The 57,671-nt window shown below is 61.3% G+C and carries 40 protein-coding genes (1 of these 40 running past the window's edge); 15 read left to right on the top strand and 25 right to left on the bottom strand.

The features are described 5' to 3' along the window. Window positions 1-300, top strand: partial view of a hypothetical protein gene (locus tag DWU99_RS20095; RefSeq protein WP_115479882.1) — the 3' portion only. Its footprint begins 144 nt before the window's first position; 300 of the gene's 444 nt are visible here — the last part of the coding sequence; its start codon lies beyond the left edge, outside the window; it ends in the stop codon at window positions 298-300. Window positions 301-334: 34 nt separating this feature from the next. Here DWU99_RS20095 and DWU99_RS20090 read toward each other — a convergent pair whose 3' ends face one another. From DWU99_RS20090 to phnG, 10 genes are all read right to left on the bottom strand, one after another. Next, window positions 335-931 (bottom strand): DUF4124 domain-containing protein, encoded by a 597-nt coding sequence (locus DWU99_RS20090; protein WP_115479881.1) that lies wholly within the window; start codon window positions 929-931, stop codon window positions 335-337. Between the two features lie 180 nt (window positions 932-1,111). After that, window positions 1,112-3,139 (bottom strand): tetratricopeptide repeat-containing sulfotransferase family protein, encoded by a 2,028-nt coding sequence (locus DWU99_RS20085; RefSeq protein ID WP_115479880.1) that lies wholly within the window; start codon window positions 3,137-3,139, stop codon window positions 1,112-1,114. A gap of 77 nt (window positions 3,140-3,216) precedes the next feature. Further along, window positions 3,217-5,889 (bottom strand): TonB-dependent receptor, encoded by a 2,673-nt coding sequence (locus tag DWU99_RS20080; protein WP_115479879.1) that lies wholly within the window; start codon window positions 5,887-5,889, stop codon window positions 3,217-3,219. Window positions 5,890-6,592: 703 nt separating this feature from the next. Then, a complete protein-coding gene (locus DWU99_RS20075) occupies window positions 6,593-7,735 on the bottom strand; it encodes an alpha-D-ribose 1-methylphosphonate 5-triphosphate diphosphatase (protein ID WP_115479878.1) in 1,143 nt (380 codons plus the stop codon). A 50-nt stretch (window positions 7,736-7,785) separates the two neighbouring features. Further along, on the bottom strand, window positions 7,786-8,487 hold the full coding sequence (gene phnL / locus DWU99_RS20070) for a phosphonate C-P lyase system protein PhnL (RefSeq protein WP_115479877.1): 702 nt from the start codon (window positions 8,485-8,487) through the stop codon (window positions 7,786-7,788). Then, window positions 8,484-9,254: a phosphonate C-P lyase system protein PhnK gene (gene phnK / locus DWU99_RS20065; RefSeq protein ID WP_115479876.1), complete on the bottom strand. Its 771-nt coding sequence runs from the start codon at window positions 9,252-9,254 to the stop codon at window positions 8,484-8,486. The genes phnL and phnK overlap by 4 nt, the downstream gene beginning before the upstream one ends. Beyond that, window positions 9,251-10,084: an alpha-D-ribose 1-methylphosphonate 5-phosphate C-P-lyase PhnJ gene (locus DWU99_RS20060; RefSeq protein WP_115479875.1), complete on the bottom strand. Its 834-nt coding sequence runs from the start codon at window positions 10,082-10,084 to the stop codon at window positions 9,251-9,253. Before DWU99_RS20060 ends, phnK begins: the two co-directional genes overlap by 4 nt. Next, window positions 10,081-11,268, bottom strand: coding sequence for a carbon-phosphorus lyase complex subunit (locus DWU99_RS20055; RefSeq protein WP_115479874.1), 1,188 nt, complete (start codon window positions 11,266-11,268; stop codon window positions 10,081-10,083). The genes DWU99_RS20060 and DWU99_RS20055 overlap by 4 nt, the downstream gene beginning before the upstream one ends. Further along, the gene (gene phnH, locus DWU99_RS20050; RefSeq protein ID WP_115479873.1) at window positions 11,269-11,940 is read right to left on the bottom strand and encodes a phosphonate C-P lyase system protein PhnH; all 672 of its coding nucleotides are present in this window, start codon (window positions 11,938-11,940) and stop codon (window positions 11,269-11,271) included. Next, window positions 11,937-12,383: a phosphonate C-P lyase system protein PhnG gene (gene phnG, locus DWU99_RS20045; protein ID WP_115479872.1), complete on the bottom strand. Its 447-nt coding sequence runs from the start codon at window positions 12,381-12,383 to the stop codon at window positions 11,937-11,939. The genes phnH and phnG overlap by 4 nt, the downstream gene beginning before the upstream one ends. A gap of 136 nt (window positions 12,384-12,519) precedes the next feature. Here phnG and phnF point away from each other — a divergent pair, with 136 nt between their 5' ends. Genes phnF through phnN form a run of 3 tightly spaced genes read left to right on the top strand, consistent with a single transcriptional unit; the run spans window position 12,520 to window position 14,467 of the window. Then, entirely contained in the window at window positions 12,520-13,251 is a 732-nt protein-coding gene (phnF, locus tag DWU99_RS20040) for a phosphonate metabolism transcriptional regulator PhnF (RefSeq protein ID WP_115479871.1), read from the top strand. Then, window positions 13,251-13,907, top strand: coding sequence for a DUF1045 domain-containing protein (locus DWU99_RS20035; RefSeq protein ID WP_115479870.1), 657 nt, complete (start codon window positions 13,251-13,253; stop codon window positions 13,905-13,907). Before phnF ends, DWU99_RS20035 begins: the two co-directional genes overlap by 1 nt. Then, window positions 13,904-14,467, top strand: coding sequence for a phosphonate metabolism protein/1,5-bisphosphokinase (PRPP-forming) PhnN (phnN, locus tag DWU99_RS20030; protein ID WP_115479869.1), 564 nt, complete (start codon window positions 13,904-13,906; stop codon window positions 14,465-14,467). The genes DWU99_RS20035 and phnN overlap by 4 nt, the downstream gene beginning before the upstream one ends. 108 nt (window positions 14,468-14,575) lie before the next feature. On the opposite strand, the gene DWU99_RS20025 is transcribed toward phnN, so the two are convergent. Then, the gene (locus DWU99_RS20025; protein WP_233511231.1) at window positions 14,576-15,868 is read right to left on the bottom strand and encodes a DUF5690 family protein; all 1,293 of its coding nucleotides are present in this window, start codon (window positions 15,866-15,868) and stop codon (window positions 14,576-14,578) included. A gap of 687 nt (window positions 15,869-16,555) precedes the next feature. Here DWU99_RS20025 and DWU99_RS20020 point away from each other — a divergent pair. Then, window positions 16,556-18,943 (top strand): TonB-dependent receptor, encoded by a 2,388-nt coding sequence (locus tag DWU99_RS20020; RefSeq protein WP_115479867.1) that lies wholly within the window; start codon window positions 16,556-16,558, stop codon window positions 18,941-18,943. 56 nt (window positions 18,944-18,999) lie between these two features. On the opposite strand, the gene DWU99_RS20015 is transcribed toward DWU99_RS20020, so the two are convergent. The 5 genes from DWU99_RS20015 to DWU99_RS19995 all read right to left on the bottom strand — a co-directional run bounded on the left by DWU99_RS20015 (window position 19,000) and on the right by DWU99_RS19995 (window position 28,215). Next, a complete protein-coding gene (locus DWU99_RS20015; RefSeq protein WP_115479907.1) occupies window positions 19,000-21,096 on the bottom strand; it encodes a phosphocholine-specific phospholipase C in 2,097 nt (698 codons plus the stop codon). Window positions 21,097-21,264: 168 nt separating this feature from the next. Continuing rightward, a complete protein-coding gene (locus DWU99_RS20010) occupies window positions 21,265-22,668 on the bottom strand; it encodes an MFS transporter (protein WP_115479866.1) in 1,404 nt (467 codons plus the stop codon). 161 nt (window positions 22,669-22,829) lie between these two features. Beyond that, complete coding sequence (locus DWU99_RS20005; RefSeq protein WP_115479865.1) at window positions 22,830-25,127, bottom strand: S53 family peptidase; 2,298 nt, start codon at window positions 25,125-25,127, stop codon at window positions 22,830-22,832. 418 nt (window positions 25,128-25,545) lie between these two features. Beyond that, a complete protein-coding gene (locus DWU99_RS20000; protein ID WP_158543384.1) occupies window positions 25,546-27,282 on the bottom strand; it encodes a GGDEF domain-containing protein in 1,737 nt (578 codons plus the stop codon). 249 nt (window positions 27,283-27,531) lie between these two features. Next, window positions 27,532-28,215, bottom strand: a complete 684-nt coding sequence (locus DWU99_RS19995) for an aspartyl/asparaginyl beta-hydroxylase domain-containing protein (protein ID WP_115479863.1) — start codon at window positions 28,213-28,215, stop codon at window positions 27,532-27,534. Window positions 28,216-28,584: 369 nt separating this feature from the next. Here DWU99_RS19995 and DWU99_RS19990 point away from each other — a divergent pair, with 369 nt between their 5' ends. Beyond that, window positions 28,585-29,013, top strand: a complete 429-nt coding sequence (locus DWU99_RS19990; protein WP_233511230.1) for a hemerythrin domain-containing protein — start codon at window positions 28,585-28,587, stop codon at window positions 29,011-29,013. A 24-nt stretch (window positions 29,014-29,037) separates the two neighbouring features. Here the strand turns inward: DWU99_RS19990 and DWU99_RS19985 are convergent, their stop codons facing one another. Together DWU99_RS19985 and DWU99_RS19980 are read right to left on the bottom strand one after the other, a co-directional pair. Further along, the gene (locus tag DWU99_RS19985; protein WP_115479862.1) at window positions 29,038-30,204 is read right to left on the bottom strand and encodes a GGDEF domain-containing protein; all 1,167 of its coding nucleotides are present in this window, start codon (window positions 30,202-30,204) and stop codon (window positions 29,038-29,040) included. A 443-nt stretch (window positions 30,205-30,647) separates the two neighbouring features. Further along, window positions 30,648-32,522, bottom strand: a complete 1,875-nt coding sequence (locus DWU99_RS19980; protein WP_115479861.1) for a potassium transporter Kup — start codon at window positions 32,520-32,522, stop codon at window positions 30,648-30,650. A 190-nt stretch (window positions 32,523-32,712) separates the two neighbouring features. Here DWU99_RS19980 and DWU99_RS19975 point away from each other — a divergent pair, with 190 nt between their 5' ends. Next, window positions 32,713-33,231 (top strand): Dps family protein, encoded by a 519-nt coding sequence (locus DWU99_RS19975; protein WP_115479860.1) that lies wholly within the window; start codon window positions 32,713-32,715, stop codon window positions 33,229-33,231. Window positions 33,232-33,410: 179 nt separating this feature from the next. On the opposite strand, the gene DWU99_RS19970 is transcribed toward DWU99_RS19975, so the two are convergent. Beyond that, entirely contained in the window at window positions 33,411-34,226 is an 816-nt protein-coding gene (locus DWU99_RS19970) for a DoxX family protein (protein ID WP_115479859.1), read from the bottom strand. 193 nt (window positions 34,227-34,419) lie between these two features. Here DWU99_RS19970 and DWU99_RS19965 point away from each other — a divergent pair, with 193 nt between their 5' ends. Next, the gene (locus DWU99_RS19965; RefSeq protein ID WP_199535882.1) at window positions 34,420-35,007 is read left to right on the top strand and encodes a cupredoxin domain-containing protein; all 588 of its coding nucleotides are present in this window, start codon (window positions 34,420-34,422) and stop codon (window positions 35,005-35,007) included. A gap of 288 nt (window positions 35,008-35,295) precedes the next feature. Then, a complete protein-coding gene (gene bla, locus DWU99_RS19960; protein ID WP_115479858.1) occupies window positions 35,296-36,165 on the top strand; it encodes a class A beta-lactamase in 870 nt (289 codons plus the stop codon). A 39-nt stretch (window positions 36,166-36,204) separates the two neighbouring features. Here the strand turns inward: bla and DWU99_RS19955 are convergent, their stop codons facing one another. Then, the gene (locus DWU99_RS19955) at window positions 36,205-37,731 is read right to left on the bottom strand and encodes a peptide MFS transporter (protein ID WP_115479857.1); all 1,527 of its coding nucleotides are present in this window, start codon (window positions 37,729-37,731) and stop codon (window positions 36,205-36,207) included. Between the two features lie 3 nt (window positions 37,732-37,734). Then, window positions 37,735-38,727 carry a helix-turn-helix transcriptional regulator gene (locus DWU99_RS19950; RefSeq protein ID WP_115479904.1) on the bottom strand — a complete coding sequence of 331 codons (993 nt, stop codon included), beginning with the start codon at window positions 38,725-38,727 and terminating at the stop codon, window positions 37,735-37,737. An 85-nt stretch (window positions 38,728-38,812) separates the two neighbouring features. Here DWU99_RS19950 and DWU99_RS19945 point away from each other — a divergent pair, with 85 nt between their 5' ends. After that, a complete protein-coding gene (locus DWU99_RS19945) occupies window positions 38,813-39,412 on the top strand; it encodes a hypothetical protein (RefSeq protein WP_199535881.1) in 600 nt (199 codons plus the stop codon). 37 nt (window positions 39,413-39,449) lie between these two features. On the opposite strand, the gene DWU99_RS19940 is transcribed toward DWU99_RS19945, so the two are convergent. Both DWU99_RS19940 and baeS read right to left on the bottom strand, forming a co-directional pair. Beyond that, complete coding sequence (locus DWU99_RS19940) at window positions 39,450-40,139, bottom strand: response regulator (protein WP_115479856.1); 690 nt, start codon at window positions 40,137-40,139, stop codon at window positions 39,450-39,452. A gap of 1 nt (window position 40,140) precedes the next feature. Then, window positions 40,141-41,706, bottom strand: coding sequence for a sensor histidine kinase efflux regulator BaeS (baeS, locus tag DWU99_RS19935; protein ID WP_115479855.1), 1,566 nt, complete (start codon window positions 41,704-41,706; stop codon window positions 40,141-40,143). Window positions 41,707-41,865: 159 nt separating this feature from the next. On the opposite strand from baeS, the gene DWU99_RS19930 reads away from it, so the two are divergent. Both DWU99_RS19930 and DWU99_RS19925 read left to right on the top strand, forming a co-directional pair. Further along, a complete protein-coding gene (locus tag DWU99_RS19930; protein WP_115479854.1) occupies window positions 41,866-42,273 on the top strand; it encodes a hypothetical protein in 408 nt (135 codons plus the stop codon). 208 nt (window positions 42,274-42,481) lie between these two features. Continuing rightward, window positions 42,482-43,504: an AraC family transcriptional regulator gene (locus DWU99_RS19925; protein ID WP_115479853.1), complete on the top strand. Its 1,023-nt coding sequence runs from the start codon at window positions 42,482-42,484 to the stop codon at window positions 43,502-43,504. A 158-nt stretch (window positions 43,505-43,662) separates the two neighbouring features. Here DWU99_RS19925 and DWU99_RS19920 read toward each other — a convergent pair whose 3' ends face one another. Together DWU99_RS19920 and DWU99_RS19915 are read right to left on the bottom strand one after the other, a co-directional pair. Next, window positions 43,663-46,725, bottom strand: coding sequence for a TonB-dependent receptor (locus DWU99_RS19920; RefSeq protein ID WP_158543382.1), 3,063 nt, complete (start codon window positions 46,723-46,725; stop codon window positions 43,663-43,665). A gap of 757 nt (window positions 46,726-47,482) precedes the next feature. Next, window positions 47,483-49,939, bottom strand: a complete 2,457-nt coding sequence (locus DWU99_RS19915; RefSeq protein ID WP_115479851.1) for a GH92 family glycosyl hydrolase — start codon at window positions 49,937-49,939, stop codon at window positions 47,483-47,485. A 363-nt stretch (window positions 49,940-50,302) separates the two neighbouring features. Here DWU99_RS19915 and DWU99_RS19910 point away from each other — a divergent pair, with 363 nt between their 5' ends. The 3 genes from DWU99_RS19910 to DWU99_RS20890 all read left to right on the top strand — a co-directional run bounded on the left by DWU99_RS19910 (window position 50,303) and on the right by DWU99_RS20890 (window position 57,394). Further along, window positions 50,303-56,023, top strand: a complete 5,721-nt coding sequence (locus DWU99_RS19910) for a hypothetical protein (protein WP_115479850.1) — start codon at window positions 50,303-50,305, stop codon at window positions 56,021-56,023. A gap of 106 nt (window positions 56,024-56,129) precedes the next feature. Further along, window positions 56,130-57,062 (top strand): RHS repeat domain-containing protein, encoded by a 933-nt coding sequence (locus tag DWU99_RS19905; protein ID WP_158543380.1) that lies wholly within the window; start codon window positions 56,130-56,132, stop codon window positions 57,060-57,062. 5 nt (window positions 57,063-57,067) lie between these two features. Beyond that, window positions 57,068-57,394: a hypothetical protein gene (locus tag DWU99_RS20890; protein ID WP_147292984.1), complete on the top strand. Its 327-nt coding sequence runs from the start codon at window positions 57,068-57,070 to the stop codon at window positions 57,392-57,394. Window positions 57,395-57,671: the final 277 nt, after the last annotated feature.

Here is a 57,671-nt window from a genome sequence, read left to right as displayed (position 1 = left end):
CATTCGATCACCTGGACACTTACCGGTAACGCCAGCGACGGCGAGTTTTGCGCATTGGACGAAGCCGACAACCCGGGATTCCTGTGGCTGGTGAGAATCCCCAACGAAAAGATTTTCCAGAACCTTCAGTCGACCGGAAGGAACAAGCTCACCATTCGCAATGTTCACCGCGACAAGAGCAGCGAAGGCCTATGGCACTACCAACTCTTTGCGCGCTTCGGGGACAAGGTCTATGGCGTACCCCTCAACTTCGGCTGTGGCGCGGCAGCCGAGGCCAATCCGTCGATCAAGAACACTTAGCTCCGCGGGAAACCGCCTGTCCTGGACACCACCATCAGTACGTCGGACAAGCTCCCTTGATAACCGTTTGCGGCACGCCACCACCCCGATAGAGCAGCGTGATCGACTTCCCCTCCGAACCTATGCCGCTATAAATGCCGTACAGACTGCCTGGTGAGATGGCCGTTGCCACAGGCGTGGAGTGCACCACATAGCGATATCCTGTGCGAACCGAGTAGACATTAAGCGTCGCCGGCTGGCCGGTGTCGCGACTGAGCCCTTCGGTGATTTGTACATGGAGACCGTTACTCACCGCCTGCAGCTCCTCGTTCGTCGCCGCTCTAAGCGTGACTCCCGCGGCAAGAGGATTGTGCTCGTCGATCATCTGATACGTGCCTGCACCATTGGCGCGTATTTCGACGGACAGGTTAAAACGGTTGTCCGTGTCGGAAGCAAAGCAACCCACGAAATGGCCGGATCCCGGTTCGTCGACATGGGTGGCCTGCACGTTGGCGCCTTCGCAGGGCGTATCTTGATAGGTGATGGCGCCGCCCTTGGTGCACTTGTAGATGTCTGCCCGAGCACTCAAGGGCGTCGACGCGATCAGCAACAAAAGCAGGGCGCAAAAAGCCTTGCACCAGCTCGATCCCATGATTGAACCCACGACGTGCCCCCTGTGGCAACGGATGGCCGCAGCTGTCCGGCTGCGTTGCCTGGATGGCCAGGCCAACGTCTAAGCTATCAAGCTCGGGTCGCAGATCGCAATGGGGTGTTGCCGAGGTAAATGAAATGCTGGAAAAAAACAGAACGAGGATTTCTTAACCGGAAGGCCTCATGCCTGAGTGCCGTCGGCGCGACAACGCGTCAATGCATCGCCAAGCACATCCTTGAGTGACGAAAGGTAAGGCTCGTATTTCGTCCATTGATCCAGGCCGTCGCGGAAAATCGGGCGGCGCACTTGCTCGGAACTGGCCGTGCGCACGCTGCGTTCGGTCTTGTGGAAAGCCAGGCAACCCGGTTCGAAAGGCAGGCCGCAGAAATCGAGAATGCGGCGCACATTGCTTTCAAGATCGTCGACGACATCTTCATGATGTACGCGCAACACACGACCGGGCAGCACATCGTCCCAGTGCCGCATCAGGTCGAGATAGGTGCGGTAGTAACGCGCGATGTCCTCGATGCTGTAGGTGAACTCCTGGCCGGTGGCAAACAGCTGCTTGAGATTGCTGAAGCAGCAGGCCATGGGTTCGCGGCGCGCGTCGATGATCTTCGCGTTCGGCAGCATCAGGTGGATCAGGCCGAGATGCCGGAAATTGTTCGGCATCTTGTCGATGAAATACGGCTTGCCGCTGCGATAGATGCGTGTGTCGTGCAGGTATTTTTCGCCGAGCTTGCGAAAATCCCCGGCCTGCATCTCGGCCAGCACGCCGGGATAGCGTGGGTCGTCGAGGTCGGGATCGCGTCCCTGCAGGTCGAGCACGATGCGTGGGATATCGGCCAATTCCTGCGTGCCTTCGACTTGCGAATGCGATGCAAGAATTTGTTCGATCAGTGTGGAACCCGCGCGCGGCAGGCCGACGATGAAAATGGGCTCAGCGCTAGGATCGCCGATGCCCGTATGGTTCGCCAAGAATTCGTGCGTGAAGACTTCGATCTGCTTGCGCGTATTCGTCTCGAAAATCTCCGGACGGTAGCGACTCTCGGAACGCTTGAGCGCGTTGCCCTGTTCGTAGTGGCGCCACGACTCGGCGTAGTCGCCGCGATCTTCGAGCGCCTTGCCCAACGCAAAGCACAGGTGATAGCGGTCGACGAGCGGCGTGGCAGGCGACGACTCCTCGATGCGCATGCGCGCGATTTCGTCATCCGAGAAACGATAGGTCTTGAGATTGGCGAGACTCCAATAAGCGTCGCCGAAATGGGGGCGTGCCACCGTGGCTGCGCGATAGGCCTCGATCGCCTTGGCCTGCTGACCCTGCGTCTTTAACGAATGCGCGAGCGACAGGTGCAGGTCGGCTGCCCCCGGCGCATCCTGCAAAAGCTTCTGGTACAGCGCGATCGCGCGATCGTGTTCACCCAGGCCGACACTCGCGCTGGCGTACAGCGTGCGGTAATCGAGATGATCGGGATCGATCGCAAGCAGCTTTTCGAGTTCCTCGCAGGCACGCTGGTACAGATGTCGCTCGAACAATGCGCAGGCATAGTCGTAGCGTGCCGCGCGATAGTCAGGAGCGATCTTCAGTACCGCTTCGAGCAATATTTCCGCATCGTCGAACACCTGGCGCGCCAGGCCGACGCGGGCAAGCAGGCGCATGGCTTCGACATCGTTGCCCACCTTGAGCAGGTAAGGGCGAATGATTTGTTCGGCGGCATCGAACTCGCCGTCCGAGAAATGGCTGGTCGCGTGCACGACCTCGGGCGCCAGGCGCTTGAGCGTGGCGACATGCGAAGCGGCCGTGGCGGCATTGGCCGTATCGCCGGTCATGCGGTAAAGACCTTCGAGCAGGTTCCAGCTCGAAGGCAAGGCAGGGTTGATGTTGACGGCGTGCAGCAAGGCGTCTATCGCATGCCGTGCGTCGCGTAGCACCACGTAACAATGGCCGCGTTCCTCGTGCAGCCGGCTGTAGCGTGGATGTTCGTGCTCCATGTGCGCCAGCGTTTGCAGCGCGGCATCGATCTGCCCCAGATAGCGCTGGCTGCGGGCCATCAGATAGAGCGCCTGATAATCGCCTGGCGTCTCGACCAGCAAGGTCTGCGCTGCGTGCAAGGCTTGCGCGTACTGCCCGTCTCTTTGCAGTTGGCGGATGTGCTCGATGTCCTGCTCGAAGGAGACGGGATCGGAGCCGGTTGCCGTGGTGCTCATCGGTGATCAACAACCTTAAAAAAGAGGGTGGGCTTGCGCCCACCCTATTCTACGTGCCTGCCAGCGGAGAGGCAGGTTTAGAACTTGAAGCCGACCTTCACACCCAGCACGCGCGGACGGATCGGCACTTCCGACTCGATGAACTGAGCCGAGGACGTGAACACGCTGGCATGGTTGTCGGTCAGGTTGGTGCCGTAGAGCGACACGTCCCAGTTGTCTTTGGCCACGCCGATCGATGCATCGACGGTGGTGTAGCCACCTTGCAGGTAACGCAGTTCCACCGTGGTGACATCGGTCACGCCAGCACCGCTCGGATAGGTCGCCGGCTGGTTGTACATCGAACCGGTGCGATTGAAGCCAGCCTGCGCGAACGCCTTGAAGCCGCCGTTAAACGTCCAGTCGTAACGCAGACGCATGTTGTACTGCGAACGGGGCGAGAAGGCCGGCACGCTGCCGACATTGCCGAACGGATTGGTGAACGACGACACGTCGCCAATGGCGCCCGTTTGGACGATACACGTGTTGTAGCCGGGCGAACCCGGGATGTTGTTCACCAGGCACGGCGAGTTGGTCTGCTTGGCATGGTTGAGCGAACCCGAGCCGATGATCGAGAGGCCCTCGGTGATCTTCCCCTGGAACTGCACTTCCAGGCCGTCGACCTTGTAGTTCGGCCCGTTTACCGCGAAGGTGGTATTGCCCAGCACCAGCGGGTTGAAGAACTGCATCTGCACGTTGTCCCAGCGCATGTCATAAGCAGAGGCGTTGAGCAACAGGCGGTCATTGAAGAACGTGGACTTGAAGCCGATTTCGTTGTTGGTCAGCGTGTCGGGCGCGTAGCTGATCGGCTTCTTGTACTGCGGCTCGCCATCGAGCTTGGCCACGTCCGAACTGGTGCGGTTGAAACCGCCCGGGCGGAAGCCTTGCGAGAAGGTGTAATACACCATCATATCCGGCGTGATGTGCCACTCCAGGTTCGCACGGCTCTTAAAGCCGTGATAGGTCTGGTGGTAGTTCATCACGGTGTCGTCGCCCACATAGGTACCGTTGGGGACGTTCACCTGGGCGGTGGTGGTGTAGAACTCGGTACCGGTCTGCCACTCGGAGTAGTGGTAATAGCGCGTGCCGACGGTCGCGGTCAGGACATCCGGGATGATGTCATACGACATCGAGCCGAACGCGGCCTCCTGCTTGTAGCCGCGGTCCGTGTTTTCGCCGAAGGCCGTGCCCGCGGGAAGCGTGACACCCGGCGAGGACTCCGCGACGGCTACGCACGGGTTGCCACCGGCGAGAGCGCCGGCGAGATTTGCCGGCGTACACGACGGAATCGTGAGGTAGTTGAAGCGCATGTGGTCTTGAATGTCGAAGTCTTCGTAGTAAAGACCGCCGGTGACACGGAAGCGATAGTCTTCCGGCGTGCTCAACCGCAACTCATGGCTCTGGTGCGTGCTTCCCACCGTGTCGTTCCAATAACCGGCCGGCGAATAGCAGATCGGCTTGCCGGCGCTGGACAGACCCGCCGACGTACCGGTGCATTGGTAATACATGCCGCCCGCGCTGCGCGAGTAGTTGGTGTAGTCCTGCTGCTCGCTGATGCGGCGATTGGTATAGCCGCCGGTGTACACCAACGACAGGTCGCCGACCTGGCCATTCAAGGTCCAGGCGCTGTTGGTGTAATGGTCGTTGTTCCAACCCGGCACGAACGCGGTGATCTGATCGGTGCCCAGCGTCTCGCCATCGGAGCCGACCGGATACGTCGAAGACTGGCCCTTGGCATCCAGGTTCTGGTAGCTCTCGGCGATGAGGAAGTTCCAGTTGTCGTTGATCTTCCACAGCGCGGACAGGCGCGCACCCTGGGTGTCGACCGGATTCCAATTGTTTTGCGCGACGGAATAGTTATTGAAAACCGACGTGCCGCCCGCGGCCACGTAAGGAGCCATCGCGCCGCCGCCATCCGTGGGCTGGCGCGTGTACGTGCTCGGCACGTTGTCGATGTAACCGCCCTGATGATCGTTGTAGATCACGCCACGCACGGCAAACGTACCGGGAATGATCGGCAGGTTCAGCACCGCGTTTGCCGAATTGTTCGGAGCGCCGCCGTCGGTGACGCCGACACTGGCTTCGGCGCTGCCGCTCACCTTGTCCAGGTTCGGCTTGTTGGTGATGTAGCGCACGACACCCGCTTCGGCGCCGCCGCCGAACAGCGTGCCCTGCGGACCCTCGAGCACTTCCACGCGCTCCATGTCGACCATGTAGACGTCGAGATTACGCGCGGGGAACTGCATGGACTGGTCGTCCAGGTAGACGGCCACGTTCGGGAACGGTGCGATGGTCGCGCTGGACTGATTGCCGAGGAAGCCGGTGCTCAGGCCGCGCATGTAGATGTTGCCCTGGCCAGGACCATTCGCCGCAAAGGTCACGTTGGGCAGGTATTTGATCAGGTCGTCGAACGATGTGACGTTCAACTGCTGCAAGGTATTGCCGGTGAACGCCTGGATCGTGATCGGCACGTCCTGGATGTCCTGCACCGTGTGCTGCGCCGTCACGGTGACCGTGCCGAGCGTGGATGCATTGGCGGCGTTCGCCGGATCGGCGGCATTGGCGGACGGACCGCTCTGCGCCGGTTGGGACGATTGGGCGACCGTCTGATTGGGCTGAGCAACCGGTGCAGGCGGCGTGGTGCCGTCGGCGTAAGACACGCGACTCACCGCGAGCGCGGCCAACACCGCGCAGGTGATTGGATTGATCTTCAAGATGGTATCCCCCAAGGGTGTATTAGCCGGAAGGCGCCGGCACAAAGGCCTGATACTGCAACCCTGGGAAGGCTAGTTAACCGCGATGAAACGCTTGTGACGTGGTCTAGCCAAGTTCGTCAGCTGTCTATGTCTTTACATACGTGCATAGGGCTGCGAATGCGTGTGGCAATGGGATGTCTTTTGGACGTATGAACGATGACATGCGTTTTCTGCGCGGATTTACGCATGAAATTGCGTAGGTAGGGATTTGTATTGCGAGCACGTTTGTGTGAGCGGGTTGGTCTGCGGTTATCGCGCGATGGGATTGTGTGCGAATGAAACGATTGAAACTTCAGACCGGAAGTTTGTAGTTATTCGCCACACGCATCGAAGCCTCACCGTCATTCCGGCGAAGGCCGGAATCCAGTTTCAATACATCGTGCGAAGCACTCGAAAAAAGGTTTTGTGTCCTTTGGACGCATATCGACACTGGATTCCGGCCTTCGCCGGAATGACGGTGAGAGACGAATGGTGCACGGGGGAATGCAAACGCCCTAAGTCACCATCGCGCTGACTGCAAACACAGACGCGCTTCGCTCCTCCCCCTGCGAAGCAGGGGGAGGTTGGGAGGGGGTCGCTTGCACTTGCCGTACCGCAAGAGTGCTCGACCCCACCCCAACCCTCCCCTGCAGGCAGGGGAGGGAGTGTGATGTGTAGCGTGTTAGAACGCACGCTGCCCGTTCACCCAAACATTGCGCACGATAGGCAGACCATCCACCGCGCGCATACGCACGACGTCTGCACGCATACCGGCTTTCAACGAGCCGCGATCGTCAAAGCCGAGCGCCTTGGCCGGATTGCGGCTCACCGTCGCCATCGCCTTGGGCATCGACCAGCCGGCCAGCGTATGCAGCAGGAAAGCACCGTGCAGCAAGCTGGCCGGAACGTAGTCGGACGACAACATGTCCAGACGATCGGTACGCGCCAATTCCAGCGCCGCGACATTGCCCGAATGCGAGCCGCCGCGCACGACATTGGGCGCGCCCATGATCGTCGTGAGTCCGTGCGCATGCGCCGCGTCGGCGGCTTCCTGCGTGGTCGGGAATTCGGAAATCGTCACGCCGATGCGCCGTGCGTGTTCCACTTGCTGCGCATCGGTATCGTCGTGACTGGCGAGCACCATGTTGCGCCCATGGATCATCGTCAGTACGGCGTTTTCATGCTTGGCGCTGTATTGCGCCTGCTGTTCGGTGCGGCGCTTCACCACCTCGGCGAATTCGTCTTCCGACCAGGTCATGTGGTTCTTGCTGTAGTACTTGCGGTACTGCGCCAGATCGCGGTACTGGCGCTGACCCGGCGTGTGATCCATCAGCGAAATGAGCCGCACGCTGCCGTGATCCATCAAGGGTTCGAGCGTCTCCATCAAACGCGGATAGGCCAGCTCGCAACGCAGGTGAATCCAGTGGTCGGCACGCAAGGCACCGGTGGACTGGCCTTCGAGAATGGCGTCGTACGTGCTGCGCAAGGTATCGATGCGCACGCTTTCTTCTTCCACGTCGCCCACCGACAGCGCATCGAACACGGTGGTGATGCCCGCGGCCACCACTTGTGCATCATGCGTCAGCACCGCCGGAATCGAGGGCCACAGCACGCCGGCGCGCGGCATCAGGTGTTTTTCGAGATTGTCGGTGTGCAGTTCGATCAGGCCCGGAACGATGTAATCGCCTTCGCAGTCGATGGCGTTCGGCGCCTGCGTCGATCCTTCGTCCACCAGCCGGATCAGGCCGTTGCGGGAGATGAGGGTGCCGTGGATGACGCCATCGTCGAGCACGATGCGCGCGTTGGTCAAAGCTAAATCGTTCATGGTGGTCTCGACGAAAAAATTCTCAGATACGAAGGTCGTTAAAACAGGGGTCAAGCGGCTTCGAGGGTTTGCATCGGAAACAGGCGCGTGGCGACACGGTCGCGCATGTCCTCGTCATGAAAGATGCCGAGCACCGCCGAACCGTCCGCGCGCGCTTCGGCAAGCAGCTGCGCCACGACGTTGCGGTTTTCGGCATCCAGCGATGCGGTGGGTTCGTCCAGCAGCACGATCGGGCGTCGCACGATCAGTCCGCGCGCAATGTTCACGCGCTGCTGTTCGCCGCCGGAGAAGGTGCCTGGCGGCAACGGCCACAAACGCTCCGGCACATTCAGGCGACGCAGCAGGTCGCCGGCGCGCCGCCTTGCCTCCTGTTCGTCCACGCCCGCTTGCAGCAAGGGCTCGGCGACGATGTCCAGCGCCGGCACGCGCGGGATCACGCGCAGAAACTGACTGACGTAACCCAGGGTGTGGCGGCGCACATCCAGCACTTCGTGCGGCGTCGCCTTGGCGAGGTCGAGCCAGCGATCGGCGTGACGCACATGCACCGCGCCGAAGGTGGGACGGTAATTGGCGTAGATCACGCGCAGCAGCGTGCTCTTGCCCGCGCCGGACGGACCGGACAGCACCACGCATTCGCCTGCGTGCAGGCGCAGATCCAGGCCGCGCAGCACGTTCAGGCGGGCGCCGTGCTGATGGTGCAGTTCAAACGACTTGCTAAGGTCGCGCAGTTCGAGCATCAAGGCGGCGGTCATGTCGTCAGCACCGAAGAAACGAGCAATTGCGTGTACGGATGTTGCGGATCGTCGAGGATCTGGTCGGTGAGTCCGGTTTCGACCACGCGTCCGCCCTGCATCACGATCGTGCGTGCGGCGAGCAGGCGTGCCACGGCCAGGTCGTGCGTCACCATCACGGCGGCCAGGCCCAGTTCGTTCACCAGCCTGCGCAACAGATCGAGAATGCGCGCCTGCACCGATACGTCCAGGCCGGCTGTCGGCTCGTCCATGAACACCAGCCGCGGTTGCGTCACCAGGGTGCGCGCGATCTGCAGGCGTTGCTGCATGCCGCCCGAAAAGCTGGTCGGCGCGTCGTCGATGCGCGCGGGATCGATCTCCACGCGCTCCAGCCAGCCCCGTGCGATGTGGCGAAGCTGGCTGTAATTGCGCATGCCAAGCGCCATCAGGCGTTCGGCGACATTGGCGCCTGCACTCACGTTGAGGCGCAACCCGTCGCGCGGATTCTGCGTGACGAAGCCCCATTCCTCGCGCGCCAGGCGCCGACGGTCGGCTTCGCTCAACGCGCTCAGTTCAAGCCAGCCGCCGCTGCGCTGGCGATACCGCACCGAGCCGGAAGAAGGCGCCAGTTGCGCGGCCACGGTGTTGAGCAAGGTCGACTTGCCGGAACCCGATTCGCCCACGATGCACAGCAACTCGCCCGGATGCAGATCGAAGCTCACATCCTCGCAGCCGACGCGCTGCCCGTAATGGCGGCTCAGGCCGCGTACTTGCAACAGCGCGCTCATGCCTGTGCCTCCACGCGGCGACCGCTGCAGAAATCGGTGTCGGAACACACGAACATGCGTGTGCCGCGATCGTCGACGACGACCTCGTCCAGATAACTTTCGCCGGAACCGCACAGCTCGCACTGATGCTCCCAACGCTGAATCTCGAACGGATGATCGTCGAAGGCCAGGCTCTCCACCCGCGTGTAAGGCGGTATCGCGTAAAGACGTTTTTCGCGCCCCGCACCGAACAGCATCAACGCCGGGGAGCGGTCGAGCTTGGGGTTGTCGAACTTCGGAATCGGCGACGGCGAGGTCAAAAAGCGCCCGTCGACCAACACCGGGTAGTCGTAGCTGGTGGCGATGTGTCCATACTGGGCAATGTCCTCGTACAACTTCACGTGCATCAATCCGTAGTCGGCCAGCGCATGCAAGGTGCGCGTTTCGGCTTCGCGAGGTTCCAGGGTGCGCAGCGGTTCGGGCTCGGGCACCTGGAACACAAGGATCTGATCTTCGCGCAGCGATGTTTCAGGAATGCGGTGGCGCGTCTGGATCAGCGTGGCGTCGGCGGTGTGTTCCGTCGTGGCGACGCCCGCGACTCGGCTGAAAAAGCGGCGGATATTCACCGCATTGGTGGTGTCGTCCGCGCCCTGGTCGATCACTTTCAGCACATCGTCAGGTCCAAGCAAGGCTGCCGTGACCTGGATGCCGCCCGTGCCCCAGCCATACGGCAGCGGCATTTCTCGGCTGCCGAACGGAACCTGGTAACCGGGAATCGCCACGGCTTTCAGCAGCGCGCGGCGCAACATGCGCTTGGTGTCTTCGTCGAGGAAGGCGAAGTTGTAGGTCATGTTCCTTGCACCTCGATCGACTCCCTCCCCTGTGCAACAGGGGAGAGTTGGGGTGGGGTTGCACACTCTTGCGCCGGGGCAAGTGCGGGCGACCCCCTCCCAGCCTCCCCCTGTTTTACAGGGGGAGGAGCAGCGTGTTGTGCGGCGAGCGTTCGCAATAGCGACAACTCCGCCTGGAAATCCACGTAATGCGGCAGCTTCAGATGCTGCACGAAGCCAGACGCTTCCACGCTGTCCGAATGCGACAGCACGAATTCCTGATTCTGCGCGGGCGCGTAGTTCGGTTCGGCGAGTTCATCGCAACGCAAGGCGCGATCGACCAAAGCCATCGACATCGCCTTGCGCTCGCCCTCGCCCATGGTCAAGCCGTAGCCGCGCGTGAATTGCGGCGGCACGCCGTTGCCGCCATGGAACTGATTGATCATCTGGCATTCCGTCAGCACGATCGCGCCGATCTCGATGACGAAGCCGAGTTCTTCCGGGCATACGCTCACATCCACTTCGCCCATGCGAATTTCGCCGGCGAACGGATGGCTCTCGGCATAGCCGCGCTGCGTGGAATACGCCATGCCCAGCAGAAAACCTTCGTCGCCGCGCGACAGATTCTGCAAACGGGTGGCGCGATCGGCGGGGAAGGTGAGCGGTTCGCGGGTGAGATCGATCGGCTCGGGATCGTTGCCGGGTTCGATGCGCTCGATCAGCGCTTCGGCATCCAGCAGATCGAGCACGCGCGGCATGTTCGATGGCAGCGGTGCTTCGGCGGGTGCCACGTGCGGGACCGGCGCCACATCGAATTCCAGCAGGCGTTGCGTGTAGTCGTAGGTGGGACCCAGCACCTGGCCGCCCGGAATATCCTTGAACGTGCCCGATACGCGACGGCGCACGCGCATCGCCGTGGTATCCAGCGGCAGCGTGTAACCGAAGCGCGGCAAGGTGGTGCGGTAGGCGCGCAGCAGGAAAATCGCTTCCAGCATGTCGCCCGCTGCCTGGCGGATGGCCAGCGCGGCGAGATCCTCGTCGTACAAGGAGCCTTCCTGCATCACGCGCGCCACGCCCAGGCGCAGCTGTTCGCGGATTTGCGCAAGTTCCAGTTCCGGCACGGCAGTGTTGCCGCGACGCGCCTCGGCCAACAATTCCAGCGAACGAGCGATCGCTTGCTCGCCACCTTTTACGGCAACGTACATTCAGCCCTCCAGCAGGCGAGTCGTGCGCGGCAAGGCAAGCACTTGCTGCCCGGCGACGAAAAACAGATCGATGCCGAGCGGAAGCTGCGCGGCGAGTGCGGTACGTTGTTGCCAGAAGTCGCCGGGCAATCCGTCGATGGCGACGGTTTCGGTGTCGCGAATTCCAGGACCGGCGAATTTGCTCCCTCCCCTGCTTGCAGGGGAGGGTTGGGGTGGGGTTGCACTGTCTTGCGTCGAGGCAAGTGCGAGCGGCCCCTTCCCAACCTCCCCCTGCACGCAGGGGGAGGAGCTGATGGCGGCAGCCTGGATGATCAGGCTGGCCGAACGATCCGGATAGCGCATGTCGCCGCGCGCGAACGCCTCCAGCGGCGGCATCGAAACGGGATCGGTGATCAGCGCGAAGTCGGCATCCTGCGGTTGTTCCACCAGCTTCAGGCCGGCATGAAAACGCACGTGGCGAACCGCCTCGTCCTCCGGCTGCTGCAGCCAGACGGAGGTCGTCGCATCGCAAAGCGTCAGCACGATCGCCATCGCGGCCGATGCAATCGGCGCGGGCGAGGGGGGCAGAACGGGCAGCGGGCGCGGCACGGCGGGGCGCGCCATCGCCTGCAGCAATTCACGGAAGGTGCGCTGGCTGTCGAAAACGGGGTTGGCAAAGGCAGCCAGCATCATTCACCCCGCACCACGGTGAAGAATTCGACCTTGCTTGCGGCAGCCTTGCGGCTGGCGTCGTCGCGGCGGCGATCCAGCGAACGGCGCAGCGGTTCGATCACCTGCAGGCGCAGCGACGCATGCCGACCGGCATCCTGCAACATCGCATCGGCCAGCGCCGCCAGCTCCGCGTGGCGCGTATTGCTGCCGCGCACCCAGGCGTGGCCGATCTGGCCGCCGGCCTGCACGCTGCAGCGGGTGACGGTGATTTCGCCGAAATTGAACTGCGGACCGGTGCCCCCGATCCGGCCGCGCAACATGTAGAGACCCGTCTGTGCCGGGCGCAGCCAGGACATGTCGGCCGGCGGCGCAAAAGCGTCCATCGCCAGCGCCAGCTCGGCCGGATCGGCCTGTGCCAGCAGCGACATCCATTGCTGGCGCGCCAAGTGGGGGGAGGTGTCCATGGGGTGTTCCTAGGCTTGTCACAAATGTCTAGTTATCTAGACAGGCTGCGGCGCCCGGATGGCGCCCCTTGTGGACCATTGCAACAGGCCAGCGTGCCGTTGCCATGACGGTGAATAGACAGGTTGAGGACGTGGTATGAGCGAAATCGAACGGGGACGGGGCGTGGCGCTGTGGAGCCAGATCAGCGGCATCCTTGCGTCGGACATTCTCAAAGGCCAGCTGCGCCAGGGCGAACAGCTGCCTTCGGCGCAGGAGCTGGCCGCGCGCTTCGACGTCAACCGCCACACGGTGCGCCGCGCCATCGCCGCGCTGGAAGAGCGCAACCTGGTGCGCACCGAACAGGGGCGCGGCACCTTCGTGCAAGAGCAGACGATGGATTACGTCATCAGCCGCCGCACGCGCTTCACGCAGAACATGCGCAATCTCAACGTCGAAGCGGACATGGAGTTTCTCGAAGATGCGCGCGAGATCCCGCCGCCGCAGGTGGCGCAGGCGCTGGGCATGGATCGCAACGACTACGTGTACCGCATCGAAACGCTGGACCGCGCCGACGGCCACATCGTCGACTACAGCACGGCCTACTTTCCCGCCGCGCGCTTCAACGGACTGCCCGCCGTCTACCGCCGGTTGCGCTCCGTCACGCGCACGCTCGCCGAATTCGGCGTCGCCGACTACGAGCGCAAGCACACCCGCGTTTCCGCGCGCCTTCCGGACGCCAACACCGCGCGCCTGATGAAACAGCCGGCGAACCGCCCGGTGCTGTACGTGCAATCGATCAATGCCGACACGCGCGGCGTGCCGGTGCAATATGGCGTCACGCGCTTCTCGGGCGATTGGGTGCAGCTCGTACTGATGGCGGATCATTGATGCGTTATGCCGTGTATTTCTGTCCAGCCGCGGGCAGCGGGCTGGACACCTTCGGGCGGGAATGGCTGTCCACCGAAACCGTGCCGGGCATCGCGCCGGAACGTCTGCGCGCACTCACGACACATGTGCGCCGCTACGGCTGGCATGCCACGCTTTGTGCGCCGTTCGCGCTGGCCGAGCCGGCAAGCTACGCCGATCTGCGGTGCATCGTCGCCGACATCGCGCAACAAGCGAGCGTGATCGAACTGCCCTTGCATCTGGATCGGCTCGCGGCATTCCTGGCATTGCGACCGTCCGTTGACGAGGGTGATGTCAAAGCGTTGTCCGAACATTGCGTGCGTCGCCTGAACGCGTTGCGCGCGCCTGGCACCGAAGCCGCATGGCAACGAAGAGCCCCGCATCTCGATGAAACCGAACTCGCACTGTTTCGCGAATACGGTTATCCGTACGTGCTGGATCGTTATCGCTTCCACATGACCTTGTCGGCGCCGGCCAGCGACGTCGAAGAACAGGCGTTGCGCGAATGGCTTTCGCCCAGGGTGGCGAACCTCGCGTCTGCGCGTATCGATGCGCTCACCATCTGCTGCGAAAAAGAACCCGGACAGCCTTTCGAGCAGATCGAACGGATGCCATTCGGTGCAGGAAAAGCGGCATGAGTGAAGGTTGCCTGTATTACGTGATGGGCCCATCCGGCGTGGGCAAGGACAGCGTGTTGGCGTGGGTACGCGAACATGGTGTGGCGCATGGCGTGCTGTGCGCGCATCGCTATATCACTCGTCCTGCGCATGCGGGCGGCGAAAATCACGTAGCGTTGAGCGAAGAGGAGTTTCGCTCGCGCGAGCAGCGTGGCCTGTTCGCGCTGACGTGGGAAGCGCACGGGCTCCACTATGGCATCGGCAATGAAGTGGCGCACTGGCTGGCGCGGGGCGCCGATGTCCTGGTGAACGGATCGCGCGGGGCGCTTGCGATGGCCTGCGAGCGCTTTCCGGCATTGCGGCCCGTGTTGATCACCGCCAGCCCGCAAGCGATCGCCAGCCGCCTTGCCGCGCGTGGACGCGAATCGGAAGACGAGATCGCCGCGCGCATCGCACGCCTGAGCGCGTATCCGGTTCCGCCGGGCAGCGTGGTGATCCGCAACGACGGCAGCCTTGCGAGCGCCGGTGCACATTTATTGCAGACGATTCGATCCGGTCGCCACAACCTCGCCAATACATAACTCCCTCCCCTGCTTGCAGGGGAGGGTTGGGGAGGGGTCAAACCATCTTGCGTCGACGCCCGTGCAAGCGACCCCCTCCCAACCTCCCCCTGCAAGCAGGGGGAGGAGTCAAGCCGCGGCAGGCACTGCAACCAGTCCTTTCGCGCGCCGTGCTTTCTCATGAAAGTACAGCGCAGACAGCAAAGTAATCAGCATGCCGACACTCGACAAGGTCATCACCGTGTCGGCATAGAACGTCGCCCACGAAAGATGCATGCCGCCGAATTCCTTGACCAGAATCACCAGCACGCTGCCCATGTATCCGCTGCTGTCGGCGATATACATGATGAAACCCACATTGCCGGTCACGCGAAACGTCGCCAGCATGCGTTCGAAAAAGGTGGCGTTGTACGGCACGTAAGCCAGGTAAAGCCCGAAGCCGCTGAAACCGATCCAGCCCAGCGGATCGATCATCCCGTGGTTGTGCAGCCAGGTGGCGAAGGTCGCGATCGCGAAGCCGCCGAAAATCAGCACGTGGTTGAGCATCAACGCCTTGAGGTTGTCGCGCACGATCATCGTGAAAGCCGTGATGATCAACACGGCGATGGCGATCGGCACCTCGGTTTCGGTGAACACCGAGGCATCGCCGCCGCGGCCGAGATCGCTCCAGATTTCCGCCGCGAAGTTGTCGCGGAAATCGCGCGTCACCGTCAGCGCCACATAGGCCATCACGATCATCGCGATGCCGGGCAGGAAGCGCGCAAGAAACGCGCGGCGGGTGGCGGCATCCATGGGAACGCGCACGCTGCGCGCCGCGATGTCGGCGGCATCGGGCGCGGGCAGGTGCTCGAGTATCCACGTGGCCACATAAAGCGGCAGGATGAACAACAGCCCGGTCATGAAAGGCATCCAGAATTCGGTGACGTGGCAGCCCACCATCAGCCACATGCCCACCGACTTCACCACGCCCGATCCCACGATGAAGCTGCCGCACATGAGCGCGCCCATCAACTCGGTGCCGCGGCGCCCTTCCAGATAACCGAAGATCACGCCCCACACCATGCCCAGCGGCAACCCGTTGAGGAACAGAAAGGGGATGTTCCACGGCGCGGGAATCAGCGCGAAGCCGAGCAGGGCGATCCACGAAAAGCCGATCAGGCCGGCCAGGGTGCGTGCGCGGCGCTGGCGCTGGATTTCCGCGATCCAGGTGATGCCGCGCACCTTGCTGAGCATGTAGCCCATGACCTGCGCGATCACCAGCCAGACTTTGTAATCGACGCCCGCAAAGTGCATGCCTTCGAAGGCGGCTGCCGTGAACGGCTTGCGGAACGCGTACATCGACGCATAAGCCAGGAACGCGGCGCCGCCGGCCAGCAGATTGATCGCCATGGGATGGCGGCGAAGACCCGATGAAAACGACACGAGAACCACCCGGAACCAGCCGATACGGCAGTGCCGGAAGGGTGACCGGCGCAGGTTACAGTGGCGTGGCGACGGCTAGCCGCTCAGGCGGTTTGGTCTACGCGGCGATTTCCCGCATGGTGGGATGCGCGGCGAGGACGCAGCAAATCCCCTCCCCTGCGTGCAGCAGGGGAGGGCTGGGGTGGGGTGAAGCCTTTGTGCGAAGCAAGAGCGTTACCCCCTCCCAGCCTCCCCCTGCTGCGCAGGGGGAGGGGCGGATCCGGTACACGTTCCAGCGTTCGCGGCGAGCGATGGCGCTTTCAATATCTCAACGCGAGTCACGTAACGTTATCGTCGCAAGCCTCAAGACAGATTCCATCCATTTGGCTTGGCACGCTAAGCCAGCGATAAGCGTTGACATCGCACGGACAAGAAACTTTCCATTCCACTGTCGGCATCGATTCATCATGGCATCGACGGTGCGCGCAAGCGGCGCAAATTGTCGTGAAAACCAGTGCGAAACATGATTTTGATCGTTCAACATCATCGTGCTGAAACAAAGCATACCTAGCCTTTTTTGAAGGCACGATCGACCCGCCTGTTGCAGGTTCCATCCATCGGATCAGCGTTCGAACGCCGTGAAGTCATCACGGGCGTTAGGCATCGCTGCGTCTTCGTGATTACTTCGCTCATCCGGATCTTCAGACCATGAAAATGCTTTCGATGCTGAAACAGCATGTACGTCCCGATCACCGCAGAAAGACGTTGTCCATGGCGATAAGCATTGCCGTCATCGGATGCACGATGGTGTCGACGCTGCACGCCAACGATCAATCGACCGACCAGAACGCGCCAAGCCAGACCACTAATTCGACCAAGACGTCCAAGGACAAAGTGCTTCAGCTCAACGGCGTGTCCGTCACGGCCAACGTTCAACAGACCGTTCCGCCGAAGGCCACGTACACGCAGAGCGTCACCGACGAGGAAACCTTGCGCAATCTGTCGCCGGGGCCGACGGTCACCGTGCAGACCATGCTCAATCAGCAACCCTCGGTGTTCGGCTACGCCAACGGCCCGAACGGCGTGGAAACCACCATCTATCTGCGCGCGTTCAATTCCAGCCAATTTTCCGAGACCTTCGACGGCGTTGCGCTCAACGACGTATTCAACGGCGGCGTGACCAACCAGGCTGAAAATCGCAACAACGTCTTGTTGATACCGGGCAACCTGCAATCCGTGCAGATTTATCGCGGCATCAACAACCCTGCCGTGAACTCCTACAACTCGCTGGGCGGCACCATCGACTTCATTCCCCGCCAGCCCGAAGACAGCATGAGCGGCGACGTCGGCGCCAGCTACGGAAGCTTCAAGAGTTACGACTACCACGCCACGTTCAATACCGGCGACTGGAACGGCATCAAGCAGGTGTTCTCGTTCGAGCATTCCGGCAGTCGCGGCTGGATCGACAACACCGGCGACCACAACAACAATCTCTATTGGGGACTGACCTACAACATCGACGACAACAATCAGCTCGCCAACTACCTGCTCTACAACGACAACAAGGGTTTCTCGCCCTTCAACATGCCGGTGCCGTTGATGCAGCAATACGGCCGCAACTATCAGTGGCCGCTGGACTGGACCAATTCGCCCATCAAGGATTCCAACTGGATGGACATCGTCGACTGGAAGTCGGCCTTCACCGATGACGTCCAGTTCCGAAACAAGCTCTTCTTCGGCGGCAACCAATACCTGCGCACGTCGTTTTCCAATCCGATCTACCAGCAAAGCGCAACGCAGCCCTACAACCTGGAAGACGACCCCAGTTCCTACGCCTATTGGCTGAGCAATCCGAACGGGCCCACGTACGATCCGGCCGCGCAATTCGGCAGCGTCGAAAACGGTACGGACTACCACTTCTACGGTTACACCACCACGGGCATCGGCGATTCGCCGAGCCTGACGATTCATCTGCCGCAGAACGACATCGTCGTCGGCGGCAACGCCACGTATGGCGACCTGCACTCGCGCGAATACTGGTATGGCGAATCGCCCATGCCGAAGATCGACGGCTACAACGATGCGTGGGACGAACACGACCGCCGCCTGCTCGCATCCCTTTATGCGCAGGATACGATTTCGCTGTTCGACGACAGCCTGCGCCTGACACCCGGCATCAAATACATCTATGCCAGCACCACCGACCGCGACACCGTGGGCTTCTACTATCCCATCGCCGGCGAAGTGCACGATACGGAACACTTCTGGTCGCCCACCTTTGGCGTCAACTACCAGATCGTCGATGGACTCAACGCCTATGCGTCGTACGGCAAGAACTTCAAGCTTCCCGACATTTCCGCTTACTACGGCGCTTTCCAGACCGACGGCAACGGCAACAATACGATCGTGCCTCCCAAGGTCAAACCGGAATTCGTGCGGGACTACGAGATAGGCCTGCGCTACCGGCTCGGCGGATTCTCGGTGATGGTGAACGGCTACCGCGAGAATTTCACGAACACCTTCATCACCGCGACGGATCCGGTAAGCCTGCTCAGCACCTTCGAAAACGGAGGCAGTTCGCGCTACCAGGGCGCGGAGTTGCAGCTGCAGAACGACTTCGGCCAGACCGCCGTGGGCGATCTGAGCACGTACTTCAACTACGCGCACAACCAGGCCAAGTTCACGTCGAGCTTCAATTCCGACTACGCCGGCCAGGTATCCGCCGGCCAGCCGCTGGCGGGCGTGCCGCAGAATCTGCTCAGCGCGGGCGTCGTGTGGAAATGGCAGGGCTGGCGCGTCAATCTGGAAGGGCGATTCGTCGACAAGCAATACATCGACCAGCTGTACGCCGGCACACCGACGGCATCCACGATCAAGCCGTACACCGTGGTCAATATCGGCATCAGCGACACGGTGCGGTTTGCCGAATCCGGATTCGGCCAGCAGGTGCGTTTCGGCCTGAACGTGGACAATCTGCTCGATCGCGAATATTTCAACACGGCCTACACGGACACGGATTACTACGGCAACAACTTCATCCGTGCGGTCATCGCTGCGCCCCGCTCGATCACCGGCAGCGTCGATATCTTTTTCTGATAGCCGCCCAGGCAGAGTCACAAGGCGGAGTACCGAGGTACTCCGCCTTGCCATGATCAGCCCGTCACGGAAGCGCCGCCGTTTTCCAGATGCCCTGTGTAGCGGCGAATCCAGCTGGAATCGCCGCTGACGGTGATGGTGAAGTCGTACCAGCCCTGTGTATTCGCCACCGCGGCGAAAAAGGTGTTCACCGTGGCGCCGGCGGCCACGTTGTACGTCCAGGGACCTTCCTCGGCGTAGTTGTTCGCGGTAATCGTGAAGGTGACGGCTGCGCTGCCGGCATTGGTCATCGCAAAGTAGACCGCCAATTCGCCGGAGGAAGGATCGGCGGCATACGATGAGGTGATGCTGCAGTTCTTGCCCGCATCGTTCACGTTGCCGGCGAAGCGACGCAGAAAACGATTCGGGCCGACCACGGTCAGGTCGTATTTTCCGCTGCCGTAGCCCGATCCGATGTTGAAGAAGTCGGTGACCGAACCGTTTGCGCCGTTGTTGTAGGGGCTCACGGTGTATTGCCACGGACCACCGCTGCGATAGGCGTTGGCGTAAATGGACAACGGCACGGCGCGCGTGGCGTACGTACCCACGTTCTGCATCTCTATCCACACCAGGATCTGGCCATTCGAGCCGTACTGGAAGGAAGAAATATTGGCATCGGGCTGGTAGGGCAGCGCGCGCGCCGTACGCGTGCCCGCTTCCTGTTGCGGCAGGCTGTTGGGTGCGTTGCTGTCGGTGGGATTGGGCAACGGATCGCAGGTGCCGGCGCGATTAATCGTGGACGTCGCCGCCGGCAAGTTGGTGGGCAATCCCAAAACAGGGTCGGCGAAGTTGAACGCGCCGGTCAGGTCGCCGCTTACTTCACGACGCCACGCGCTGATGGACGAGCACACGGCGGGCTTGCCGAGCGCCGAGGTCCAGGTTTCCAGAAACTGGATCACCGAGGTGTGATCGTAAATCTGCGAATCGACCGCGCCGCCGCGCGTCCACGGCGAGCAGATGATCATCGGAACGCGAAAGCCCATGCCGATCGGCTGTGTCGTGCCGCCGACGGTAATGAATTCGCCCGCGGTTCCGCTCGGCGGAACGGGCGGCGGAACATGGTCGAAGAACCCGTCGTTTTCGTCGTAATTGATGATCAGGACCGTGGAGTTGAATGTGTCGATGTCCGCCGCCAGCGCCTGCAAGATCCGGTTGACGAAATACTCGGCGTTTTCCGGCGGCGCATCGGGATGCTCCGAATAATCCTGACTGGCCACGATCCAGCTCACCTGCGGCAGCGTGCCGGCGAGTACGTCGTTCTGAATCGCCGCGGCGATGTCGTTGGGCGTGGAGTTGGTCAGATTGGGTACCGATGCCATGCCTTGCTGATACAAGGGGCTCGACGTGGATGCATTGGCGAATTGATTGAAATAAGCCAGGCCGTTGTCGCCGAAATTGTCGGACGCGTTTTGATAAACCTTCCAGCTCACGCCTGCTGCTTGCAGTTCCTCGGCATAGGTTTCCCACGTCAGTCCGGATTCCGAACCGCCGTCGTAGGCGGGGCCGCCGTTGTCGCCCGAAGGATCGATCATGCCGCCCCAGAGATACGTGCGGTTGGGACCGGTCGCGCTCAGGATGGAACAGAAGTAGTGATCGCAGATCGTGTAAGCATCCGCGAGCGCGTAGTGATAAGGAATGTCCTTGCGGGTAAGGTAGCCGAGCGTGCGCACGCTGCCCTTGGCCGCCACCCACGAATCCATCTTTCCGTTGTTCCACGCCGTATGCTGCGTCGACCACGAATGATCGAGGCTGCCGTCGCATTGCGTGATGACTTCGCTGGTCTGGCCCGCGGCAGGCGAGGTGGTATCGAACGCCCACGGATACTGACGCGTCAATCCGTTGGGCTGATCGAACACGGAGTAGCCGCCGGACAACGTGATGCCGGCACGATCGCCGAAGCCGCGCACGCCTTGCAGCGTTCCGAAGTAATGATCGAAGCTGCGGTTCTCCTGCATCAGGATGACGACGTGCTTCACATCGGTGATCGTTCCCGTTGCGGCAGTCGTCGCGGCCTTCGCGGGTTTGAGCATGCCTCCTACCGTGTACCCGGTCATGCCGAGCGCGGCGGCCTTGACCGATAGCGCAAGAAACTTACGGCGACTGAGCTCAATCATGTCGACACCCATTCCTATGTTCGGTGACGCGAAGATAGAGATCGGGTGTGCTGCTTTTATGACGTCGGCGTAGCCAGGCACGCGACATGTCTATGCGTTTTCGTCAAGAAACGGTGAACGCGAAGAAGAAACTGCGAACGGTTACAAGTTTTCAGTCAGCCAACACGTTCAATAGTCCACCGCATCGAATTTGTCGTGCCTGGCGATCAGAACGGGTGCGATATATCGCAACGCCAGCATTGCTATCGATAACAGCAATACGACCGAGATCAATGCCGACAGATGCAAGCCGGCGACGATATGGCTATCGCTGTCGCCCACCAGCGCGCCGAACACCGCCACGCCGATGGCGCCCGCCGCCTGCCGCGCCGAATTGAGCACACCCGACGCGGTACCCGAGGCTTGCTTCGCCACGGACGACAATACGGTGGTGGTCATCGCCGGAACGCCGAGTCCCATGCCACAGGGCAGCAACGCGAACGCGGGCAGCATCAGCAGGTAGGGACTGTCCGCACCCAGCAGCAGAAACAAAGCAAACCCTGCGCAATCGATCAAGGCGCCAAGCAGCATGGGCAAACGCGCGCCCGTGCGACTCACCAGCCAGCCGCTGAATACATTCACGCCGAAAAACGTGGCGGTCAGGGGAAGATAGGCGAGACCCGTGCGCAATGCGCTGTATCCGTGCACACGCTGCAGATAAAGGCTCAGCAGAAACACGATGCCGTAATAGGTGAGATTCATCACCATGCCGTACACCACCGCGGCGCTGAATCCCGGCATCTTGAAAAAATGCAGCGGGAGCATCGGCGCGGGGCTGCGCGACTCCACCCACACGAAGAGCGGTCCTGCCAGCAGCGCCGTGGCCGCGCATGCCAGCACGACGGGATGTGTCCATCCCAGGGGATGCGCTTCGATCACGGCCGTGGTCAATCCGGTGATCGCAAGAATGGCCAGCCATTGCCCGCGCAGATCGAAATGCTTGTGCTGCACGTGGCGCTCGGTTTCGGGAACGAGCAGCGCAAACCACGCACCGACGACGCATACCGGCACATTCACGAAGAAAATGCTGCGCCAGGACGTCACGCTCATCAGCAGGCCGCCGATGATCGGCCCCGCCGCAATCGAAATACTGCCGACCGCCGTCCACCATCCGATGGCGCGCGCACGCGTGGTGTGTTCGTGCGCCGTCGCGTGGTTGAGCAAGGCGAGCGAGCAAGGCAGCATCGCCGCGGCGCCGACACCTTGCAGTGCGCGGCCGGCGATCAGCCACGCGATGTCCGTGGCGCATCCACACAGCATCGATGCGATGCCGAACAGCGCCATGCCGCCGAGATAAACCTTGCGCGATCCCAGGCGATCGCCCAGGTAGCCCATGCTCAACAACAACACCGCAAAGGACAACGCATAGGCATCCACCACCCACTGCAGGCCGGCCACGCTGGCGTGCAGGTCGGTGGCAATGCGCGGCAACGCGACGTTGACGATGGTGACGTCCAGCTGCGCCATCGCCCAGCCGAAGCTGGTGGCGGTGGTGACGCGCGCAATGCTGCGACGGAGCGGTCGCTGGTCCATATCGGTGTTGCGGGGCGGGAGGGGATGGACAGAGCTTATGACAGAAAGAGCCCGGATGCTTTTACCTGCGACGTAATATCCGTTTCATGCGCGGCGCATAAAAATTCCCCCTGGCGGACAAACCGCCAGGGGGAACGTATCGACGTTGCGTACGATTGAGATTACGGTGCGTTGACGAATTTCTTCCAAGCCGAGAACAAGTTGTTCGCGTTCACGGAACCCAGCCCGTTGGCGAAGCTCCAGCCGGCCTGCGCTGCGAAGGCAGCGGTCTTGCTGTTGTAGGTGGTCGTGCTGGACGACGTCAGACCAACCTGTGTCGGGCCGTAGAAGCCGAACAAATTGTTGATCGTTCCGTAGTAGTAGCAATCGGGCGTGGTTTCGCTGAACGCCGCGACATCGATGCACTGCGTGGAATTGCCGCCGTCGGTGATGTTGTGGAACACGCACTTGCTGGTGCCCTTCGTGCCGTTGTCGGCGTTGCATGCGGCAAGCGACGAAGGTGCGCCGCCGGTGGCGCCGCCGTACTCGTTCCTGGCCAGCTCATACAGCGTCGGCGCGGCGTTGCCCTGGTTCGCGGACAAACCCAGGTTGGACAGGCCTTGATCGATCAATGCCTGGATACCTGCGAACATCGGCGAGGACAGCGAGGTGCCGGCCACCAGTTCCACCGGCGAGGTGAAGTTGGTCGTGCAGGGATAGAAACCCGTGCACAGGATCACCCACGAATAACCGCCGTACGAACCGCCGAACAGCGAAACGTCGGGCAAATCGCGCGACTGGTCCTTGGCCGCACCATGCACGATGCGCTGCCACGACGGCTTGATGTCGACCGACGACGGACCGCCGCTGCCACTTTCGGATGTCGTGTACTCGCCATTGGGGTCGTAGATCAGCGCGGTCTTGCAGAACTTGAGCGCCGACAAATTGACCAGGTCCTTGGCCGCGCGCGTGTTGCCGCAGGATGTGTTCCAGGTGATTTCCGGCACATACGACAACGCCGTGCCATACACCGAGTTCATCGTGCTGCTGAAGTACTTGCTGGTGGTGCCGTCGAGAATATCGGCCGTATCCGAGCCGCCCACGCCCGTGTCGTTGGGCGACGTGGCGAACGAATTGGCGTCGATGGCCGGTACGCCATTGATGATGGAACCATTGAAGCTCGGGTTGGAGCCGGAGTCGCCGGTGGATACGAACACCGAGATGCCTTCGGCATCGGCTTGCGCCCACATCAGGTCGATCGCGCTCTTGCTGGCGCTATCGGTGAAACCTTCGCCGTAGCCATAGCTGGCACTGATGATGTTCGGACGCGACGTGCCGTTGATCAGGTTGTCCGCCGCGGTGAACACGCCACCGAAGAAGTTGGTGCTGCCCGCATCGTTGCATGTCGCGACCCAGATGTTGGCACCCGGCGCCATCGCCGTGGACCACTCCGAATCCAGCACGGTTTCGATGCTTTCGCCAAACGGGTTTTCACCGCCCGGATCGGTGCAATTGCCGGTGGAGGGCGTCAACTGCGGCTGGAATTGGGTGAACGTGCCGCCGTAACTGCCCAGATTGAACTGCGCGACGAAGTTCGGCCAGTCCGAGTTGTCCATGCCAAGATCTTCGACCACGGCAATGGTGATGCCCGCGCCTGTCAGGCCCGCGCTATACAGTGCCGAGGTGTTGTAGATCACATTCATGTCGTACGGCACAAAGCCGCGCACGCCACCGGTGAACGGAACGGCATACGGATTGGCTGGCTTGGCCGCGTCGGACGGCGACTTCTGGATCTTGAAACGCGCGGTGGACGCATTGAACTGCGCCACCTGCGGTTGCTTGTGTTGCGGTTGCGGACGCAAGTCGTTGAGACCGGCAACGCCGAGCACGACGCTGCGCAAAGCCACCGGAATGCTGATATCGCCGCTGTTGGCGATATGGCTGGCGTGGTTGATCATGTAGCGGCTTTCCTGCGTGCGGAATGCTTGCCGCACCTGGCCGGCCGTGCCGCTGAAATCGATCTGCATCTTGTTCGGGTACACACCGTGCACGGTAAAGCCCTGCGAGACCAGCCACGACGTCACCGCTGCGATATCCGCATCGGCTACACCAAAGGTCTCGCCGAACTCCGAGGGCGTCACCCACTGATGGAACTTGGACGACGCAGGATCGTGCTGCGCGGCGATGAGTGCTTCCAGCGCCGACTGACGCGATGAGCTGCGTTGGAGAACCAGCAACATATGGTTCATGGGCGTGGAGTCGGACACGCTGCCGGTCGGCTTCAGATTGTCGAGAAGCGACAGGTGAGTATTGCTCAACGCCGATACCGTGCGGTTATCGACGGCTTGCGTGACACGCGGCGCTTCGGTCGTGTTGAGACCGGCGAGCGCCGGATTGGATGAAGAAGCCAAGGCTATCGAAGGCAGCGCTGCGACGGCTGCGGCAATCGACACGCCTATCATCACATGCTCGGTTTTCACGTCTTTTCTCCCTAAAAGGTTAGATGAAAAAAGCGAGTCCCCCTGTGATGGAATTGCCAGCTGAACTACGAGTCGTCGTACTCCTACCTCCCTGGTGCAAGGACATGACGTTACGGAAAGTCATCGGATCGCCGTATGGGCCCGACGTAGCCTCGAGGCCGCGGTCGCGTTGACTGCTTAAACTCCCACTGCATCCCGGCCTGATACCGGGTCCACGATGGTGCTACCGGCGCGATGGCATCGTCCAGTGCCTTTGAAAATTTAGGTGTTACATCTGATTTACACATCACAAAACCAGCTGAATGAGCGGGTTTTTTTCGCCAAGGAAAGAAATTTCCGTCAACAGCGGCCGTGTTCAACGCGACCGGAATTTCATCGCGTCGTTACAATTTATGCGTCTAAACGCTAGTGCAAAAAATCATGAGACCGAATCGGCGGCGATAAGCTGATTCCGACCCTTGGCTTTCGCCTGATACAACGCGGTATCAGCGGCTTTGAGAAGGTTTAGCCAGGTCGACTGCCCGGCCTCGCCGCGGGCGACGCCAAAGCTCGCCGTAACGGGCAGCGACAGTGCGTTGTGGACAAGCACTTCATGGCCGGCGATGGCACGCCGGATGCTTTCGGCAAGCGCGCACAACGCTTTCATGGACAGGCCCGCGGTCAGTACCGCGAATTCCTCGCCGCCGTAGCGAAACGCCCTGTGCGGCGGCGGAACGACGTCTTTGATCCGGTCGGCCATCGCGCGCAGCACGATGTCGCCCACCACATGTCCATGCTCGTCGTTGATGGGTTTGAAGTAATCCACATCCAGCAAGATGAGACCGCGATCCTCCCGAAGCACGACGGGCGCGGCAGACAGATCGCCCACGACTTCCTCGAGCGCGCGGCGATTGAGCAATCCGGTCAAGGCATCGGTGTACGCCTGTTCGCGCAGCGCTTCGCTCAAGTGATCGCGCTCCAGCGCCAACTGCGTCGTCAGGATCTGGTGCCTGCGCAAAGTGTCGATCGCATCGTGCAGCGCACGCACCTCGGCGCTTCGTCCTGCGCGCGGCGTGCGGCTGAGATGGCCGCTGGCAAGATTGATGATCTCCTGCCGCGCCAGCAGCAGCGGGCGAATGATGAGGCTTTCCGCCGCGCGCAACGCCGCGACCAGGAAGCAGAACAACGCCAGCAGGCACGCTCCCGTCAGCAGCATCTGCCTGCGCGCATCGCGGTGCGTCTGGGCGATCTGCGCGATGGCACGATGCATGAACAGGTCCTCCAGCCGCTCCAGATCCATGAGGTCGGGCAGCACCTGGCGCGTGAACGATGCCGCGCGCAATCCGTAGTCGGAACCGGAATGCGCGACAAGCTGGTCGATCAGCGACAGCATATGGCCGAAAAATCCGCGCTCCAGGCGCGCGCGCATGCCATCGATGTCATCGCGGCCCTGGCTTGCCGGGTCGACGCGACCGGGAAGCAGGCGATGCAATTGGTCGATATGGCCCTTGAGGTCGATGATGACCGCGCGCCGCGCAGGACTGATCGGCTCGGGCGTCGACAGCGGCACGATCAGCATGGAACCGATGCGTCCGCCGAACTCGCGCAGATCGCTGAGGATCAGCGCACCTTGCATGATGCCGGCTTGATCCGGCGCATGGCGTAGCGCGGCGCCATAGAAGTTTTGAATCACCGGGTCCAGCCGGGTGCGCGCGTCGATCATCGCGTCGATGGCGTTCTGGAGATCCTGCGGCGAACGATCCGATGGCGCATGTCGAGCGAGGCAATCGATGTCGGCGCGCCCCTGCGCCAGCGACTTCCGTGCCGCCGCCAGTTCGATCATGGTCTGGCCATCGTGCGGCTGTTTTGCCACCAGGTTTTGCAGGTCGCTCAGCGCAAGATCGGTACGCTGCCGCGCCGCCGCGACATCGGCCTGCATGGATACATAGGCTTGTCCGGCGTCGGGATCGAGGCTGAGCAGGATGTTGGAAGGAGCGCGCTCCGCGGAAACGGCGTTGCCTGCCTTCAGCACCAGGTCGTAGGACGTGAGCGTCTGAAGATTTTGCGCGCTCTGGCGGTAGGCATCGGCGTAGCCCAGGAACACGTAGGTGGAAACGCCCGCGGCGACGGCCAGCAATAGCGCGGCCCCTGTCTTGAGCTGTAGCTGAAGCTGCATCAATACCCTGTTCCCGCGACCGGGTCGGACCATGCGTCAGTCCGTCTGTCGCTACAGCAATACCTGTGCGGTCGACGTTCGCCGCAGTAGGGTTGAAAGGTTCGAAAGCGCCCGGTTCGCATAAAACGGACAGGCGACGCATTTTATCGGCCGATCGGCCAAAAACCTGAGCACTGCGACACTTGATCGCGTGCGCCGTTCAGCAAGGCTGCCCTGGACCGTTTCCGACCCGGCGCGAGACAGCTGCAGTTACTCCACGCCGCGCCAGCGAGCGACCATGCCTACCGATGCAATCAAGGCACGCGAAAGCATGCGCAAGTCCGCGGGCATATGCCTGCGGCGCACGTCGAGCAACAACGCCGCGCGCATCTGGTTGCTGTTGTTCCATACCTCGTGCGGATACGTGTCGTCCCACAAAAGATGCTGGCCGTCGCCGATGCGATGTTCATGATCGTTCAACGACAGCACGGCGGCAGGCCGGCCGTCGTCGTCAAGCGGTACAGACAATCCCAATTGATAACGAAGCACGCCGCGAAAGGGCCCGCGATGACGCGGGATGTGCTTATGGGGCGCCAGAAACGAAAGCGATGCGGACAGCACATCCGGCGACAACGACACGATATGCCCCAGGGTCGGGCATAGCGCCATGTTCTTCTCGACGTCCGTGCCGTAGATCTTCAGCACGCACAAGCGCCAATCCTTGCCGTCGTTCGCCGAGATTTCCGCTTGCGCGGGCATGATCTCGTGAAAGCGCGGTATGGTCTGCATGTGCGCGGCCAACGCCAGGGCCTCATCGCGAATCTGCCGCCAGGACGCGACGAAGCGCGCCGCGTCGGGAAAATAAGTGCCGGCATCCAGCACCGGCGGCGTATCGATGCGCGCATCGTAAATACGACGCACAGCATTGGCCGACAGGTCGTACAACAGGCTCATGGTCGGTTGCGCCTAGTCAAAAAATTCCAGGGGAGTGCAACGGTCCTTGCCATGGAGTGTAGCTCGCTGGCCTGAAAACAGTGATAGGCCAGCGCAATGGCATGAAGTTTCGGTGGGCTTGTTTCCGCCGGAAAAAAGTCCTTGCACCGAAGCGTTTGCGCGACATGACGAAACGCTGCGAGCCGTAAAAGGTTGCGCCAGCCGACTGCCGCCTAAACGAGCGGCGGCGCGGATCGGCGTGATCTGACCTCCGCTGTCTCTGTTCCAAGGTATGGGAGCAGGCGTTGCATGATCTGTGACGGCCCTCGCGTATCTCCGTTCAAGGGCCGGACGTTGGCGCCGATAACACCGTATCGGGAACATCCCGGGATGGCTGAGATCTCCGACATGAACATCGATAAATTCAAGCAAGAGCATGTGGACCTGATGGGCGCGGTAACGGTTTTGCGTGAATTTGTGCAGTCGGGTGTGCAAGAGAACGCAGACGCGATCTGCAAGCAGCTGATCTTGATGACCGCCACCATCAAATTGCATCTGGCGGCGGAAGATCGCGTGCTCTACCCGGCGCTGGCTGGCGCGGACGACCCGTTCGTCGCGCACGTCGGCCAATTGTTCCAGCAGGAGATGGGCGGGATCGCCGAGGCATTCGCGGCGTTCGCATCGCGCTGGAATCTGCCCGCCAAAATAGCCGCCAGTCCCGCCGGCTTCAAAGACGAAGCCAACACCATCTTCAAGGCCTTGCATACGCGCGTGCAGCGCGAGAATAAAGAGCTTTATCCCTTGGCCGAAATGATCTGACCGCCAAGCCGTTGCGAGCACGCGCTAAGACGCGGCGATCCTGACGCAGTTGCGGCCCGCACGCTTGGCGTCGTAAAGGGCCATGTCCGCGCGGCGCCTTGCGCCCATCATGTCCGGCTCGTTGCCGTGGGCGATCGCCGCGCCGATGGACACCGTAAGCGCATAGCTTTCCCCGGCGATGGAGAAAGAAGTGCGTTCGATCGCGACGCGTATGCGCTCGGCCAGCGCCAGCAGATCGGACGTCTGCACGGCCGGCGAGAACACCAGAAATTCCTCGCCGCCCACGCGCCCCACCATGTCGCCGGCGCGCAGCATGCTGCGGATGTTGGCCACCAGTTCCAGCAGCACGCGATCGCCGTCGTCGTGGCCGAAGCGATCGTTGATGCTCTTGAAGTGGTCCGCGTCGATCAGCAGCACGCCGATGGATTCGTGCTTGGCGCGCGCGCGCGCAAGCAGCGTTTCCGAGGCCTCCAGCAAGCCGAGCCGGTTGTTGACGCCGGTGAGCGGATCGATGCGCGCGAGCTTGAACAGCTCGCGTTGCAGAATTTCGTTGTAGAGCAGCAGAAAGCCCACGCTTGCCAGCAGCGGCTGGATGCCGATCAGCAACACATAGAGGCTGTTGATGGACGAGGGTGCGCTGATGCTCTGCAGCGGCGTAGGCAGCATCCACATGGATACGTTGCGCCACACCAGCAGCGCGATCGCCAGCACGTACGCCCACAGCAGCACGCACTGCGCGCGCGTCTCGCGCTTGCCGCAACCGCCCCATAGCGCGGCAATGTTCAAGGCGTTGTTGCACACCAGGATGACCGAACCCCAAAGCACCCGCTCGGGATAATTCGGGTGTATCACGCTAAGCCATGCCGCGCCGAGCCAGCCGACCGCGCACAGCGTCAGCGAGGTTCGCCAAAGCAGCGAACGCCGCAACACCATGCGCAGCGCGACGATCGTCAGCGCCTGGGCCACCAGATTGAATCCATTGCCGAACAGCAGGACGACCAGCGGCGACACGTGCACATCGCTCGCCAGCAGGAAATCGCCGCACGCTTCCACCACCAGCGCGCCCGCGCGCAGGCGCAGGCCGTTGAGCGCATAGCGGCTGCCATCGTGCGCGCCAAACCAAAGCATCAGCGCAAGCGCCACCGCCTGGCCGCCGTTGATCAGCGCTAATGTTTCGACATTCAACTGCATCGTGGGATTCCGGTACCTGCCAACCTCGAAGCGTGCATCTCCACACGCCCGGAGCGTCCTGGCGGACGCTGCTCAATGCCTGTCAGTGCGAATGGCCGTCAGCATGATCTCGTCTCCAACCTCCGGTGTGTCTGAATGATCCGGCACGGGCCTGTGCCGGATGCAGCCCTCAGCATCAGCAAGCTGAACGGGCTTGAAGGCAGATGAGGCAAGGAGCGTGCCGAAGCGCCGACCGTCGGGATCAGGGCTTCGACACGTGCAAGGATGGACGTCTAAATCGTTCTAAATGCCTGCCGCATGGGATGGGCCTGAACGAAGCTGTCGCAAACCTGTCGATCGCAAGAACCGGCGGGCGCGCAATAAGCTGCTTTGCGCAGATAGACGCGTGCAGCGTCACTTTTCAGGCAGATATCGTCGATGGGGCTGCAAAGGCACGACAGGCCCTAGATGGAAACCTGCTTGCCGATATCCACCACCTGGCTGGCGGGGATGTGCATGTAATCGGTCACCCGGGCGCAGTTGCGCAGCATCACGGTGAAAATCACGCGTATCCAGCGCGGCAGGCGATGCGCGTCGGTGCGCGCGACGATCTTTTCCATGCCGATGAAATAGGTGAGCTTGACCGGATCGATGGGGCAGCCATGCGTGGCGATCTGCCCCATCAGCGCCGGCATGTCCGGCCGCTCCATGAAGCCGTAGGTAGCCGTGACCGCCCAGAAATTGGGCCCGATCTCCGCCAGCGCCAGGCGATCCTTGGCGGAAACCCAGGGTTTGGAAGCGATATCCAGCGTCACGGCGAGCACGCGCTTCTGCAACGCCATGCTGTGCCTTACGTACCAGATCATCACCGGCGGCGCGGACGATTTCGCGCGCGTGAGAAACACGGCCGTACCCGGCACGCGGGCCACGCCGGTCTGCACGAGTTCGTCCAGGAAGGCATCGACCGGCATCGGATCTTCGGTGGATCGCACGGCAATCGCCATGACGCCGCGATGCCAGATGTACATCACCAGGTACACCAGCGTCGCCAGCAGCAGCGGCACATAGCCGCCGTCGAACAGCTTCATCATGTTCGATGCGAAGAACGAGGCATCCACCACGAAGAAGACGCCGGCCACGGCGGCAGCGGCGATGAAAGGCCACTTCCAGATCTCGCGCATCGCGATGAACAGCAGTGCGGTGGTCATCAGCATGGTGGCGGACACCGCGATGCCGTAGGCACCGGCCAGGTTGTCCGACTTTCCGAAGCCCAGCGCCAGGCCGATCGTGACGAGCATCAGCAGCCAGTTCACGGTGCCGACGTAAATCTGGCCGTATCCCTCTTCGGAGGTCTGCGACACTTTCAGGCGCGGCATCCAGCCCAGCTGGATCGCCTGCCGCGTCATGGAGAATGCGCCGGTGATGATCGACTGGCTGGCGATGATCGTGGCGATCGTCGACAGGATGATCAGCGGCAAGGTCAGCGACGGCGGGCACAGGCGATAAAAGATGTTGCCGTCCGTCGGCGCGCCCGACAACACGATGGCACCCTGGCCTGCGTAGTTCAGCACGAGGCTGGGAAACACCAGCGAAGACCAGGCCAGCTTGATCGGTCCCGCGCCGAAATGACCCATGTCCGCATACAGCGCCTCGGCACCCGTCACGCAGAGAAAAACACCGCCGAGCACCAGAAATCCGCCACCGCCGCCGTGCAACAGATAGTGCAGGCCGTAATACGGATTGAGCGCCCAAAGAATCGACGGATGCTTCACGATGCCCCAGATGCCCAGTACCGCCATCGTGATGAACCACAAGGCCATGATGGGGCCGAACGCGCGACCGATCTTCGCCGTGCCCGCCGGTTGCAGCGCGAACAACGCCAGCAGGATCAGCACGGTGAGCGGCAACACATAGTGATGCAGGGATGGCGCGACGATGTTCAGTCCTTCCAGCGCCGAAAGCACGGAAATCGCGGGCGTGATCGCACCATCGCCATAAATGAGCGCCGCGCCGAACAGACCGGCCGCCACGATGAGCGGGCGCTTGTGCCGCTTGACGCCCAGCAGCGCCATCAACGCGAGAATGCCGCCTTCGCCGTCGTTGTCGATGCGCATCGCAAAGCCCGCGTACTTGACCGAGGTGATCAGGATCAAGGTCCAGATCAGCAGCGAGATGACGCCATAGATGGTCTGCGGGTTGTCACCGCCGGTCATGTCCAGCACGGTCTTGAACGTATACAGCGGGCTCGTGCCGATATCGCCGAAAACCACCCCCAGGGCACCGACGCCCGCAGCGAGCAGAGCGGGTTTTTTCCATGTATCTGCGGCGATTTCCGTCATGACGCACCGGCTCGGATTGCGAGGCTGACAGGCAGTCTAACCACGAAAAATGACACTGGCGACAATCGCTTTTGATAAAGTCGGGCTTCATCGTCTCGACAGATGGTCGAGGCAAGGTTGCGGTCATCAGGATTTCACGAATTCCTGTTGCATTGTGCATTGAAGTAGCGAACCGAAAGGAGATAGCACCATGGCCAAGGCCAGCAAAGCCAAGCAACGGCGCGAGGCGCCGCTGAAAACCCCAAGTGCGCTTGGCGAAGATGCGCGGCGCGATATTTCCGCAGGGCTCAATGCGCTGCTCGCGGACATCTTTGCGCTTTACCTGAAAACCAAGAACTTTCACTGGCACATTTCCGGCCCGCACTTCAGGGACTATCACCTGATGCTGGACGAGCAAGCCGACGAGCTCTACGCAACGACCGACCCCGTCGCCGAACGCGTGCGCAAACTGGGCGGCACGACGCTGCGTTCGATCGGCCAGATCTCGAAGCAGCAGCGGCTTTCCGACAACGACGCGGGCTTCGTGACGCCTGCGGACATGCTGGCGGAGCTGCGCGACGACAACGCACGTCTCGCTGCCTACATGCGCGAGACGCACGCACTGTGCGACGAATACAACGATGTCGCGAGCGCGAGCCTGCTGGAAAACTGGATCGACGAAGCCGAACGCCGCGTGTGGTTCCTGTTCGAAACCGGGCGTTCCACCTGACGGCACCAGTACGTATTCAGCACGCATCGCATCGCACTCCCTCCCCTGCGTGCAGCAGGGGAGGGTCGGGGTGGGGTAAAGCCCTTAACGAAGCAAAAGCTTTACCCCCTCCCAGCCTCCCCCTACTTCGCAGGGGGAGGAGCAGAGCAGCACGCAGCGCCCTGCATCAGCTTTCAACATCAGCGCGGCGCCAGATGCGCGGCGAGATTCTTCGAGCGATTGAACGAAAACCACGGAACGTCGCGATACGATTCCGCGACGATCCACGCCGCCGCCGTCAGCGCGGTCGAAATGAGGAAGGCCGTCCACCCGAATCGTTGTGTCGGTGCGCCGACGGCCACGGGAATCCACACCAGCACCGTGAAGGCTCCCATCATCCATGCTTCCAGCGTTGCCGCCAGCCGTGGAAGAACGGCTATCGCGATGGCAAGACCCGCCGCGATATGCCCTATGCCGGTGATGATGGCCCAGCCCATGCGATCGGGTAGCCATGCCGGCACGTAGCCGGCGGTGTCTTTCGCGTAGACAAGATGTTCAAGCCCGATCAACGGCACTGACACGGCAAAGATCAACTGTGCGATGCGCACCGCCTTTGCCGAAGCAAGCGGCGCAACGTAAAGCGCGTCGCCCGGTGTCGCCACGCGCGCATACAGGATCCAGCCGCCGGCCACCAATGTGGCGATTTCCGCGCATGAGCCCCAATTGATCTCATGCAATGGCCCCAGCACGAGATGCGGAACATGCAGGACCAGGAGCCAGACCAGCGCATACAAGGTAAAGACAAAACTGGCGGGTGCCGCAAATCGTCTGACCAGCATCCCCACGCCCGTGACGCACAGGATGCCGCCCGATAGATACGCAAAGATCGCGCGACCGGGAACGTCGGGCGGAACCGGTTGCCATACGAAAGCGAAATCGCCCGAACCCAGGCTCAACACGCCGAGCGCCATGCACGCCGCGGCGAACACCATGTAGCCCACACCCATCAAGCGCATAGCCCTTAGCTCCTGTGTCGATGATCGATGGAGGTGCGACGAGCCGAACGTCGCACAGCTTACATTCACACCATCATGACGCAAGGACCGCAAGAGCCAATTTCGATTCGTCCACCGATGCCAAAAATACATGACATTCGCTGTCAGGTATTGCAGTGCAAGATGCCGTCGACACCACACGTAGGGGCATCCCATGAAGACGTTCCGAATCACACTCGCCGCTGTGCTGCTGGCCGCAACCATGGGTTCGGCGGTCACCGTGCATGCATCCCAGGACGCACCCAAACCCATGCAGGGCGCGCCCAATCTCACCCATCTGCACGATTTCGATTTTCTCGTCGGCGATTGGCAGGTCCATCATCGCCAACTGAAAGCGCGCCTTGCCGGCAGCCACGAATGGATCGAATTCGAGGGCACGTGCAGCATGCACAAGTTGATGAATGGCTCGTCCAACGTCGACGACAATGTCATCGAGAAGCCGAGCGGCACCTATCGTGGCGTGGGATTGCGCTCGTACGATCCCGTCAGCGGGCGATGGGCCATCTGGTGGCTGGACAGCCGCGATCCGTTCGCCAATCTCGATCCGCCTGTCAAAGGCAACTTCGTCAACGGCATGGGTACCTTCTACGCGAACGACACGCTCGACGGCAAGCCGATACGCGTGCGCTTCATCTGGTCGCACATCACACCCACGTCCGCGCAATGGGAGCAGGCTTATTCGCCCGATGGCGGCAAGACGTGGGAAACCAATTGGGTGATGCAGTTTCAGCGCATTCGCTGACCCGCTTCATTCGAATTCGGCATACACACGCGACGTAACCTGCTCCCTCCCCTGCGTGCAGGGGAGGGTTGGGGTGGGGTCAAGCAATCTTGCGTCAAGGCAAGACCGTGCGACCCCCTCCCAGCCTCCCCCTGCCTTGCAGGGGGAGGAGCAAAGCGCGCTTTGCCATGGGCTGCAACTGCCCCGGTATTGCCCTGGCTTTGGCCGACAACGATCCGCGACCGGAAATACAATGAACAGGCTGACTACACAGCATGCCGTTGTTTCCATCTGTCACGGAGTGATGCCTTGAATCGTCGAAATCTTCTGAAGGGCGCGTTGATCGGTGTTTCCGCGCTCGCATTGAATCCCGTAGCCGCGTTTGCCGCCGAAGCGGACGATGTGAGGGCGAAGCTAGCGGCGCTGGAACGCAAGCACGGTGGCCGACTGGGTGTTGCAGTGCTGGATACAGGCAGCGGACGCAGCGTGGGACATCGCGCCGACGAACGCTTCATGATGTGCAGCACTTTCAAGATGCTGCTGGCCGCCGCCACGCTCGACCGCGTGGATCGCGGTGCGGAGCAACTGGATCGGCATCTGATCTTCGGCAAGGACGCAGTGCTCTCCTACGCGCCGGTAACGCAACATCATGTGGGTCTGCCGGGCATGAGCATCGCGGACCTGTGCAAGGCGGCGGTGTCGCTCAGCGACAACACAGCCGCCAATGTGCTGCTGGCGAATCTGGGCGGCCCCGCTGCCGTCACGGCTTATGCGCGGCAGCTCGGCGACACCATGACGCGGCTGGATCGCAACGAGCCGGAACTCAATCGCCCGAGTCCCGACCACGTAAGCGACACGACGACGCCGGCATCGATGTTGAACAACTTGCGCACCCTGGTACTTGGCCATGTATTGCGTGACGAGTCGCGCAAACTGCTCACGGAATGGTTGCGCGAAACCACCACCGGCAAGAACCGCCTGCAGGCCGGCCTGCCCGCCGGCTGGGTGACGGGCGACAAGACGGGCAGCGGTTACGACGCCACCAACGACGTTGCCATCATGTGGCCACCCCAGCGCAAGCCGTTGCTGGTGTCCGCCTACTACTCGGCCGCGAACCTCGATGACGATGCGCGCAGTGCGGTGCTGGCCGACGTGGGGCGCATCGTGGCGACGATGTAGCGGTCGCTTGCCATCGAGATACACGCATAAAGCACCACATCAATGCGCACGAAGCCGAGGTGCCTCCGCCTCGGCTTCGTGCTTTTCGCGGTCGATCCGATCCCTCTCGTGGACATCGGACAAACGTCTCAGGAACGGAAGCAACGCGATCGCCACGATGGCGCCGGCGACGGCAAGCCATCCCAGATCATCGAAAAGCCGCGTATAGGCTGCGAGACCGGCATTCGCATCGACCAGGCCGCCCACCAGGTTCGCACGATTGGCGATCACGCTACCCAGGTATTGCGCGATACCGGCCGCCACGAAAAAGGCGCCCATCATGAAGCCGCCCATGCGCGCCGGGACAAAGCGCGACATCATCGCAAGTCCAAGCGCGGCGACCAGCAACTCGCCCAGGGAATAAAAGCCGTAGCCGGCAACCATGAACCACGACGACACCTTGCCGTCGTGCGCCGCGTGGCCGCTGAAACCGAAGACAAAAAAGCCTGCCGCCACGGCCACGAATCCCCATGCGAATTTCGCGGCGACATGCAGATCGCGTCCGCGCTTTTCCAACTGCCGGTACACCCAGGCCAGCGGCGGCGAAAGCACCATGACCCACAGCGAGTTGATCCCGGCATATTGCGCAGGCGACCAGGTGAAGAGATGCCGGCCGAACAGCGTCTGGTTCCAGTCGACATGACGAAGCGCGAACAAGGTGAGCGACGTTCCTACCTGGTTGTAGAAAACGAAAAACAGCATGGCCTCGCCGACCAGGAAAACCGCCGCGATCAATCCCGCACGTTCGGATCGCTTGCCGTTCGCAATCATGTAGCCGAACACGCCAAGCACGGCCGCGCTTCCCAGATAGACGCAGGCCAACGCCATGACGTCGTGCTGCATCACGAAGGCCGCCACAAGCACGGCCAGGCCACAGCCGCCCAGAACGCCGGCGAGGCTGCGCCCGCGCAGGCGTTGCGTATCGGCCGTCGAGCCCATGTCGGCAAGCGTGCGTGCAAGATAGGCGTAGCAGATCAGTCCGATCACCATGCACACGAAGCAAACGGCGAATGCGGCGTGCCATCCCCAGCGATCCTTGATCCACGGCGTCAACAGCACGAATACGCTGGCCGCGATATTGTTCGTCATGTAGTACAGCGTGAACACGCGATCGAAGGTCGAAGGCGAATCCTCGTAAACGCGTCGTACCATGTTGGCGATGTTGGGTTTGAACAAGCCGCTGCCGACGATGATCAGGCCCAACGCAAGATGCATCTTCGGCAGGCTGTTGCCCGAGATGGTCAGCAACAGATAGCCCAGCGCAAGCACGCAGGCACCCAGTCTCATGCTGCGTTTTGCACCCAGGATGCGGTCGCCGACCCAGCCGCCGACCGCCGGTGCCGCGAACAGCAGGGCACTGAACGTGCCCCAGATCAGGCTGGCATCCGTATCGCGGATACCCAGCTGCTGGATCATGAAGAGCACCATCAGCACCGCGGTGCCGTAGTAACCGCAGCGCTCCCAGAATTCGAACAACAGCACCGTGAGGAAGGGGCGCAGCCGATGGTTGCGATGCGCCGCAAGCACGGTTCAGCGCCCGCGCCCGGGAAGAACGCTTTGATGAAGCCGGGCGATGCGTCCCGCGACTTCCGCCAACTGCGCGCGCAGAACCGGCGGGCCGAGCACGATCACTTCGTCGCCCAGCCTCAGCAGCTCGCGAATGCCGAAGTCGAGCGACTCGATCGGCAGTCGGCATCGCACCCATCCCTTGCGATCGGGCTTGCCGAGGGTTCTCGCCGCCGAACTCGTGACATAAGGCCCCAGCAGGCTCAGCCGCTTCAAGCCGACCGGCGACAAGCGCACGTCGGCATAATCGTGATACACGCTTGCCTCATAGTCGCGCACGCTTCTTTCCCAATGCGCCACCAGGTCGAAATGTTTCGGACGCGTGAAGACGTCGTCGCACACTTCGGCGTCGTGAATGTTCGCCGCGCGATACGTGCTGATCGACCGGCTGTTTTGCGCCACCAGATACCAGATGCCGCTCTTGAGCACGAGGCCGAGCGGCGCGACCTTGCGCGGACGCGCGTCGGTCTCGCCGGAAGGGTGATACCGCATCCGCAGCATGTGTTCGCTCCACACCGCCTGCGCAATGACGGGCAGCGCGGGGAGTTGGTCCACGCTGTGAAACCAGGCGCCCGCATCCAGATGAAAGCGCGTGGCGATACGTTCGGCGCCCGGTTGAATCCTCGCCGGCAACGCCGCCAGCAATTTCAGTCGCGCCGTGGAGAGCACGTCCGCCAGGCCCATTTGCGCGGCCGGCCCCGGCAGGCCGGCAAGAAACAAGGTTTCGGCTTCGGATTGATTGAGGCCGGTCAGCATCGTGCGGTAACCGTCCTGTAACTGGAAACCGCCGTTGCGCCCGCGATCGGCATAGACGGGAATGCCCGCGGCGCTCAGCTGATCGATATCGCGATGGATGGTGCGAACCGTCACTTCCAGCTCCGCCGCGAGCTGGCTGGCGCTCATGCGCCCGCGCGTCTGCAGCAGCATCAGGATCGACAGGAGACGGCTCGCCAGCATTTTCGACCCCGCCCAAAAATACATGACATCGGGCGACATATTTAGCGCGACAAGATGGCGCGCACAACTGCAGGAGGACCTACGCATGAAACGTTTTCACCACGCATGGATGGCCGTCGCCGCGGTCGCCGTAGCGGTAGCCAGTCCCATCTTTCCGGTGCATGCCAGTCAGGACAACCCCAAGTCCGCACCTTCCACACCCAACCTGACCGGCCTGCACGACTTCGATTTCTTCATGGGCGATTGGCGCGCCCATCACCGCAAACTGAAAGAGCGTCTGCTGGGCAGCCACGACTGGGTGGAATTCGACGGCACGATCAGCGTGCACCCGCTGATGAACGGCTGGGCCAACGAGGACGAAAGCCTCCTCAACGTGCCCGGTGGCGTTTATCGCGGCGTGACGTTGCGTGCTTACGATCCCGTGACAGGCCTCTGGTCGATATGGTGGCTCGACAGCCGCATGCCCTCTGCGCCGCTGGATCCGCCGGTGAAAGGCCGATTCGCGAACGGCGTCGGCGTCTTCTATTCCGACGACACGCTGCGCGGCAAAACGGTCAAAGTGCGATTCACCTGGACGCATCCGACACCGGACACCGCGCATTGGGAACAGGCGTTTTCAGGCGACGGCGGGAAAACCTGGGAGACGAACTGGGTGACGGACTTTACGCGCGTATCGGGATCGTAACCGCGAGCGCCGGGAAATCGACTGACGACGACCTGTCTCAGTCGATCTCCAATTTGTAGCCGACGCCGTAGATCGAACGAATCGGCTCCTGACCGGGAGCCGCCTGCTCAAGTTTACGCCGAAGATTCTTGATGTGACTGTCGACGGTCCGGTCGGTCACCACGCGGTGATCCATATACAGATTGTCGAGCAGACGATCGCGCGAAAAAACGCGGCCGGGCGAGGCGGCGAGTGTTTTCAGCAAACGGAATTCGACGGGCGTCAGTTCCAGCATCACGCCATGAAACACGGCGCTATGCGTTTCCTCGTTGATGCGCAGCGACGCATGATTGTGCTCCGCACTCGCACGCGACCGGCGAAGAATCGCCTTGACGCGCGCCACCACTTCGCGCGGGCTGAAGGGTTTGCAGATGTAATCGTCGGCGCCGAGTTCCAGCCCCAGCAAGCGATCGATTTCGTCCACGCGCGCGGTCAGCATGATGATCGGCACATCGCTGAGGCTGCGCAGCTCGCGGCAGATATCCAGGCCGTCGCGACCCGGCAACATCAGATCCAGCAGGATCAGGTCGGGTCGTTCGGCCATGGCGACCGGCACGGCTTCGCGGCCGTCCGCGACCCAATGCCAGGCATAGCCGGCTGCCTGAAGATAGTCGCCCACCAGCGATGCGAGCTTGGGTTCGTCCTCCACCAGCAGGATGCGCGCCACGGCATCGGGCATCGTGTTCATGTCATGCATTCCCTGCAGGCAGATGAATCGTCAGCCACAAGCCGCCGAGTGGCGAAGCCTGGGCGCGAATGCTGCCGCCATGCGCGTCGACTATCGCGCGGCAGATGGCCAAACCGAGTCCGGCGCCGCCGCTGGCGCGATTGCGGGAGGCCTCCACGCGATAGAAGCGATCGAACAGGCGCGGCAGGCTCTTTTCGTCGACGCCGGGCGCGGAATCCATCAGCTCCACGGTGACGCCATCGTCCGCGGCGGTGCAACGGATGCGAAGCTGGCCTCCCGCATCGGTGTAACGCACGCTGTTTTCGATCAGGTTGTTGAACACCTGATGCAGGCGATTTTCGTCGGCAAGTATCGTCACCGGCGATGCGGGCAAACGCAGCTCGAGCGCAAGGTCGGCTTTGCGCAGACGTTCCTGGAACGTCTCGACGGTGGCTTCCAGCAGTTTGCCCACGTCGACGTCGACCTTGCGGTAGGTCATGGTGCCGAGGTCGGCCAGCGACAATTGATAGAGATCGTCGATCAGTTTGCTGAGCGTGCCGACTTCGGCCTGCAGCGATTGGATGGCGGCGGCATCGAGCTGGCGCACGCCGTCTTCCAGCGCTTCCAGTTCGCCGCGAATGATCGCCAGCGGCGTGCGCAACTCGTGCGATACGTCGGCCACGAATTCGCGGCGCATGGTTTCGTTTCGTTCCAGCGTCACGGCCAGCTGATTGAAATCGCGCGCAAGCTGGCCGAGCTCATCGTGCGAGTGCGTGGCCACGCGCGCGGCGTAGTCGCCTTTCGCCAGCGAATGCGTGGCCTTGGCAATGCGATGAACGGGATTCAACAGCGTGCGCGCAAGCCAGACCGCGAGCAAGCCGGCGATCAACAAGGCCTCCATGCCCACCATCCAGGTAGCGCGGTATTGCCCTTCCTGAAAACGCAGATCGCCCGCTTCGGTCACTTGCCGGAACGACAGCATCGTCAGGATGCCTACGGTCCGCCCATCGACCACGATGTCGTGCTTCAGCGAATGCGGTCCGCTCGCCACCCGTGGATTGCCGAACAGGTAATGGCCTTGCGCATCGAGCAGGGTGAAGCGAAGGCCCGCACCCGTCAGGTCGGACGCGGAATACGGCGAACCGGGCTGAGCACCCGGCGGAAGCGGACCGGGTGGGAACTGCTGGCCGGAATTTCCAGACGGCGGGCCTTTATCCAGATCCGGAGGCGGCTGGTTGGGAAAATCCGGAGGAGGCTCGTTTGCATCGCCGGGTGGAGGTCCGGGCGGATGATCGAAAGGCAACGCGTGGTCGTCGTGAAGCCCGGGTCCAAAAGGCGGACCGTAGGGGCGCATCACTTCGAACCACGGTCCCGGAGTTTCGCGCAGAAACTGCCAGCTGCCGTGCGCGCGGTAAGCCGCGGTCAAGGACGCGGCAACACTGTCCATGCGCGCGGTTTCCTGCTCGGACAGATAACCGAGAAAACCGCGATCGAAACTCAACCTTGCGGCAACGCCCATCGCCAGCACGGCGAAAACCGCGACGGCAAGCATGGCGACGAACAGTTTGGCGGTCAGGCCCAGACGCATGAGGGGCGAGTATGTGGGGTACCCAGGTGCCATTAGCGCCCGATTGTCCGGAAGGTTTCAAGCGAAAGCGTGCGATTCCACGAAATCTCCCAATTTCCTGCACAGTTCTGCTCCATGGTGACTCCACGCCGCATCCTGTGCGCGGCCGGGTAGGCGTCCATGGTTTCGAGCAAAAGCAAGGCGGCCATCGAGTTTCTGCACTTCCTGGCCGATGTATCCGATCCCGATACGGGTGACATTTCCTCGTTGAAACTCGCCGCGTGGCTCGGCATGACCGAGGGCACGCTGCTGAAGCGATGGACGCAGCGCGGTTCAAACGTGGCCTGGCGGACCTTCGTCGACGAACTCATTGCCGTGCTCGATGCCGCTCAATCGCAGGGCTGCAACCTGGAAAGCGTGATCGACTGGTACTTCAACACGCCGATCGCGCAGTCGGGCTTGCGCACGCCCGATCAGATCGTCCTCGCCGGCGATGCCCGGTGGCTGGTGCGGCAACTCGATATCTGGAATGTGTGGGTCCGGCCCACGCCATCGCCCCATGCGCTCTATTCGCGAGCGCGACGGTGAATGCCACCGGCGCCGAAGACTTTTCAACGCAGGAACCGCGAACAAAGCCATGGGAAACAGCGCTTCTCCGAAGGATCGGAGTTGAAGGACATGCCGTTCCCATGCGTATCGCGCCAGTCGTCCCCATGGATGCGGTACTGACGCATTAACACCCACCACATCAACGCGCACGGCATTCGACGTGCTCCTCCGTGGGAGATGACAAGTTATGCAGAAGCTGTTCAAAGACGACGTCCACGTCGAATACGCCATCGCGTTGCTCAACATCCTCGAGCAACAGGGTATCGCGCGGGATCGCGCGCTGATGGGCACGGGCATCCGCCCATCGCAGCTGGAAGACGGCGGACGGCTGACGACCCACCAGGACGCCACCTTGCTCACCAACGCGGTAAGACTGACCAACGATCCCGGCATCGGTTATCAGGTCGGGCTGCACAGCACGCTGACCTGGCACGGCCTGCTGGGATTCGGCCTGATGAGTTGTGCGACGCTGCGCGATGCGCTGGAACTATGGTCCGAGTTTCTCGATCTGCGCACGACGACCTTCAACCTGCGGCTGCTTCAGCGTGGCGAATTTGTCGAACTCCACGTTTACGACCTTGCTCCCAAGGCGCCGATGCGCTCGTGCGCGGTCGACCGTTTGCTCACGATGACGACGCGCTTGTGCGAACAACTCACCCAGCGCGTGTTGCCCGATATGGAAATCTGGTACCGCAACAACGAACCCCTGCACTTCTTTCGCTATCGCAAACGCGTAGCCTCCGCGCGATTCGGCACGGGGCTGTGCCAGATCCGGTTCGCGGCCAAGGATCTGGACATACCGCTGGTGCATGCCAACGCCTCGACGTACCGCCATATCAAGCTGCAGTGCGAACGCGAACGCGCGCGACTGCGTCGTTCGGACGATCTGGTCGTGCGCGTGGCCGATCTCCTTGAGTGCTACGAGGGCCAGGGCTATCCCGGCATTGAAGATGCCGCGCGGACGCTTTGCATGTCCAGCCGCACGCTGAAGCGAAAGCTGCAGCGGCTCGGTTTGAATTTTCGCGGACTGGTCGATGAAGCGCGCAAGGATGCCGTGTTGCGCGATGTGCTCAATCCCGTGTTGCGCATGGAGGAAATCGCGGCGCGCCGAGGCTACGCGGACCCGGCGAATCTGACTCGCGCGTTTCGCCGCTGGACGGGCGAGTCGCCCACCAAGTACCGCGCGCGGCTGCTCTCCACCGGTAGCTGATCGACAACACCTGCTGCTTCGACAGCACGGCCTCGGCGCACAATCATCGCAAAAAAGAAGGCCACCGTTTCCGGTGGCCTTTGCCGTAGGGGGATTTCCAATCCCTCGACTGTCCCGATTTCTTCTGGCGAGCATGTCCTTCCCGCGCACGTTCGGGCTCAGAAGTCGTACTCGGCGTTCAACTGCAGGTAGCGCGGCGTCTGATAACCCGTGGCGGTGAGATAGGTCGTGTTGGTGTAAAGCGAGGCGCCGTCGTTGGCGTTCTGCGCTTCGTTGACCGACAGCACGGTGTGTTTGTTGAACACATTGAACACGGTGGCGCGCAGGGTCAGGCCCTTGAACCAGTGCGGGTGATAAGAACCGCTCAGATCGAGCTGCCACAGCGTCGGCGTGGTGCCGGCCGAACCGCGCGCCACGTAGGTCCCCACGCCGTTGATATAGCAATACAGGTACGGCGAACCGCCGGTCGAACCATAGCCGTTGATGGTCGAATCGATCGGCGCGTCGCCGTAGCAGTTTTCCGGACGCCCGGTCTGTCCGATCAGGTTGGCGCCAAGCTGCCATTCGTCGGTGATGCGCCACGCACCGTAAGCCTTCAGGGTGTGGCGATGGTCGTTGGTCTGGTTGCCGTTGTTGCCGATCATCAGCTCCGGATAGTCGAACAGTTCGCTGGTGCCGGTATCGGCCTGGCCGATGTTGGAATCCACCAGACCTTCGGTATTGCCGTAGGAGCGTGCGAGCGTGTACGAGATATTCAGATAGAACTTGTTGTCGAAGTTGCGCTCGGCCGTCAGTTCCAAAGCGTAGTAGTTGCGCTTGTAGTCGGGCTCGCCGATGTCCTTGCCGCTCAGCACCACCTTGTACAGCTTGCTCGGGTTGTTCGGATCGAGCGGCAGATAGAGCGTGGCACCGCTGCCCGGATTGTTGATGAAGCAACCGTTGAGCGTCGATGCGACCGCGTCGCCGTTGTTCAGCGCGGGGCTGAGCGAGGTGGTCGAGTAATCGAAGCCGTAAACGGCATCGGCGTACTTGGCGATGGGACGGAAATCGCATTCGTCATCCAGGCCGGTAAGCACATGGCGCACGATGCCCTTCACGCCCAGGGTCCAGTCGTTCCACTGCTGCTGGGCACCCAGGATGAACTCGCGCTGCTTGAACGGCTTCAGGCCCGACGGTGCGTACGACGAAGCCGCCGGCGCCACGCCGCTTTCGGCGTTCGCGTATTCGAGCGGCGAAAGCGCGGTCAGACCTTCCGGCGCGCCGGTGCTCGGGTTCACGCTCGTATAGCTGTACGCCTGGTAGCTGTAGATCGAGGCGGCCGCACCGCGAATGGCCACGCCCGCATCGATCGGCAGCGAATAATCGCCGGCGCTGCCGTAGATCTTCAGCGAGGAATCGCCGTGCACGTCCCATGCGAAGCCCATGCGCGGCTGCAAGTTGTGATCCTGATGCACGAATGTCTGGCCCAGCGCGTTCTTGTTGTTGAACTGATCGTTGCGCAGGCCGATGCGCGCCAGGAAGTCGTCGGTGATGTGCCAGCTATCCTGCACATAAGCGGCGCGCTGGGTGACGCTCACCTTGGCGCCCGTGTTGTACACGATCTTTTCGACATAGTTTTCGTCGGCGTTGCCGTTCGACGTCGAGCTGTCGGGCAAGTATTCCCACAAGGCGCCGCCTTCGTACGCCTGACCGTACGACGAAGTGGTGACGTCGCGCGTCCAGCCGCCGGTGATGTCGTGGTCGCCGAGTTTCCATTCCAGATCGAGGCGCAGCGATTTGCGGGTGTCCTCGCTGTTGTAGGCCGTGAGCAGGCTCCCCGGCACAAAGTTGCAGTGCGTATAGGGCGAGGTCGTGCCGGCCAGCACCGGGTTGCGATCGTCGACGATCACCGGGCAGCCGGAGGCTTCGCTGCTGATCGAGCCGTCGTAATTCTCCACCGTGCCGTCCGCGGCGGTGGCGGTGTTGTAGCGCTTGTTCCGGTTCTCGCCGTACTGGGCGGTGAGCGTGAAGTCGTCGGTGATGTAGCTGGTGTACTTCAGGATGTTGTTCTGGCCGCCGTACTTGGTCTTCACCACGCCCTGGTAGTCGTAGTGATACGGCGTGTTGTCGGCGGTGAAGCCCGAGTAATAGACATCGGTGCTGTAGTGGCGCGTGTCGTTGAAGCCGGTGTATTCGAGAATGTTGCTGTCGTTGATGTTCCAATCCATCTTCAACAGCCAATACGGATCTTTCTCGGTCTGCTGCTGATAGCCGCCGCTGCCGGCTTGCGTGATCGGGTTGTAGTAATCGGCATCGGTCTTGGTCTGGCTGACCAGGGCGAACATGAAGAGCTTGTCCTTGATCAGCGGGCCGCCCAGCCAGGCATTCCAGCGCGAGCTGAAGTCGACGGGATTCCAGGTGCCGTTGTTGCCGATGGTGGCGTTCTTGTTGCCGCGCGAGGAATAAGACATGTTGTCGTTGTTCAAGTAGACGTTCGGCTCGCTGGCCATCGTCTCGGCGGGATTCCAGGTGACATCCACGCCGCCTTTCCACTCGTTCGTACCGCGCTTGGTGGTCACCGAGACCACGCCGCCGGTCGCGTTGCCGTATTCGGCGCCATAGCCGCCGTCTTGCACCGACTCCTGATCGATCGCCTCGAACGGCACCTGCGAGAAGCTCAGCGAATCGAACTGGTTGGTGACGTTGAAACCGTTCACGTAATAAGCGTTCTCGGCCACCGACGAACCGCCGAAGGACACGAGATTGCCGAAGGCAGAGTCGCCCTTGACCGCACCCGGTGTGAGCAGGGCGACGGCCGATACGTTCTTGGCGATCGGCAGCGACTTCATCTGGTCCGCCGTGATCACGGTACTGGTTTGCACCGACGACACATCGATCGACGGCAAGCTGTTGGCCGAAACGGTGATCGTGTTGAGGTTTTTCGCCGACGCAACGGCGGTCGCCAGATTGACGTTGGTGCCCTGGCCGGCCAGCACCGTCACTTCCTGGCTGGTGGTTTTGCCGTTCTCGCTGAGATTGACCTGATACTTGCCGGGCAACAGCGAGTTGAACTGGTAGCGGCCGTCCTGGCCCGCCGTCATCGTGCGCACCGAACCGTTGCCCTCGTTGGTGGCGGACACCTGCGCGCCTGGATCGGCGGTGCCGTAGATCGAACCGGCGGTGCTCTGCGCGAACAAGGCGCCGCTGCCCACGCCGCAAGCGAGCGTGATGGCCAGGGCCATGCGTTTATATCGAAGATTTTTATGATCAGCGCGACGCTGCATACGTACTCTCCCCACAATGTGCCGATAGAAGACCGCGCCGGGCGAGCCCAGCGGAAAGTCGTTGGTGTAAACACGCGAATGTTTTTTTCACATTAGCGCGTGCAATGAGACGTAGCGCTTCGTGCGAGCTGTTTGGCCCGAGATCACAAAATCATGGCCTTGCATGACAACTCGTGTGTGCACGAATGCCATGTGCGCATGTCTCCCTTCGATGCATTGAAGAGCGATGCAACACGTGTATGCCGCGACGGATAAAAATAAAGCTCCGATAGCCGGGGACAGGCTATCGGAGCTTTAAGGACCATGTACTGCCTAGGAGGGATACAGCACGGTCCCTGGTGACACGCTGGGTTGATGTCACCAGTGCATCGCCCCACAGCGATGCGACACTTAGTGCATCAACGCTTCCGCGAAGTTCGCGCGTCTTTAGTGCGTATCGCGTGTATGGCCCGAATTACCAAGTAACTGGCCTTCGTCGACAAATTGGACGTCCAAATGCTTTACGCATTACTCCTCCCCCTGCTTGCAGGGGGAGGTTGGGAGGGGGTGCTCATACTTGCCTTGACGCAAGATTGTTTGACCCCACCCCAACCCTCCCCTGCAAGCAGGGGAGGGAGTCACCCACTGCGATCAAAGTGCCTCAATAAAAAAAGGCCTGGTGCGACCGCGAATCGCACCAGGCCTCCATGTCATATGCAGTGCCTCTGAGAGGAGATCAGCTTGCGTCGATGACAATGGCCTCACCAGCAGGCGCGCCGAAGGATGGCGGACGATCCGCCAGGGCAGCGCCAAACTGCATATTGGGTGTTTCGGACATGTGGAACTCCAGCGTGCCGCCCGCTACGAGCTCGGCGTGGCTGATCCAGCTCTTGGTCCACGGCTGGCCGTTCCAGGTGACAGACTGGATGTACGGATGATTCGGTCCGTTGTTGATGGTGCGGATCTCCAGCTTGCGGCCGCCTGCAAGGTCGATCTCCGCCTTGTCCAGCAAGGGGCTGCCAAAGACATAGTTGGTGCTGACGGGATCGACCGAATACAAGCCCAGCGCGCTCATGATGTACCACGCACTCATCTGGCCGCAGTCTTCATTGCCGGCCAGGCCGTCGGGTTCCGGCGGATACATGGTCACGGTCAGCATTCGCACGCGCTCTTGCGTCTTGTAGTGCGAGCCGGTGTACGCATAGAGATACGCCATGTGATGACCGGGCTCGTTGCCGTGCGAGTACTGGCCCACCATGCCGGCGATATCCGGCGGTGCATCGGGCGGCAGCTTCGGGCTGGTGGTGAACAGTTCATCCAGTTTGCGTTCGAACACGTCCGGCCCGCCAAACAGGCCCATGTACGCGTACAGATCGTGCTGGTTGAGGAAGGTGGCTTCCCAGGAATTGGATTCGGTGAAATCGCGCCACTGGCTGGAATGGCCCATGCCGCGCGGATCGAACGGTTCCAGCCATTTGCCGTTCACGTCGCGCGGACGCACGAAGTTCATCGTGGTGTCGAACACATTGCGATAGTTGCGCGAGCGGTGGCGCAGCGTTTTGGCCAGGTCCTTTTCGCCCGCGGCATCGGCCAGATGCGCGACCGCCCAATCGTCATAGGCGTATTCCAGCGTCTTGCTGACGGCTTCCCATTCCTTGTCGCTGGGGATGTAGCCGAGTTTGCGGTAGTAGGGCAGGCCGCGATAATCGTCGTCCATCGCGCGCTTGCGATAGATCGGCCACGCCTTGTCGTAATCGATGCCGGTGAAACCCTTGGCCTGCGCTTCCGCAATCAGCACCACCGAGTGGTAACCGATCATGCAGCCCGTTTCCACGCCTTGCAGCGGCCACACCGGCGGGCCGTCGGGACTTTCCTCGGCCATGCGTACCAGGCAATTGACGAAATCCGGCACGCGATCGGATTGATACAGCGTCAGCAGTGGCGCCTGCGCACGATAGATATCCCACAGCGAATAAGTGCTGTAGTTGTTCTGGCCTTGCGGCAGCTGGTGGATCTTCAAATCCATGCCGCGATAACGGCCGTCGACATCGCTGAACAGTGTCGGCGCCAGCATGGTGTGATACAGCGAGGTGTAGAACACGCGCATGTCGCGCGGCGAGGAAGTCTCGACGCGAATGCGGCTGAGCTCGTGCTCCCATGCCTCGGTGGCCGCGTGCAGCGCCTGTTCGAAATCCCAGGCGGGAATTTCCGCATCGAGATTGCGCAGCGCACCGTCGATATCCACGCCGGAAATGCCCACTTTCACCAGCACCGGCTCGCGCGCCACATCGTCGATATGCAGCGCGGCCTTCAGATGAGTACCGTTGATCTCGCCCGTGCCGCTGGGCGCAGCCACATCTTCCGAATACAGCGTGGCTTGCGAGAACGGCCGCGATACCTTCATCGCGAAATGGATGTAACGGCCATCGGCCCACTGATGCACGCGACGGCTGCCGACCAGCGTGTCGTTGCCGACCAGCCTGAGCTGCGCGTCGGTCACCTTGCAGGGGACTTTGAAGTCGTCGTGGAAACCGTGCGCGAAATCGACCAGCAGATGGCCGTCGCCGGTGCCGTGGAAGGTGTAGCGATGCAGGCCCGCGCGCAAGGTCGCGGTCAATTCGGCCTGAATGTTGTGGTCGGTCAGATGCACGCTGTAATAACCGGGGCGCGCGCGCTCCGACGCGAAACGCGAGCGATAACCACGACCCGGATTCACCTTGTTGTGCGCGGTCAGCTGCGGGCCCGGTTTGGCGGCACCATCGAACTGCGAGTGGTAATTCACATCCGGCAAGCCGCGATCGCCCGGTTGCAGCAACACCGGACCTTGCGCCGGCATCACCAGCACGTCGAGCATGTCCGCCGCGCCGGTGCCGCTCAAATGCGTATGCGAGAAACCCATGATCGAGCCGTCGGCCTGGTGATAACCCGACGACGCATCCCAACCCGCATCGTTGGTATCGGGACTCAACTGCACCATGCCGAACGGCATCGACGCACCCGGATACGTATGACCGTGCCCGCCGGTTCCGATAAACACATCGACATAGCGCGACACACCACTCGCCTGCGTTGCCGCATTGGCGACACGTCGCACCTTGCCGGTTGCGTCGGCCAGTTTCGCCAACGCAGGCAGGGGACCGCCGAGCGCGGCAAGCGCTCCCAAACCCTGCAGGAACTGCCGACGTGACACCATGCTGTTTCTCCCCTAAACCTTCTTCTTTGTCGTGGTAAAGGCTGAAAGCGATGGCAGCACGCGGGACAACGATCCCGATCACCCACGACACGCACTCAACCGGCAAGGGGCGAGGGCCTGCGGGCCGCCGTCCATCCCACGACTGTAAACGAAAAATTTGTCACGATCCAAATTTTTCTGCGTCAAGCGTAAGCCATTAATAAAAATGATTTTTATGAAATTAATGACGCGACGCACAAAGGGAGGGAATTTACGCCGGCTATCAGCGTTGCTGTCGGTGTTGCGTATTGACGATGTGTGTGACTTTACGTTACTGGTAAGAACATACCTGCGCGCAATGCGCGGGCCCAAGGGGACAATTCGATGCGTGCATACTGGCAAGGGAGCTGCCTGTGGGCGGTGGCGATGTTGGTGCTGTCCGGTGCGTGTTATGCCCAGTCCTCGGGGGGAGCGACCCCCGATCAGGAATACCAGAAGCTGATCCAGGTCGATCAAAACATCGAACCCTTGGGTGAGCATCCCTTCGGTGAAAGCATCAGCACGTACGACGGGAGCGTGACATTCAACGTCACCGACGTCACGATGCGCGGCAATGGGCCGACCATCACAGTGGGTCGAACAGCGCAAAATTTTGAGTGGGTTCCGCAGACAAATTACGGCCCCCAACTCCCGCTCGGTAGCTGGGATCTGGATATCCCCCGCATCGAAACGCTTGTAGGGACTGCCGGTCTCCCGTCGACGGCTGTCTGGCAGACAGGGGTTGGGGGAACTACCCCTACCGTAGGTACAACAAATCGTTGCAGCAATTTTGCGCCGCCACCAGGCATTCAGTCCACACTGGCTGAGGGAGGTTGGGTGGCGGACGAATGGTGGTCTGGATACAACCTGTTGGTGCCCGGCGAAGGCAAGCAGCAACTGATGCCCCGCTACAGCGCGAATACGCTGTCGCCAACCATCAGCGGGACAAGCTTTAACATTGTCACGAAGAACAACTGGATGGTCACGTGCGGTGTCACGGCGAGCGATGGTGGTGAAGGGTTCCTTGCCATCGCACCCGATGGCACGCGCTATACGTTTGCTCACCTAGTCTATCGTCCGTGGTACCCGATCATTGGTGCAGGTGGTCCACTGCCTCCTGATGGGACGATCATCGCGACGCAGACTCCTCCTCCATCGCAAAGCGCCGTTTCGGCAAATGGCACAGTCGCCACACAGGGCGTTACGCCCATGACAGCCGGGCCAGGCGGCCTAGCTATCTTGAATCGCGAAGATGCGTTGATGTATGTCACGCAGATTCAGGATCGCTTCGGCAATACGCTGACCTACAACTACGATCCCACAACGGGCTATCTCTCCAGCATTACAGCGAGTGATGGCCGCGAAGTGGATATCACCTATCAATCTGGTTCGCAGTTGATCCAAACGATCACGGCGAAGGCCGCCAACGTTCCTTCGCGCACCTGGACATATAGCTATCTAAATGGCTCAGGTGCCCTTACCGGCGTGCAATTGCCCGATGGTAGCGCGTGGTCCTATAACTTAGGCATTGGAGCGTACAACCTTGTTCTTCCTTCCAATGCGTGTTCGCTCAACCAATTGCCCTATTCCAATACCGCGCCTCCAAACCAGCCATTTGGAACCGGCGGTACGGTAACGACCCCCTCTGGGCTCACGGGCACTTTTAGCTTCGTGTTGAAAATGAGCGGCCGTTCGTACACGCCTCAATTGTGTTGGGGACAAAGCGGGGACTCGCCGCCGTTTGAAATTCCCATGGCGATCTGGCCGGAATGGTACGTTCAGCCCGCCATTGCGAGCGAAGTGATCTCGGGTGCGGGCATGCCGACGCAGACCTGGACCTACAGCTATTCGCCCGCAAATGCGAGTTGGAATACAGATGCCTGTGCGTCCAATCGCACGTGCCCCACGACCGTTTACACGGATGTCACTGACCCCAACGGTAACGACACGCGTTACACGTATAGCAATGTCTTCGATTCCACGGAAGGCCAATTGCTGCGCTCGGACACCTATAGCGGTGCTTATGGCAGCACGCTCGTGCGTTCGGTGGTCAACACTTACGCCAATGCGTCGAACGGCCCGTGGCCAAGCGTCTACGGCGTCGATTTGGCCTATCGCGACAATTACTATCAAACCGAGCAATTGGCGCCGTTAAACCAAAAGGTGACCACGCAAGACGGCCAGAACTACACCTGGCAAACGATGACCTTCAACGTTTACGCGCAACCCACGGATGTGAAGCGCTATAACGACATCGCCGGGCAGTCCCCGATCGAAGAAACCACGGTCTACCTCAACGATACGAACACGTGGGTGCTGGGCTTGCCGCAGACAGTGACCAATGTCGGCACCGGCGAAGTGGAAACCAGCAACACCTACAACGCCCAGGACCTGCTGCAATCGCGCTCGCGTTTCGGCGAGTTCATGATGAGCTACACCTACAACAGCGTCGGTCAGCTGGCGAGCTTTACCGACGGCAACAATCACACGACCAGCCTAAGCAACTACTACCGCGGCATTCCGCAGTCGATTGCGTATCCGGACAGCACCAGTCAAAGCCTGGTGGTGAATGATCTAAGTGAAATCTCCTCCATCACCGACCAGGCCGGTTACACCACGCATTACAGCTACGATCCGATTGGCCGTATCTCGCAGATCACCTATCCCACGAACGATCCCAATGGCGTGTCCTGGTACGCCAAGACCTTCACCTACAATTATGTGGCCAGCGCCGAGCGCGGCATCGCCGCAGGGCATTGGGATCGCATCACCACGACGGGTAACGCGGTCACCACGACGTATTTCGATGCCGACTTGCGTCCGGTGCTGAGCGACAGGTCGATCACCGGCACAGCCAATTCCGACGTCACCACCGCAACGAGCTATGACTACACCGGAGCGACCACTTTCGCTTCTTATCCCGTCAGCGGCTCACCCGCTGTTACGGCCGTCACGACTGGCACGCATCACACCTACGACGCGCTGGAGCGCCTGACGCAGACCCAGGAAGACAGCGAACTGGGCTCCCTGACGACATCGACGTCCTATCTGGCCGGTGCAGGCCAGCAAGTGACCGATCCGAAGGGTAACGTCACCACCACGTATTACCAGGTGTTCGACGAGCCCGACTACAAGGCCCCGATTTCGGTCACTGCGCCGGGCGGCATCACCCAAACCATCGCACGTGACATCTACGGCAACCCGACGTCCATCACGCAGTCGGGCCTTTACGGCACCGAGAACGACAGCGTCACCAAGACGCTTCTTTACGATACCTACCACCGCCTGTGTCTCACGACCGAACCGGAAAGCGGTAGCACCGTGATGGCGTACGACGCGGCGAACAATCTGCAGTGGAGCGCGCAGGGCCAGACCATTACCGATGGCACCTGCGGGCAGACCGACGTGGCAAGCGGGGCGCAAACCGTGCGCACGTATGATGCGATGAACCGCGTGAAGACGATCACGCCACCGGCCGGCACGCAGACGACGTCTTACACCTACGACGCACGCGGCAACATCGGCAACGTGGTGTCCGGCAGCGCAACCAACACCTTTGCCTACAACAGCCGCAATCTGCTGACTAGCCAGACGCTCTCTGTCGGCAGCGACGCCTGGGGTATCGGCTACAACTACGACAGCTATGGCCACCTCAATGCCATCGGCTATCCGGCCTTCAACGGCAGCAGTGAAGGCGTGGCCTACAGTCCGGATGCACTGGGCAGGCCTACCCAGGCGGGCAGCTACGCGAGCGGCATCATCTACTTCCCGAACGACCAGGTCGCCGGCTTCAACTACGGCAACGGCGCGAGTTACGTGGCGCAGCAGAATGCGCGTCAGCTATTAAGTAACTTCAGTTATGGCGTCGGTAGCACGCTGAACCTCAGCGAAGACTTTACCTACGACAACAACGGCAATATCACCAACGTCACGGACCTGGTCAACGGCCAGCGCACGAAAGCCTTTGGCTATGACGCGCTCAACCGCCTGACCAGTGCAACGGCGACCAACCTCTACGGCACCGAAAATTACACCTACGACGCGCTCAACAATCTGCGCACGCGCCTGACCGGCGGCAACACGCTGACGCTCAACTACGACGCCACCAATCGCCTGGCGAGCGTGGCCCAAAACGGCAGCGTGGTGACGCAATACGGTTACGACGCGCAGGGCAACCGGAGCAGCTTGACCAACGGTGGGGCAACCACGAACTACACCTTCGACGCCGAGAATCAGTTGTTGCAGGTACCGGGCTTGGAAGGCTATGCCTACGATGCGGCCGGTCGTCGCGTGGCCAAGACGAATCCGAGCGGCAATCCCACGGGCTACTATTTCTACGATCAGGCCGGTCAGCTGATGTACTCGCTCGACCCGAACTCCCTGCTGGCCACCAATTACATTTATCTGGGCACCAAGCTGATTGCCAAGCATGTGCTGTTTGAAGCGCCTGCGCCGGGTGCTATCGCTTTTAGCAGCAATCCGAACGGCGGCAGCTTCACCGTCTCGTGGGGCGGCGTGTCGCAAGCCACGAGCTACACGTTGCAGCAACTCACCGTCGCATCGGGAACGTGGGCCACGGTGTATAGCGGTGCGTCGCTGAGTAGTGCGATCAGTGGCTTGGCGGCGGGCACGTATCAGTATCGTGTTCAAGCGTGCGTGAGTTCGGGTTGCGGTGCGTGGACGTCGTCGTCGAATGTGGATGTGTGGCCCCCGCTTCCCTCCGTGACGGTGCCAACGGAACCGGTGGCAGGCCCGTATACGATCAGCTGGACGGCATCGGCCAACGCAAGCAGTTATACGGTGCAGGAAGCTGTGAACGGCGGTGCCTGGACGACGATTGGAACGTTCACCGGGACATCGACCACGCGGCCGGGTGCCACCAGCGGAGCCTACACGTATCACGTCGAGGCCATCGATGCGTCCGGGGTCACGGGTGGCTTTGGACCTGTGTCCAATCCCGTCACGGTCAACACCGCTTTGATACCGTCGCCCACCCCGACGCTGAGCGTGCCGGCCTCCAGCAACGCGAGCAGTGCGACGATCAGTTGGACGGCAGCCTCGCCGGTGACGAGCTACACCCTGCAGGAAAGCGCGAACGGCGGATCGTCGTGGTCGACCGTCTACAGCGGTACGAGTACGAGTGCGGCGGTGTCGGGTCTCACGGATGGTAGGTATACGTTCCAGTTGCGGGCGTGTAATGCGCCGGGCACGGGGACGTACTGTGACAACTGGGTCATGGGCGGTTCGATGGTGGTGGCGTTGCCACCGGGTACACCCACGATCACGCCATCGACCACGTCGAGCAACACCGGTGCGTACTCGCTGAGTTGGACGGCGGAAGCCACGACCACCAACTATGTGCTGCAACAGCAGATCAATGGCGGGGCATGGACCACGCTGCAATCGTCGTCGGCGACCTCGTGGTCGGTGAGCGGTGAAGGCGACGCCACCTACGGCTATCGCGTGCAGGCGTGTTACACGACCGCGTGCGGTGGATGGAGTGGGACGGTGTCGGTGACGGTGCTGTTGCCGCCGGCATCCGCACCGACGATCAGTGGTGCGGGCACGTCAGCAAATGGTGCCTACACGCTGACGTGGAGTGCCGTGGCGACGGCGACGGCGTACATCGTGTACTACGACAACAACGGTACGTGGACGGCTGTGCAAAACAGCGCAGCGACGAGCTACTCGACGACACAAAGTGCGAATGGCAGTTACAGCTACGTGGTGTATGCGTGTAACACCGGAGGATGCAGTCCGGCGTCGGCAGTCGCGACGGAGACGGTGCTGTTTCCACCGTCGGGTGCGCCGACGCTCACGGTCAGTCAACCAAGCCTCTACTCCGACACGGTCGATTTGAGTTGGACGAGCGTCGCAACAGCGACGTCTTATTGGTGGCAATACAGCACAAATCAAACAACGTGGACACGCTTGATGGCTCTGCAAGCGAATTCGACGACGTATGCGCCGGGCACCGGAGCGTTTTACTTCGAGGTGCAGGCCTGCAATGCCAGCGGCTGTGGGCCGTGGAGTGCAGTAGTAGAGCACGTCGTGATAGTCAAATGAGTCGCCCACTTACGCGTGCAATTGCTTTGTTCGTAGCGCGCGCGTTTGACATTGGAATATCTGAGGGGTGGTGCCAATGAATAAGGACATAGCAAGGAAGTGCAGCATGACAAAGTTCTTCATGCTTCTGTGTCTATTTGTCGTAGGGCAAAGTGCGTTTGCGCAAACATCGGGAACGGTGACTTACGTCTATACCGACCCGCAGGGCACCCCTCTCGCAGAGGCTGATGCCAGCGGTAACATCACGGCGACGTTTGATTACACGCCGTATGGCACTACAGCACTCGGCACGCCACCGAATGGGCCGGGATATACCGGGCATGTGAACGATCCGGAGACGAACCTCGTTTATATGCAGGCGCGTTATTACGATCCAGCTACCGGTCGCTTTCTAGGTGTAGACCCAAAGTCACTTGAAGCTGGTGGCATATTCGGCTTAAGCCGCTACGCGTACGCTAGTAACAATCCAATTTTGTTCATTGATCCTGATGGACGCAATCCATGCGAGACTGATTGCGCCGCTAGGCTCAGAATGGCCGATGCCGCAGTATCAAGTGATGCGCGTATGATCGTTCATCTCTTCGCTGGGCCCTTTGCGGGGCTGGCGGACCTCGTGCATGGCATTGTTACTAGCGATCACCATGAGGCGGCAGAAGGTGCCGCGATGACAATTGTTAGTACTGCAGCGCCAGAAGGAGAAGCTGCAGGAGAAATTGTAAACATAGCAAAGGAGGTTGAGGAACTTAGCGGAGAAGCAGGTCCTATCTCGAAGATTTTCAGTTCGCAAAAGCAATCGCTAGTCGATATGGCAAAAATGGACAAGCGGTTGGGCATAACGTCTGAAGATATGCAGGCTTATAAGGATTTGAATGCGGAGCTTCCGGACCCCTTTCCCGCGAACAAGGTTCGTGGGCCGGAGGCTCACAGCTCCGGTGCGCCATCTTCGCGAGCGCCACATGGGCACGTAGGTCCTGTTGATCATATTCCCGTGAGGGAGACAACAGGTCCTCAATCTCTCCCCCAGTTATCATCGAGTTAAAATTAATGAGCAAGTTACTTAGTTACTTAGAGACAGCTTGTCGAGAACTTGGTTTACAAATTGAGATTGGCTTTGTCGCCAAAACACAAGCCGGACCAATACGGGCGGAAGCAAGGATCAGACGTCTCGGCGGCGTCAATGGCATGCTCATATTCTCAGACTATAGTCAGCTTCGCGAACACCAGAGCGAGTTGTTGACAGATGGATATGGTTTTTCGGTTTTGGATGCTCCACTTCCCAACGAGACATACGACTTGGAGTCATATATTGAAATGTTCCGCGATTGGGGTTGGGCTGGTCCAGAAGCGGAACGACCACATTGGATGAGTTAAAAACTGAGCAAAACCGGGGTCAGGTTGGACTATCCCTGTTTCCACGGACGGATCGATTCGACCGAGGGACCAAGATATTTTTTAAGGGGTGCCCACCATGGCCTTCTTCGGGTCATTGCCACATCCGGCTGTGCGTGTCGGTGCAGTTCTCCTTGCTTAGCCGATCCAGCGCGGCGCCGATCTGTGCGCTGATCTCCTGGAAGTAGTAATAGAGATCCGCACGGCCGATCTTCAGCACGACATTGCCGTTGGTGATGTCGTCTTCGCTGTAAGCGAT

Source organism: Dyella psychrodurans (assembly GCF_003363265.1).
In the GTDB taxonomy this organism is placed as follows: Bacteria; Pseudomonadota; Gammaproteobacteria; order Xanthomonadales; family Rhodanobacteraceae; genus Dyella_B; species Dyella_B psychrodurans.
Note: the sequence above shows the minus strand (reverse complement) of the source record. Positions and strands in the feature narration are given on the sequence as shown.

What these genes read in the sequence shown, in the direction of transcription:
- phnH (WP_115479873.1), bottom strand. Translation starts at nt 11,940, where the DNA reads ATGATGCTGGCTGCCTTTGCCAACCCCGTTTTCGACAGCCAGCGCACC.
- DWU99_RS19975 (WP_115479860.1), top strand. Translation starts at nt 32,713, where the DNA reads ATGGCCAAGGCCAGCAAAGCCAAGCAACGGCGCGAGGCGCCGCTGAAA.
- DWU99_RS19930 (WP_115479854.1), top strand. Translation starts at nt 41,866, where the DNA reads ATGGTTTCGAGCAAAAGCAAGGCGGCCATCGAGTTTCTGCACTTCCTG.
- DWU99_RS19905 (WP_158543380.1), top strand. Translation starts at nt 56,130, where the DNA reads ATGACAAAGTTCTTCATGCTTCTGTGTCTATTTGTCGTAGGGCAAAGT.
- DWU99_RS19970 (WP_115479859.1), bottom strand. Translation starts at nt 34,226, where the DNA reads ATGCGCTTGATGGGTGTGGGCTACATGGTGTTCGCCGCGGCGTGCATG.
- DWU99_RS19995 (WP_115479863.1), bottom strand. Translation starts at nt 28,215, where the DNA reads ATGAGCCTGTTGTACGACCTGTCGGCCAATGCTGTGCGTCGTATTTAC.
- DWU99_RS20890 (WP_147292984.1), top strand. Translation starts at nt 57,068, where the DNA reads ATGAGCAAGTTACTTAGTTACTTAGAGACAGCTTGTCGAGAACTTGGT.
- DWU99_RS19965 (WP_199535882.1), top strand. Translation starts at nt 34,420, where the DNA reads ATGAAGACGTTCCGAATCACACTCGCCGCTGTGCTGCTGGCCGCAACC.
- DWU99_RS19950 (WP_115479904.1), bottom strand. Translation starts at nt 38,727, where the DNA reads ATGCTGGCGAGCCGTCTCCTGTCGATCCTGATGCTGCTGCAGACGCGC.
- DWU99_RS20035 (WP_115479870.1), top strand. Translation starts at nt 13,251, where the DNA reads ATGCGTTATGCCGTGTATTTCTGTCCAGCCGCGGGCAGCGGGCTGGAC.
- DWU99_RS19925 (WP_115479853.1), top strand. Translation starts at nt 42,482, where the DNA reads ATGCAGAAGCTGTTCAAAGACGACGTCCACGTCGAATACGCCATCGCG.
- baeS (WP_115479855.1), bottom strand. Translation starts at nt 41,706, where the DNA reads ATGCGTCTGGGCCTGACCGCCAAACTGTTCGTCGCCATGCTTGCCGTC.
- DWU99_RS20090 (WP_115479881.1), bottom strand. Translation starts at nt 931, where the DNA reads ATGGGATCGAGCTGGTGCAAGGCTTTTTGCGCCCTGCTTTTGTTGCTG.
- DWU99_RS19920 (WP_158543382.1), bottom strand. Translation starts at nt 46,725, where the DNA reads ATGGCCCTGGCCATCACGCTCGCTTGCGGCGTGGGCAGCGGCGCCTTG.
- DWU99_RS20015 (WP_115479907.1), bottom strand. Translation starts at nt 21,096, where the DNA reads ATGATTGAGCTCAGTCGCCGTAAGTTTCTTGCGCTATCGGTCAAGGCC.
- DWU99_RS19985 (WP_115479862.1), bottom strand. Translation starts at nt 30,204, where the DNA reads ATGCAGTTGAATGTCGAAACATTAGCGCTGATCAACGGCGGCCAGGCG.
- DWU99_RS20010 (WP_115479866.1), bottom strand. Translation starts at nt 22,668, where the DNA reads ATGGACCAGCGACCGCTCCGTCGCAGCATTGCGCGCGTCACCACCGCC.
- DWU99_RS20075 (WP_115479878.1), bottom strand. Translation starts at nt 7,735, where the DNA reads ATGAACGATTTAGCTTTGACCAACGCGCGCATCGTGCTCGACGATGGC.
- DWU99_RS20055 (WP_115479874.1), bottom strand. Translation starts at nt 11,268, where the DNA reads ATGTACGTTGCCGTAAAAGGTGGCGAGCAAGCGATCGCTCGTTCGCTG.
- phnF (WP_115479871.1), top strand. Translation starts at nt 12,520, where the DNA reads ATGAGCGAAATCGAACGGGGACGGGGCGTGGCGCTGTGGAGCCAGATC.
- phnL (WP_115479877.1), bottom strand. Translation starts at nt 8,487, where the DNA reads ATGACCGCCGCCTTGATGCTCGAACTGCGCGACCTTAGCAAGTCGTTT.
- phnK (WP_115479876.1), bottom strand. Translation starts at nt 9,254, where the DNA reads ATGAGCGCGCTGTTGCAAGTACGCGGCCTGAGCCGCCATTACGGGCAG.
- phnG (WP_115479872.1), bottom strand. Translation starts at nt 12,383, where the DNA reads ATGGACACCTCCCCCCACTTGGCGCGCCAGCAATGGATGTCGCTGCTG.
- DWU99_RS19940 (WP_115479856.1), bottom strand. Translation starts at nt 40,139, where the DNA reads ATGAACACGATGCCCGATGCCGTGGCGCGCATCCTGCTGGTGGAGGAC.
- phnN (WP_115479869.1), top strand. Translation starts at nt 13,904, where the DNA reads ATGAGTGAAGGTTGCCTGTATTACGTGATGGGCCCATCCGGCGTGGGC.
- DWU99_RS20020 (WP_115479867.1), top strand. Translation starts at nt 16,556, where the DNA reads ATGAAAATGCTTTCGATGCTGAAACAGCATGTACGTCCCGATCACCGC.
- DWU99_RS19915 (WP_115479851.1), bottom strand. Translation starts at nt 49,939, where the DNA reads ATGGTGTCACGTCGGCAGTTCCTGCAGGGTTTGGGAGCGCTTGCCGCG.
- DWU99_RS19945 (WP_199535881.1), top strand. Translation starts at nt 38,813, where the DNA reads ATGAAACGTTTTCACCACGCATGGATGGCCGTCGCCGCGGTCGCCGTA.
- DWU99_RS20000 (WP_158543384.1), bottom strand. Translation starts at nt 27,282, where the DNA reads ATGCAGCTTCAGCTACAGCTCAAGACAGGGGCCGCGCTATTGCTGGCC.
- DWU99_RS19980 (WP_115479861.1), bottom strand. Translation starts at nt 32,522, where the DNA reads ATGACGGAAATCGCCGCAGATACATGGAAAAAACCCGCTCTGCTCGCT.
- DWU99_RS20060 (WP_115479875.1), bottom strand. Translation starts at nt 10,084, where the DNA reads ATGACCTACAACTTCGCCTTCCTCGACGAAGACACCAAGCGCATGTTG.
- DWU99_RS20085 (WP_115479880.1), bottom strand. Translation starts at nt 3,139, where the DNA reads ATGAGCACCACGGCAACCGGCTCCGATCCCGTCTCCTTCGAGCAGGAC.
- DWU99_RS19990 (WP_233511230.1), top strand. Translation starts at nt 28,585, where the DNA reads ATGGCTGAGATCTCCGACATGAACATCGATAAATTCAAGCAAGAGCAT.
- DWU99_RS19910 (WP_115479850.1), top strand. Translation starts at nt 50,303, where the DNA reads ATGCGTGCATACTGGCAAGGGAGCTGCCTGTGGGCGGTGGCGATGTTG.